This is a genomic window from Sporosarcina sp. G11-34 (assembly GCF_026931025.1).
The window spans coordinates 1-57,671 of the sequence record NZ_JAHNZW010000015.1 but is presented as its reverse complement, the minus strand read 5'-3'; the positions used below and the strand labels follow the sequence as shown (position 1 = coordinate 57,671).

The window sequence follows — 57,671 nt, the reverse complement described above, 5'->3', positions numbered from 1 at the left end:
CTGGCTTTCAAGAATAAATCCTGATAGCGTTGGACCTATCGCTGGTGCGGTAAACATTACAAGACCAAATATTCCCATCGCCGCCCCACGACGTTCGACTGGGAACGCTGTCAGCATGATGTTCATAAGAAGTGGCATCATCATCGCCGATCCAGCTGCTTGAATCATCCTTGCTACAACGAGTATCCAAAAGCTCGGTGCAATAATCGCTATAAGAGTCCCTAGCGAAAACAAAGTCATTGCTGTTATGAACAATTTTCGGTTCGTAAACTTTTGTATAAAAAAAGCACTCACTGGAATTAAAATACCATTGACGAGCATAAAACCAGTCGTTAACCATTGAACTTCAGATGGTTTAACGTTAAATTCATTCATTATTGTTGGTAATGCAATATTTAGTAGTGTGTTGTTCAATAATGCAACAAATGCCCCTATAAATAAAATTGCTATCATGCCATAAGGCGGTTTTTCATGTATTTTCTTAATATCCATCTAAGTTCCTCCATCTAAACAAAACAATTTATAATTTGCCAGTATATTTCATTACCCTATACATATTATACCCTCGGTCCAAAAACCTCAAGTTATAAAACCACACAATTCATCTTCATTGTATTGTAAGTGTTTACACGTTAAAATAAGGATAGACTAAAGGTATAAGGATGATTATTATGAATGATCGCAAAAAACAAGTATTATTAATCGCGCAACGACTTTTCGTTGAAAAAGGATTTCTATCGACTTCGATACAAGACATTCTAGAGGAGTCTCAAATTTCCAAAGGAACATTTTACAATTACTTCTCTTCAAAAAACGAGTGTCTGATGGCAATTCTAGAAAACGGACGAAACGAAACAATAATTAGACGGCGAGAAATACTTATCGAACAATCACCTGCAGATAAAAACATACTGGTTAAACAAATTTCCATTCGCCAACAAGTAAATCGAGATTACAATTTACTCCCTATTTTTGAAGCCGTTTTTCATTCAGGAGACCCAGATTTAAGTGCATTCGCGAAGAAACATCATCTCGCTGAAATTTCATGGCTCACCGAGAGGTTGGTCGATGTATACGGAATCCAAGTTAAACCCCACGCCCCCGATTGTGCTATCTTGCTGATGGGCATGTTGCAGCATATGTCACACGTATTGATGGCTCGTCCAACAGAGGATATCGACTCCACCGAACTGGTGAAATTCATAATGCGCCGAATGGATTCAATTATTCCTGACGTTGTCCAAACAAAAGATCAACTACTGCCTGAAACTACTTTTTCAACTATCGACGTTATCTTTGACCATAAAACAAAAAAACAACTCCTCTCCATGATGACTGATTTCGCAAGTATGCTTCCAGATGAAGAAAGTCTAAGAAGTAGCCAATACATTGAATTCATTATTGAAGAGCTAAACGCGGCGCTACCTCGCACCTTCTTACTTGAAACAGTTACACGTTCATTCCGAGAAGCTTTTGTCGATACTCCTTATGAAACTGAATCCGAAAAAATTGCAGCAGCCTTATGGAAGTACTTTGATACACTAAAAAAATAACCAACAAAAAACCACACGATACCAATGTGTGGTTTTTCGCTTTATATAAAGGCTCTAAGTCAAATGTTGGGGTGATGTGCAATTAGCACGTCACTCTCTTTTTTCTTTTATACAAAGTACATTGATTTGCGTTCCAGTCGGACGCTTTCCGGGGGGCGTTCGGTGAGTCGCCGACTTCAACTCCAATCAACTAAATCATCAGCCTAAATGAATAACAACCAAATTTACCTTGCCTTCCTACACACCTATATATATATATATATATATATATTCATCGGTGTACACAGACAAAAAGCCCCAGCATATTGCTGAGGCTTTTTGATTTCACTTTTTAGTTATTTCTTGTTCGACTAAGCCATTTATACTTAATTGCCATTAAGTATATGACAAAAGTTACGCCAAATGTCATTGCGACAAATACCCATGATTGGGAATTCAATACAAGTAGTGGTGCAAATGTGATTAATAGAATCTCAACCGGCGCAATCGGAATATAAGCTAAACCATAGTCATCTAGCGTTTTACTCTTAGCTTCCGGATCGACAATTCTAAGTAAAGCCATTCCCATGGCAACAGTACCAGTTGTCCAACCCCAGGTAAAGATTCCTTTTTCGAACCAGTATTCTTCGAAAAACTTCTTCGATAGAACTTTGAAAAATACGAATGCAAACACTATACCGAACACAAACAACAGAAGTAACGGGACAAGGTAATCAAGGACAACTGATAAACTGATGGAAGCTATTCCAAACGCCACCAGTACATCAGTTGCACTCCCACTTATCCGGTTTACTACGTCTGTGCTTACATATTTTGCAGAGTTTGTTGCATTCAGGATTTTCTTAACGAGCAAACCAACAAGAAACGCTAACGAAAATGCCGGAATTGCCACGTTAGGTAGCAGTTTGACACCTAACTCACTTATGTAGTATCCACCCATAGCAATTATTGTAACGATAGCTATATGAAAGATATATGGATCGATAGAAATCGAAGAAACAGTATCCGTTTCAGATTTCACCCTAGATCCCGGCGGTATCAATCCGGTTTTTAGCTCATTCGGTAAATCATCAAAACTAGCTAAGAATGATGTTTGTCCTTTTGCCGCACCCCGTTTAATAAACAGAATACCTAATACAATCGAACAAATAATCCCAATCGTAGCGGAAGTCATTGCCAGATCCGTAGCTTCTTCCCAACCATTTTGCGCAAAGGTTGAACCGATTGCTGCAGCTGTTCCATGACCACCGACAAAACCAGCAGCTAACAACAAACCAAATCCATCATGAATGTCATTCCAAAATGGGTTAATGAATAGCAAAGCGAAGAACAGGCCCCCACCCCACATTAACACCATTACTATTTGTGAGAAAGACCACATGCTTCCAACTCTTGTCTTAATCGCATTCCAATCAATTCTTGGCGATAACAACGGCAGTGTTCCAAAAATAACAGCAATCAATATTGCCGGGTACACCTTTATTTGATCCGAGAAGGGCAGTAATCCAAAACCATTCGGGCCAAGTGCTAACCCAAGAATACCCGCAATAATACTTGCCGGCAAAAACAGTTTTTGAACAAATCGCACCTTCGCTCGTATTATTGTTCCTACGAGCAACAAAAGTGAAACCAGTCCAATATCTGTAAATAAAACCCACGGTGAAAAATCCATATATATATCCTCCTTAACTAAACGATAATCCAAAAACAAGCAACTTTTCAATGAATAATAGAAACCGGTTACACAGCTATAAATATTTCCGTACTTTCTCCGACTGTAGCAATATAACACCTTATAAGAAAGGAGTAAACCTTTACCCGAGTTGTTGATTTCTTTAATTAATTTCGATAATTACTTATGTTGAATTAGCCTATTAGTAAATCTTTATTCTTATCGTATTACATAGCTGAATCAGCTAACCTTTCGCTAAACTTAAAAAAACTTTATCGGTTAATAGGCAGAGGATTTTGTTGCGCTCCACTTGAATTATTTTTCAACAAAAAAGTAGTAATGCACCCCATGAATAATGGCCTGCACTACTACTTTTCTGTTTTTGTTCAAGTTACACAAATTTAATCTATAGGTATTCCTAAACTATCGTAGATAAAAGTATAAATATCTGTATACTCTTCAATTATTTTAGACGTTGGTTTGCCAAGTCCATGCCCAGCATTTTTTTCTATTCTGAGGAGAATAGGAGCTTTTCCAGCTTGGGCTTTTTGTAATGTCGCGGTGTACTTCTTCGCATGAAGAGGGACAACACGATCATCTGTATCGGCCGTTGTTACTAATGTTGCCGGATACTTTATGCCTGGCGTAACATTATGAAGTGGAGAATAGGCATATACATTATTAAAATGTTCTTCGCTTTCCTCAGCATTACCAAATTCTGAAGTCCAAAATCGACCTACAGTAAAACGTTGATACCTAAGCATATCCGTTACTGGTACCTGGCACACGACAGCTCCAAATAAGTCCGGACGTTGGTTCATACAAGCCGAAACCAAAAGCCCGCCATTACTGCCCCCCATAATCGCTAACTTAGATGAATTTGTATACTCATTGTCTATTAACCACTCACCTGCAGCAATGAAGTCTTCAAAGACGCGCTGTTTATTCCCAAATGTACCTGCTTGGTGCCAAGCTTCGCCGTATTCTCCGCCGCCTCTAATATTAGCAACAGCGTAGATTCCCCCATCCTCAATAAACATCGCATTGGATGGTGAATAAGAAGGTGTTAAACTTATATTAAAACCGCCATACCCGTAAAGAAGTACAGGATGATTCCCGGTTAACTTAACCCCTCTTTTATGCGTTATAAACATCGGTATTTTGGTTCCATCTTTAGATGGATAGAAAACTTGCTTCGTTTCGAATTTAGAACTGTCCAGTTTAGCCCCCGAAGGAAATAAAACTTCCAAACTCCCCTTCTCAAGGTCGTACCGCATAATCGTATTCGGACTTAAATAAGAAGAATAACTTATAAATAACTCTTGTTGCTTTTTATTTGTGGAGATATCGATAATTGTAATCATGTCAGGAAGTTCTAGTTTTTTAATGAATGAACCGGAAAGATCGTATAACTTCACCTGATCCCGTGCATGCAGCATAGAGGTGACGACTAATTTATCATCAATTTTCCTGATGAATGATAGGACTTCCTTTTGTTCAGGAATAACTTCTATCCAATTTTCTTCTTCCGGTTGTTCAATGTCAACTGCAATTATTTTACCATTTGGCGCATTTTGATTTGTATAAATGTAAAAGATTGACCCTTCATTTCCAATAAACGAATAGTATCCGTCATCCTTATTTATTAAAGGAATGAATTCTCCGTTTTCTTTATTCGAACGGAAGTAAAGTTGACTTTTATTTTCCGTCCCCTTCCACAATGTTACTATTAAGTAGTTGTAATCGTCTGTAAGGACCGGCTCAAACGCAATTTCTTTATCGTCGGTTCTTTCATAAATTAAAACGTCTTCAATTTGTGGCGTATTCAATTTATGAAAGTATAACCGGTTGAAGTTACTTTCATCTTCTTCGGATACCGTTCCTTGTTCTGGAAAACGACTATAATAGAAACCATCACCGTCCTCTGTCCAGGCAAGCGTACTGAATTTACACCTTTTAAGTGTTTCAGGGTAATCAGTAAGCGTCTCCATGTTGCGAATCTTTATTTCTTGCCAATCACTTCCGTTTTCCGAAATGGCATAGGCCATAAGCGAACCATCCTTATTGAATGTGGTATTCGTTAAAGCGGATGTCCCTTCAGCATTCAATTCATTTGGATTAATGACAATTTCGGTTGAAGGATTCGTAAGTTCTTTACCCCTATGTAAAATAGGTTGATTTTGCAAACCACCATTTTTACTGTAGTAGTAATAATCTCCTTTTTTTTGCGGAACAGCGTACTTTGGAAAGTTCCAATGAGCTGTTAATTTTTCCTTTATCTTTTTACGGCCTAAAATACTAGCTAGATGTTGTTCTGTACGGCCACTTTGATCCTTTTCCCATTCTACTGTTCGGCTACTACTTGAATTTTCTAACCAACGATAAGGATCAGCGACAATCGTACCATGAAAGTTATCACTAGTTTTATCTTCAATAACTTCTGTTTTCATCATTACAACGCTCCAAACTTTATCATTTTTTTAATCCTTTATTTTAGGGTCAAACGCATCTCGCAAGCCATCACCTATAAAGTTAAATGCCAATACCGTTAGTAATATCATGAAGCCTGGAAATAGAGGAAACCACCATGCGCCAAGCATAATTTGAGGGTTCTGTGCACTTTGCAACATATTACCCCAGCTAGGTATCGGAGGTTGAATACCAAGTCCTAAATAGCTTAGTGCTGCTTCAGCCAAAATAACTCCACCAATTCCTAGTGTTGCCGATACAATTATTGGCCCCATTGCATTAGGTAAGATATGCGAGAAAATAATTCTCGAACTCCGGATTCCCAATGTCCTTGCCGCTAAAACAAACTCTGCTGTACGAAGAGCTAAAAATTCCCCACGAACTAGACGGGCCGTCCCAGTCCAACCAAATATGGCAAATATACTAATAAGGGTCCATAGACTAGGTTCAAAGATTGTAATTAGTGTTATTAGTAGAAAGAGTGACGGGAAAGAAATGACCGCATCTACAAACCTCATAAGGAATGCATCAAGTTTACCGCCGTAATAACCCGCCACCGCGCCGATTACAGTCCCTATAAATATTGACCCAGCAACAGAAGCAAAGCCTACAAGTAAGGAAACTCTCGCTCCATAAAGTAACCTACTGAATGTATCCCGACCTAAGTTATCTGCCCCTAAAATATATTTTTCACCTGGAGGCATTAGTTTATCAAGTAATACTTGCTTACTTGGATCTTGTGGCGCTATCCAAGGTGCAAATAGCGCACAAAACATAATAATAATGAGCATAATTGCACCAATTACAGCTAACTTATTCGCCATAAACTTTCGTAACATAACTTTCCGCATTGGTTCATGAACCAGCTCCGGATTTTCTTCTAAAATAAGTGAACCATTCACCATTCCGTCTAGTTTTGGAAGTGTCACTTTAATCCCCTCCTAATATTCAATTCGCGGATCGAAAATAGCGTAGAGTATATCTGCAAGTAAATTACCAATAACAACTAACGTCGCTGCAATTACAATTACCGCCATTATTACCGGGTAATCCCTTTGGAATGCGGCTTCTACGAACAGCAAACCAATTCCAGGCCATGCAAATATACTTTCTATAATGACGGACCCCCCTATAAATGAAGGAAGCATTAATCCGAAAATCGTAATAATGGGTATAAGTCCATTACGAAGTCCATGTTTAAAAATAACAGTACTACTCTTGAAACCGTTTGCCTTAGCAGTGCGAATGTAATCCTGACGTAATACATCCAACATGCTAGAGCGGGAATACCTCGTTAATCCGGCCATATCTGCGGTTGCTAGTACAAACGCCGGAAGTATTAAGTGATGAATGCGGTCCCACAAATTAAAAGCTTCGCCGTGCGTGGACACTCCGCCTACTGGAAACCATCCCATATGTACCGACGCAAACATTATTAGAACAAGACCTATCCAAAAGTTGGGAGTAGCGATTCCCAAAAACGAAACAAACGTGATAGAGTAATCGGTTAGCGAGTTTCTTTTAGTTGCTGAAATAACTCCTAGTGGAATCGAAATTAGAAATGCGATAATAGTCGAAACAAGCATTAATAGTAAAGTGTTAGGTAACCTGGCTAAAACCAATTCACTCACAGGTACTCCTTGGCGAATTAACGATTGCCCAAAATCACCTTGCACCATATTCCCTAACCATCTAACATATTGCACGGCGACATTGTCATTTAATCCATTAGCTTCTTTAAATGCCTCTAGGTTCTCTTTTTTAATCATTGGATCCATCATTAATGCTGTGGGATCCCCAGGCGCCATTTGCATCATTGCAAATGAAATAATCGTTATAATAAAAAGTAATGGAATTGCCATTAAACATCTTCTTACTATATAAGTAGTCATTTTAAGTTCGCTCCTTCCCTTATACTCTAATAATTTGAAACCTTTTAAGTATCTTGTAAGCGGTAATCTAAGGATTCAAATACCAAGGGTAATTAAATGAAGTATTCATCAATCAAGACATTTAATAATAAAGCGAACATCTCCACAATATTCCGAAGATGTTCGCCACTTATGACACTAAAACTAACATTTTAAATACATAGTGTGATAGTGATTTTAATGTTACTCGATATACCATTCATGAACTTTATAGTAAGTGTTAGCAGCATTAAATAATGGACCATGAAGTTTTGGTGAATATGCAAGGTGACCTTCAACATAATATAAGAAAGTACTAGGCTGATCTTCCGTTACGATTGCATCCGCCTCGGCAATAATTGCTTTTCTTTCTTCTAGATTAGAGATTTTCGTGTTTTCTGATAGCAGCTCATCAACTTTTTCATTTGAATAACCGCCATAATTTAACCCGTTTTCAATTTCCGATGTATGCCAGAACCAAGTTGGATCTGGGTCACTACCAATGGACCAACCCGCTACCATTGCATCGAAGTTCCAATTTGGTGGACTTGTTTGTTCAACATACGCACTCCATTCGAGTACTTCAATTGATGTCTTAATACCAATTTCACTTAATTGTTGTTGTGCAACTTCTGCAATTTGCTGGCGAATTTCATTTGCTGAAGTTGTTTTCAAAACAAATTCAAACTTTTGTCCGTCTTTCTCCATGATGCCGTCTGATCCAGGTTCCCAACCCGCTTCTTTAAGCTTTTTCTTAGCTTCTTCCGGATCATATTCAAACTCTGGAACATCGTCATTAAATGCCCAGTTTGCCGGGCTACCAGGTCCGTGAGCTACAACTCCCGATCCATCCAATATGGCTTGTACAATCGCTTCCTTATCTATTGCATGTGTTAGTGCTTGACGAACTAACTTATCTTGGAATAGTTCGTTCCTTAAATTATAGCCAATAAACTCCCAAGCATTTGATGGACCCGAGGAAATCTCTATTATTCCTTCATCCTCTAGTTTTCTTGCAGTTTCAATATATTGTGGTGTAATGCCAGTCATATTAATATCGCCTACTTGTAACTGTGCCATTAGCGTATTCATATCCGGAACAATTTTAGATATAATTGAATCTAGTTTCGGTTTTCCAAGGAAATAATCTTCATTCGCTTCGAGTTCAATGTACTCGCCTTCTTTCCATTCCTTAAATTTGAATGGACCTGTTCCAATTGGCGATTTCGTATTAAATTCATTTGTACCAAGATCTGCTATAGGAACATCACCTAGTATATGCTTCGGAAGAACTTGGAACTGTGCTGTAATCGTGATAAACGGTGCATATGGTTCTGAAAGAATAATTTCTACCGTATGATCGTCAATTTTGTTTATTTCGTCAATAATTTCAAATGGTAAACCACGCGGTCCAATATAATCTTCGTGCAATGGTATTCCATAGGAGAATACAACGTCATCTGCTGTAAAGTCTTCTCCGTCATGCCATTTAACATCTTTCCTCAAATTGAAAGTCCACGTTAATCCGTCTTCTGTAAAATCCCAGCTTTCCGCTAGGTCTCCTTCAGGGTTAAAGTCTGTATCGACTGTGACCAGACCACTAAAAATAAAGTTCTCAATTGTTGAACTTGAAGTATCCGTTGAATAATATGGATTAAATATCGTCGGAGCAGCTGTCGTTCCTAAAACTAAGCTACCGCCCGATTCTTCTGTCGGATTATCAACTTTTTGATTTTCTTTTTTAGTTCCACTTTCTTTTACAGTTCCATCCGAACATGCAGCAACAACAAGCATCATCGCCAATACAATCATTAGTAAAAAACGATTTTTCATCATTTTTTATTCCCCCTTTAATTTTTTTAATTTATCGCATGAACTATGAACCACCCCCTTTCAGGAGTTATTTCACTCATATAAATGACAGGCGACAAAGTGATCTGGTTTTGCTTCCTTAAATTCAGGAATTATTGTTTCACATATCTTCATTTTAGCTGGGCACCTTGTATGAAAGACACATCCCGTTGGTTGATTGGCCGCACTCGGAATATCTCCCTTCAGCACAATTCTTTCTCTTTTTACGACGCCCTTCTTTCTTATAACAGGTACCGCGGAAAGTAATGCTTGTGTGTAAGGATGTAGTGGTTCAGCGTATAAATCGTTTTTCTCCGATAATTCTACAAGTTTCCCCAAATACATTACGCCTACCCTATCGGCAATATGCCTTACCACACTTAAATCATGGGATATGAAAATATACGTCAGGTCTAATTCTGATTGTAATTCTTCCAATAAATTAATAATCTGTGATTGAATCGATACATCTAATGCGGAAACTGCCTCGTCTGCGATTATTAACTCGGGATTTAACACAAGTGATCGCGCAATACCAATTCTTTGGCGCTGCCCCCCTGAAAATTCATGAGGATAGTGATTCATAGACGAGGGGTGTAGGCCAACCACATTTAGCAGTTCTTTTATTCTTTCTTCTCGTTCTTTTTTATTACCGAACAACTTATGCGCTGTTAAAGGTTCATTTAAGGTCTTTCCTAAGGTTTTCCGCGGATTTAAGGAAGCAAAAGGATCCTGGAAAATCATTTGTACTTTCTTTCTAATTAGCGGTCTTAATTTTCTTTCTGAAAGGTTTGTAATATCAGTACCGTCAAAAATCACGTTTCCTTCAGTCGGTTCATAGAGCCTGATTAGAGACCTCCCCATAGTTGATTTTCCGCATCCGGATTCTCCGACGATCCCTAAAGTCTCTCCCCTTTTTACAGTAAAGCTAATATCATCAACCGCTTTGACATGACCTACTGTTCGCTGTAATATTCCAGCTTTAACCGGAAAATATTTCTTTAAATTTCGCACCTCTAACAATGTCTCTTTAGCTATCTTAATTTCAGTTTGTTTTGTTCGCTCTAGTAATCCGGTTGATCCCATCATTTTACCTCCCCATCTTCATCATATAAAAAGCAGCGAACAGATCTAGATTCATCTATTTTTCTAATTGGAGGCATTTCTTGAGTGCATCGATCAAAAACTTTACTACATCTCGCTGCAAATTTACATCCTTGAATTACCATCCCTGGCGCAGGGACATTCCCTGGAATTGAATACAGCTTTTCAATTTCACCGTCTATCGTTGGAACCGATTCAATTAGTCCAACCGTATAAGGATGTAATGGATCATTGAATAAGTCATCAATATTAGCTATTTCAACAATTTGCCCAGAGTACATAACTATCACTCTTTCCGCTAGTTCGGAAACAACTCCTAAATCATGCGTAATCAATAGAATCGAGGTAGAAAATTGCTGGCTTAGCTTCTTCATTAACTCAAGTACTTGTGCCTGAATAGTTACATCTAATGCGGTTGTAGGCTCATCCGCTATGAGTAGTTTGGGATTACATGACATTGCCATTGCAATCATCACCCTTTGTCTCATTCCGCCCGAAAGACGATGCGGATAGTCTTTAAGTACTTTTTCCGGTTCTGAAAACCCTACCAGTTCCAACATTTCGATTGCCCTATCTGTCGCCAATTTTTTATTGACTTTTAAATGATGAATAATAACGCTTGTCAATTGGTCCCCAATAGTAAGCACCGGGTTTAAAGACGTCATTGGTTCCTGGAAAATCATCGCGATTTCTTTTCCGCGAACTTCGTACATTTTCTTTTCAGGTAACTCTACGAGGTTAACACCGTCTAACAAAATTTCACCATCTACTATTTTCCCCTCTGGTGCGGGAACAAGACCCATAATAGAAAGTGATGTCATGCTTTTTCCACATCCCGATTCTCCAACAAGAGCAACGGTCTCACCTTTTTTTATTTCAAAATCGATCCCATCAACTGCTTTAACGGTACGTCTTTTATTGCCAAAGTGCGTTTTAAGATCTTTCACTTCCAATAGAGTTGACAAAGTCGTCCACCTCACTGCCTTTGAATTATTGTTAGTAATACCTGCCATCTATATTTAAATAAAGGTTCTCACTAAGTAAGGCGTTCCACTCAAAATACTTAGTGTCCACATTTTTTAGTTCACTCTATATAAATTGTTTACTCCCCTTAAAGGATAATTAAGTTCTTAGGTGAATGCGTTAGAATTTCAATGCCATCTTCTTTTATTAAGATATCGTCCTCGATTCGCACTCCCCCCAATTCAGGAATATAAATACCGGGCTCAATTGTTACAACCATTCCCGGTTGTAATTCTTGTGTTGAGCTTTGCGAGAAAAAGGGATCTTCATGGATATTTAAACCAATTGCATGTCCAAGACCATGACCAAAGTATTCACCGTATCCATTTTCAGTTATGTAATCTCTTGCAATGGAATCTACTTCCTTTGCCGACATTCCAACTTTTATTGTATCCAGCGTAAGTTGTAGCGCATCATGAACGATGATGTAAATCTCTTTTAGTTTTGGATTAGGCTCTCCTACCGAAAGTGTTCTTGTCATATCCGAACAATACCCTTTATACAATGCACCAAAATCCAACTTCACCATCTCGCCTTTTTCAATTACCTTCTCACTAGCAACCCCGTGCGGCAATGCTCCTCGATGTCCCGAAGCAACGATAAAGGTGAATGAGCCACCGTCGGCACCCTGTTTTTTCATAAAGTGCTCTAATTCATGCGATACCTCTAGCTCTGTAACCCCCGGGCGAATAAAGTCTTGGATATGAGTAAAAGCAGCATCACTGATTTTTGCAGCTTGCCTAATATTCTCAACCTCTTCTTCCGTTTTAATCAGCCTGAATTCCTCTATCACTTTAGTTGTGGCAACGAGATTTAGTTCACTCTTATCTTTGAGTTTAGAATAGAAATCAAAACTTACATTGCTAGCTTCAAATCCAAGGTTTTTGATATTCAGTCTCTCCGCTGTTTCGAGAATACTTCCGATTAACCCAGCCGAGGATTTATGTATAATAACGTCATAGTTCGATACCTGTTCACGGGCTTGCTTATCGTATCTAAAATCGGTTAAGAATAGCGCCTGGTCTTTAGTTATCAAAGCGACACCAGCTGTCCCCGTAAAACCGGTCATATAACGTCGGTTTAATTCATCGGTAATTAATAAACCATCTATCCCTAGTCTTTCAAATTCTTCCCTTACACGTTTAATATTGTTCATATAAATCTCTCCTTTTATATCCATTTCCGTGGTAAGCGTTTTCATAGACAGCAACATTACAGAGTCACGAATATTCTACTCATCCATCGTTTTAACAAATTACTTTATACAATCAGTTATATTGCAATTCTCATGCCAACTAATTGATTTGTTTGACTATTTATAAAAATATACATTAAATAAGTGACCTATCTATACAAGTAGTGGCATTAAGGCCGTTGCCTAGGTCGATCCCCAAAATAAGTTCGCATCGGATACATTTGAAACTACAATATAGTTAAAGTATTTAGACACTAATCTCTCCTATTCCTATTTTTTTTACAGTCTGCGGATTTTAAATTAGCAAACTACTTTACATAAGTCTAAGTGCCGCATAAGTGCCCCGGTAGAATCTATGGTAATATGTATGCTATTGCTAAAGATGCCTCCCTACTGAAAGGACAATAATTCCAATTGCAGGGCTAACCCATTATTACCGGCACTTATCTTGCAACACCACAATAGAGACACTATTAACTGGAGGGTTCATACATGAATGAAATTTATGAAACAAGAAGACAGAAACTTGAAAGTTATCTTGAGGAACAACAAATTGAACTGGCGATGATTACCGCACCGTCTAACGTTTTCTACTACACTGGTTTTAATTCGGAACCGCATGAAAGGTTTATGGCTTTGGTTATCGATATGCGTAAAAAGGAAACAATCTTGTTTGTTCCGTTACTTGATGAAAGTGCCGCGGTCTTGGCATCAGACATTCAAAAGATCATTCCTATTTCTGACGCAGAAGAACCATTTGAGGTTGTATCAAATGCTCTAGGGTCCGATATCGCCACTTTCGGCGTCGAGATGAAGGCATTGAGTCTATTCCGATATAACGGCTTGAAAGGTTTTTATCCCGATGCATCAGTGAGTAATATCGAGGATGCTGTTAACGCACAAAGAATTAAAAAATCTACGTATGAAATTGAAGTAGCACAAAAAGCGATTGATATTATTGAAAAGGTTTTGGCAGAGGGCATTAAAACCGTCAAAATTGGGATGAGCGAGAACGAGCTAACTGCGGAATTGGAATTCTTAATGAGGAAATTCGGAGCAGATGGTCCTTCATTTTCAACAATTGTCTTGTCTGGTAAAAAATCAGCACTTCCACACGGTTCACCTGGAGAGCGGACTTTTGAAAAAGGTGATTTTTTACTAATTGATATGGGCGTAGTCAAAGACGGATATTGTTCAGATATCACACGGACATTTGTCATCGGCGAAGCGACTGAAGAGCAAAAAGCTATTTATCAAATCGTATTGGAATCAAACGAAGCTGGTATTAACGCTGTTAAAGTTGGCGTTGAGCTGAAAAGCATTGATATTGCAGCTCGAGACGTCATTAAAGAAAAAGGATACGGTGATTATTTTAATAACCGTGTTGGTCATGGATTAGGAATTGAAGTGCATGAAGAACCTTCTGTTCACGAAGGGAATACCGCCATTGCTGAAAAGGGGCTATTATTTACAATAGAACCTGGTATTTATTTGCCTGAATTAGGCGGCGTACGTATTGAGGATATTGTCTATATTAATGATCAAGGCAAAGCTGAAGTTTTAACTTCATTCCCGAAAGAATTGCAAGTTCTTTAATCCCTCCTAGGGTACACTTCTAAATATTAGTCTTATAGCATTGGTAATAGGGTCTAACTTTTCTCCTATAATCAATCTATAAGGCTTTTTATTTCTTCCACTACTTTTCTTCCTTTCCATCACTTATCAAACTTATTCAAACTTTCACTTTCATGTCGATATTTTAGCGGAATTGTACTATAATAGACTTACAGGGTTATTTAAAATATTCCGAATATAGTAGCGAGGTTTTATTAGTTCAAACTAACAACCTAGATATTTCACATATCTTCACAAGGGGGCAATAAATTATGCAACTCCTAATCGAACAGAGACAAGATCTAAGTTTAGTTATGACTTCCGAGTTAAGACAAGCTATCGAACTATTACAATACTCTACGTATGAACTTTATCAGTACTTAATTGAACAGGGATTGGAAAACCCACTTATAGAACTTGAAGAAAAAGAAGATGATTCTTTGTATAAAGCAAGTATGAAATCCAGTTCTTCCTCATCTGGCTCAATGGGCCTGCCTTTAGACTATATCGAAAGCGAAAAAAGTGGGATGAGATGTAAATTACTACAACAAGCCTCGTTCCTATTTAGAGATGTGAAAGAACAAAGTTTACTTAAGTTCATTATTTCTAATTTGGATGATAACGGGTATTTATCGCTTGATAATTATGATTACAGCTCCAATTTAACCTTCAATGAAGAAATGGTTGAAAAAGGGATTCACCTACTCCAGAAAGTTGGCCCTACTGGTATTGGTGCACGAAATTTAAAAGAATGTTTACTTTTGCAGATTACATATGATTATCCTGATGAACACTCGGCTAAATACTTAATTGAAAATCACTTGGATTTGCTCGCAAATCGTAAATGGGATGATATTTCCTTACAAATGGATCTACCTTTATCTCAGGTTAAAGCTATTCACGATTTTATTAAGACATTAAATCCAAAGCCATGTTCCGGCATCTCCGACTTCACAACTGAATACTTAAATCCTGACATTATTGTTGAATATAAAAATGATAGTCTTTCATATTATTTAAATGACCGCTATTTACCTAAGATTCATTTAAATAGCGACTATAAAGGCTTACTTAAAGAAAAAAATGATACTTCTAAGTATCTTAGTAACCACTACAGTAGTTATCAATGGTTGTTAAGCAGCATTGAACAGCGGAGAATTACAATCACTAATATCGTCAAGGTCATTCTTGAAAGGCAGGCACGTTTTTTCAAAGATGGGTTTATCTCCTTGCAACCATTAACGCTAAAGGAAGTCGCTGATGAGATTGAGATGCATGAATCGACTGTTAGCCGCGCAACGGCGAACAAGATTATTCAGACACCTCAGGGTACCTTTGATCTTCGCATGTTATTCACATCTAAGTTAGATACAGCCGACGGTGATAGTATTTCTCAAACAACAATGAAAGCACTATTACAACACTATATTGCACAAGAGAATAAACATAAGCCATATTCTGACCAAAAAATTGCCAACTACTTTAATGCTGAAAAAGGTATTACCATTTCTAGACGGACAATTAGTAAGTATAGAGAAGAAATGAACATCCCATCTTCACGTATGCGTCGAGAGATAGCAATCTAGCGTTTTATAAAAATCAAAAAGAGAAGATTTTGGAGGGCTATCTCCTTAATCTTCTCTTTTTCCTATACACCTAATTTGTCAGAGTTACTGGGATACATTTTCTTTCGAGAAATGACCGAACCAGTACTTATTCAACAATATAATTGCCCCGCTCAATAAATAAAGATTGATCCCGGTTTCCATGTTAAACCCTGATACAAATATGGAAATTAATATAATTGCAAAAGCAAATGAACCTACTATTCTATATAGCGGGTGTACATCAGTGGGAATAATCAGTAAAATCACCTTTTCACCAATCATCATAAGGACTAAGGTTACAATGATAGCGCTTACTATTAAAAGTAAAAATTCACTAAAATACATAGTAACTACTCCTTCCCCTAAAAATATTATCAACTATACTTAATTATACAACTTATTAGTTAATTAACAATAAAAATTCTAAAAATTGCATACAACATTCATTAAATGTCAATTTAAAAAATGACCCTGGAACAATTCCAGGGTCAATAATATATATATATACTTTTTTAAGACTGGCTAATGTTCACAAAGACACTCTTAACCTCTGTGTAATTATCTAAGCCGTATTCTCCGCCCATTTCGCGACCAACGCCTGACTTTTTGTACCCGCCGAACGGCATTGTCTCCCACTCGAGACCGAAGTCGTTAATCCAAACCGTACCAGCTTGTAATTTTCCTGCAATATAATGGCCTGTTTTAATGTTTTCTGTCCAAACACTTGCCGCAAGTCCATATTCACTGTCGTTTGCACGCTTAATAACTTCTTCTACTGTGTCAAATACGAAGACAGACATGACTGGCCCAAAGATTTCTTCTCGCGCAATTGTCATATGATCTTCAACATCTGCGAAAATGGTTGGTTGGACAAAGAATCCTTTATCCAATCCTTTTTCTCCACCTGCGACAAGACGCGCGCCTTCCGCTTTTCCTTTTTCGATATATTCAAGAACAGTTTGTTGTTGTCTAGCTGAAACAAGCGGCCCCATATCCGTTTCGGAATCCATTCCAGGTCCAAGTTTCAATGCGTTCGCTCGTTCGACTAAGGCTTTGACAACTTGGTCATAATGCGTTCGGTGAACGAAGACACGCGTGCACGCACTACAGTTTTGTCCGTGGTTATACATCGTCCCGTTAAATGCGCCTTCGATTGCCTCTTCAAGGTTTGCATCTTCTAAGATAATGCTTGGAGATTTACCACCCAGCTCCAACGTAACACTTTTAATTTGTTCCGCGCCCTTTTTCATAACTTCTTTTCCGACCGCTGTCGACCCAGTGAATGCGACTTTATCAACGTCTTCATGTGTGATAATCGCATCTCCTGCGATACGACCCGCCCCTGGGATTACGTTTACAACGCCGTCTGGGAAACCGGCTTCTTTAAACAGTCTTGCTGCATAAAGAAGCGATAGTGGTGTTTCACTTGCTGGTTTGATTACTACTGTACAGCCAACTGCGAGTGCCGATCCTAGTTTCCAAGCCGCCATTGCGAGTGGGAAATTCCAAGGAATGATTTGTCCAACAACGCCGACCGGTTCGTGAAGTGTGTACGTCACATAATCCGGAGAAATATTAGTTGTTTTTCCGAATATTTTCGTTGCCCAACCAGCATAATACCTAAAATGCTGAACGGTTCCATCCACATCATCTTCGAGGGCAACCGCATACGGTTTTCCATTATCGAGTGCTTCTAGTTGTGCCAATTCCTCACGGTTCTGTTCAAGTAAATCAGCAAATTTATAAATTAGATGCGAACGTTCTGCCGCATCCATCTTTGTCCATTCGCCTTCATCAAAAGCTTTTCGTGCGGCCGCAACTGCGACGTCGACATCTTCTGCTTGTGCTTCACTTACTGTCGCAATTATTTCTTCGTTTGCAGGGTTAGTCACATCGAACGTTTTTCCGCCAATTGCAGGTACATACTCACCATCAATATAAAGACCCTTGACACCCTTTAGGAATTCTTCCACTTTAGGCTTCAATTTATAATCTGTTATATTCATTTAGAAACTACTCCTTCTTCTTTTTTTAGCGCATCTAAGTTTGTAAGAAGTTCAATTAATGTTGCTTCTTCTTCATCGGATAATCCAAGTCTCGGACGACGGCATGGGCCTCCCGCGAGTCCTTGTAGTTCCATAGTTCTTTTAACGATTTGTACATATTTTCCTGAGCCTTCAAGGAATTCACAAAGCGGAAGGATCTGGTCATAAATTTCCCATGCACGGTCTAAATTACCCGCTTGGTAACTTGAAAATAGTTCCGCTGTAAGTTCTGGAACAATGTTACCCGAAACTGAAATCCAGCCCGTTGCGCCAATGAATAGAGATTCAAGGGCAAGATCTTCAGACCCACAGAATACTTTAATGAACCCTTCGCCTTTTCTCGCAATGTCGCGTGCCTTACCAATTTCACCACTTGATTCTTTAATATGTGTAATATTATCCACATCACGTGCTACGTTTAGAAGCGTTTCAGCACTGATGTCCACGCCCGTCGTGAATGGGTTATTGTAAATCATAATTGGGAACTTCACCGATTCAGCAACAGCCTTAAAGTGTTCATAAATTTCGTTCTCTTTTGGATGTGCATAATACGAGTTTATAAGAAGTGACGCATCCGCCCCAGCTTTTTCAGCTTGTTGCGTGAATTCAATCGCATCCGCCGTTGTTTCAGCTGCAGTTCCAACAACGAGTGTTACACGTCCATTTACTTGTTCAACTGCGATTTCAACAAGTTTAAAGCGCTCTTCTTTTGTTAAACTAACAAACTCGCCTGTACTTCCTGTAATTGCGATACCCGCAACATTCTTACCAATAAAGTGTTCAATGTTATTTTTAAATCCATCATAATCAATTTCCTTTTCGTTAATCATTGGTGTAATTAGTACTGGGAATACCCCTTCAAGCTTCGTCATTATAATTTCCTCCTCTAATTTGTGTGCATATTTTATAGTGTTGATGATTCTAAATCAATTGTAGTTGCAGTTGCTGTTCTACTTACAGCCTTCTCTTCTTCAATTTCCGGGTTTTTTGTGTACCAAATAAACCTATTCGTAAAGCCATAAATCAACGAGATGATGATAACCAAAAAGTTAAACCATAAGAATGGTAAATAACTAAGTGTTGATACGCCGAGGGCAGCAGCCATAAACACTCCGCCGTCTGACCAAGGGACCATTGGTGTCGTTACTGTACCACCCGCTTCGGTATTTCTTGATAAGACGCGTCGATCAATATTCAATCTATCATACGTATCTCCAGTAATTTTACTTGCTGTAATGAGCGAAACATACGCTGCACCACCAAAGAAGTTACCGAAGAATCCACCGACTAACGTAGTAACTGTCGCACGCCCAGCATTTTTAGCCCAATTCTCCATATATCCGCTGATGGCTCGTAATATGCCTATCTTCTCCATAAGCCCTCCAACACCAAGGGCAAAGATGATTAAAACAATAACATCTAACATAAACACGATTCCACCACGGTTTAATAAGTTGTCTATGAACGCAACACCTGATGTAATCGAATCTCCTGCATATAAAATGTTAACTGAATCCAAGATTGTTCTCCCTTGAAATAAGAAAGCCCACACAGAACCTAATGCAGCACCAAATAAAATTACCGGTATTGATGGTTTTCTAAATATGAGCAGCATGATAACTACCGCTGCAGGAAGTAACATATACCATTGAATATTGAAGTAATCATCCAACGCACCCATCGTGGCGGCAACACTGCCCACATCTCCACCGCCATCGTTGTAAATAAAACCCGCGATAAGGAACATAACCCCTGCTATAATCCACGCTGGAAAACTTACCGTGAACATCGATTTAATATGATCTATCAAATCTACTTTCGATAAGGAAGCCGACATGACCGTTGTATCCGAAAGTGGTGACATTTTATCACCCACATAACAACCGGAAATGACTGCACCCGCAACGAGTGGAAGCGGAAATCCAAAACTTGCACCAATTCCCATCATCGCAATTCCAGCAGTACCTGCAGATCCAAACGAAGTACCAGTAGCGATTGACGTAATCGTACAAATAATAAACGCCGCCAATAGGAAAATACTCGGATCAATGACTTGAAGTCCGTAATATAGAATCGTTGGAACAACTCCACCAGCTATCCATGTTCCAATTAATGCACCGACAGAAATTAAGATTAATACCGCTTCTAGCCCATCTTGAATCCCATCCAGTATTCCCTTTTGCATCTCTAAATAGGTGTAACCAATACGTAAACCTACTATCATGATCATAAACCACGTTGTGAGTAGTGCTAATTGGATTGATATCCCAAACTGGACGATAAACAAAAACATAATTAGTACGAAACCAATTAATACAAACAAGATTTCAGACGGCTTTGGTAATCTTTTTTCTGCGTTCATTCGATTCCTCCTCGATTTTATATTTCTAATAGGTCAAACATTTTCTCTCTAGTACTTTTTCGTTTATTAGGCTAATAAAAATCCATCTTTCAATGGATCGTCTTGATCAAAAATAAACTGGTTCATGCCCGTAACAAATGCCTCAGCTTCAACTGAAAACTGATTCGTTGGGGCCGATACTAATTTCGCCGTTAATTTACTGCCGAAAACACTCGTATTTGTAAGCGCTTCAACTTTTACCGATGAGCCTAGTAAAGACTCGAAGACAGCACAAGTACTATCAATACCGGGCGAGCGCAGGATATACCCATCTTTTTCAAAAGTTATCGTACGCACTTCGTTTGGCGTTGTTGCGGTACTTTCCGTCAGAATTACACCATCGAACACAATGTTTTCTTCCTTGAGCTTTATCGTCTGCTCCAATCCCCATCGACTCAGATTGGCCAAGTTCTCCAGTTGAATTCCTGGAATCGTGTCAGGTAACGGAAAAATAAAATACGTGCGATCCTCGTCTATTGTGACTGAAGAATAGTCTGGATGCTGTTCGTTTAGTACAGAGAACATATTTTCTACGCGGACAGCACGTACCTCTTGATTTTCAATAGCCACTTTCACTGAGTAAACACCGTTAGTCGTCTCTATCTTATAAACATCATCGGCGTTTTTCTTTAAGTTACCGGTTTCTAATAGAGCTGTGATAGTTGTAATCAAGCCTTCGTACTTAAAGTCGCTCACGTCGCTATGATTGAAGAACAGCAATCGATAATCCGCTATCTGCGAGGGCATGATCATACAACCGTGCATACCCCGATGTCCCCTAGGCTCGTTTAATAATAAGTTTTTTTCGTTCTCATAGTTGCCCTGTAATTTATGTTCTGCTGACTCCAAACTTTCATTTAGGAGTGAAATTGAGGAATGCATCACGACTCTGAATGCTTCTCCGGCCACATGGGTATCAATCGTTGTAAACATTTTTTCAAAGTTCATTTACTTCAACACCTCCTTTAAAGTACTTACATATTTTCCATGGGTGGAATTAATAAAAATCCTTCTTTTAATGGGTCTCTTTCGTTATAGAAAAAACGATTCATTCCCATAACCCAAGCGGAACCTGTCACTTCATTAATAACGGCATCGAGTTCTTTTACTTTTGTTTCGCTTAGTACTCTTGCCTTAAACATTGTGCCAACGATGCTTTCATAAACAAAGGTTTCGTCTAGACCAATTTCTTTATTCTTAAACATTGTTGCTAGTTTGGCCGACGTCCCAGTTCCGCAAGGTGATCTATCAATCCCACCCGGGGGTACGACAACTGTATTTTTCAAATCTGCCGCTGGATTAACTGGGTCCGTGTAAAACTCGATATGCGTTAACCCTTTGATGAACGGATACTCTGGATGAACGACTTCTTCAGTTGCATTAATCGCGCTTCGGATATCAATCGCTTTATTAATGATGGCCGTTGCATTTTCCTTTTCTAAACTAATGTCTAGCTTACGTGCGTCAATAATCCCGTAGAAGTTACCGCCATATGCAATGTCACACTCAACATGACCGACTCCTTCTACTTCTATTTCAATGGACTTAAGTAAAAATGAAGGAGCGTTTGCAAACGAAACTTCTTCTGCTTTTCCATTGACGACCTTGATTTGAACTTTGATGAGCCCTGCCGGTGTATCTAGGTTAATATTTGTGTATGGCTCTTTCACTTCTATTAAACCTGCTTCTACAAGTGCTGTACACGCACCTATCGTATCGTGTCCACACATTGGTAAATAGCCTCCGGTTTCAATATAAATGATGCCTATATCTGCTTCCGGGTGACAAGGATCTGTTATTAACGCACCCGACATTACGCCGTGTCCTCGTGGTTCGTTCATTAAGAAATTTCGAATCCAATCATAATTCTTTTCCATGTAAAGCATTTTCTCCGACATGGTTTCCCCTATTAACCGCGGCAGCCCACTAATTAGTGTCCGTGTTGGGTTGCCCCCCGTATGTGTATCAATTGTTGAAAAAACACGTTGAAAGTTCATTATGTTGTCACCCTCTCTCTGAACCGATCATGTCTAAGCGGATCTGTTGGAATGCATGTTTCTTTTTCATTAATCATTTCCTCAATTAACTTCCCTGTAACAGCAGCTAAACTAATTCCATCGCCCTCGTGTCCCGCGGCAATATAAAATCCAGGAATATGATCTACACGTGAAATTATTGGTAAATGATCTTCTGTCCACGGTCTAAGACCGGCATATGTTCGAATCACAGTCATGTCCGCAATTTTGGGATAAAAACGCATTGCGCGTTTTGCAATGTACTTTGTCACCTCATGATTTACTTTTGTGTCAAATCCAGTAAATTCACGACTGCTACCTATTAAGAAGTTTTGACTTTCTGTAGGTTCAAATACTAATGCAACACCATACTTTTCGGTAATAGGGTCTACAACTCGTTCGCCACCGAACTTTGATATTAGGTAACCGAACTCCATTACTTTTCGTAGACCTACAGGTTGTTGTCTTGATGCAACAATGAGCTGTCCTTTTCTGGGCGTTATCGGTACATTAACACCCAACATCTTCCCGATAATAGGGGCCCAAACACCAGCTGCGTTGACAACTTTGTTGGCCGTATATGTACCGTTCGTTGTTTCGATTGTAAATAAGCCAGTACCGTCTTTTTCAATATTTGTTACCTCTGTATTTTCTAGAATTTTAGCACCGTATTTTTTTGCGCTATGGAACATGGAGAATGTCAGCATATAAGGATTCACTGTCGAATCAGTTTTACATTCTAATCCGCCATAAAGGTCATCCGCGAAATACTTCGATTCATTCCGCAAATCTGCTCGGTCTAACATTCGAAAATCCCCGCCCGCTGCAAGTTGTTCGTTAACCCATTTATTTGCCGCTTCCATCTCGACATCATTTTCACAAACTAAAATACTTCCTGGATTTCGATATTCAAATGAAACTTCAAGTTCCTTACTTAATACATGTACAAGCTGTTGGCTTTTTAATGACATCTGGCTGTCGAAGCCTGGATCCTTATCAATTGCCAGTATATTTCCATCACATCTCGAGGAAGTTCCACTCGCTAATTCTTTTTTTTCAAGAACTGTAATATCCAAACCCGATTTCGCTCCATAATGAGCGATTGCCGCTCCCATGATGCCTCCCCCAATGACAACCACGTCACAATGAGAAATCTTATTCAAAGGTCTTCCCCTCCTCACTTAGGTACTCACTAATACTAATTGCAAGTTGCGTGCCAAAAGTATTTTACTCATAGGTACGCCAATCTATTGAATTTTCTTGCAACTTGTGTGAAAATAATTAGACAGTACAAAATAATTAGACAGTGAGCGTGATGAGAAATTGGTTTATTCCGATAACATTTTAGATATTGTGGCAAATAGTGATTGGGTGTTATTTTCTAGCAAAGAAGAAGTAACAGCTTTTCTTGAAAAGGAATTACAAACAAAGGCTTTCTTCATTGATAACAATAAAATCTATCACGCCGAATCGATTGAGGTTGGCAAAGAAATTTCTTATACGGTGTGTAAAGAAGCTTCTATAGATACAAGTATTTCAAATGTTTTTAAATTACTAGAGCATAATGAATGCATCATCGTAAGAAATTCCGACGAGGACATGATTGGTTTCATTAATTATGAGACGCTTTCAAAGACCTTATTATTCAATCATAAACGGCTACAAGCCTATATTCATACGATTCTTGACACGATTAATGAGTCCTGCACAGTCATTGACCACGAGGGAAAAGTAGTATTTTGGACTAAAGGTGCTGAGGAAATTTTTTCAGTTTCAGAGAGCGAAATAATTGGAAAACCAATAACCGACTTCTTTAGTGCAGACAGACTTGAAATATTAAACACATTGAAAACTGGTAAATCTGTTACCCATAGTCAACACCAAGCGCGTAAAGATTTAGTCGTCATGATCAATTCAAATCCAGTATATTTTAATAAAGAAATTATTGGGGCGGTTGTTTCAGAGACGGATATTACAAGTCAAATCAGATTAAATAACGAACTATTCCACGCTTCCGAAAAAATATTTCACCTGGAAGAAGAAGTACGTAAATCCTTACCAGAAGATAATCCTTTTAATTACATAAGAGGAAGTAGTCCCGCCCTAAAAGAAGCGCTTAATATTACAAGTAAGGCTTCCACTACCAATGCCAGTGTTTTAATTTACGGGGAAAGCGGCGTCGGTAAGGAGTTATTCGCTAAAGCTATTCATAATTTACGTGAAACTCCGGATGCCCCTTTCGTAGCTATTAACTGTGGGGCAATTCCCTCAGGTCTATTTGAAAGTGAAATATTTGGTTATGAAAAAGGGGCTTTTTCTGGAGCGGATCAAAAAGGAAAAAAGGGGAAAGTTGAACTTGCTCGGAACGGAACGTTATTTTTAGATGAAATCGGAGAAATGCCTTTAGAAATGCAAGTGAAAATATTAAGGCTTCTTCAAGAAAAAAGATTTTTCGCAGTTGGAGGCACGAAAGAAATCGAAGTTGATTTCAGAGTCGTGGCTGCAACAAACCGTGATTTAAAAGAACTAGTTGATGAAGGAAAGTTCAGGGAGGACCTTTATTACCGCTTGAATGTTGTTAATTTCACAGTTCCTCCTCTACGGGAACGGCCCGAGGATATTATAGAATTGACCCATTATTTCTTACATGAGATTTCAATCAAATACAATAAACCAATTCACGGAATTTCACAAACTGTCATGCAAAATCTTCTTCAACACAAATGGCCTGGAAATATTCGAGAATTAAAAAACGTAATGGAACGTTTAGTTGTATTTTCTGAAAATGGTGAAATACAGCATACTCACCTTCCCTCAGAACTCAATCAAACTAACCAAACAAGCGGTGAGGTTAACGACCCTAGCTCTTTCCCATCCCAACAAGATGATGATCGATCGTTAAAGGACCGGATTCAAGAGTATGAAAAACAAATTCTCGTTCAAGAGTTAGAGAAAGCGGATGGCAATAAATTACTTTGTGCCAAAAACCTAAAAATAACGCGCGCAACTTTGTACAATCGCTTAAATCGATTAGGAATAGATGACTAATATTGTTTGGCTTCATTCTTGCATACTCTTTATAGTATCGATATTAAAATTGGGGTGATTCAGTTGTTGGAGAATAATATGATTATCTGCAGATGTGAAGAAGTTACATACGGAGAATTAGTAGATACAGTTGCTGAACATGGTTGTTCAGCAAGAGAGTTAAAACTTAGGACGCGGGCGGGCATGGGATATTGCGGAGGTAGATCATGTCGTAGCCTGGTTGACAGCATCGCACACAACACGAAAGAGAAAGATTTTACACAAGTAGCAATGAAATACCAACCACCAATTAGGCCGATTAGTTTTGGTAACTTAGGAGATGTTAACAATGAGTAAACGAATTATTAATCACCCAGTACTAGATAAAATAGATGAAAACTTAATTGTAAATTTTACTTTTAATGATAAAACGTATGAAGGCTTCGAACACGAATCGGTAGCTGCGGCGCTTTTAGCCAATGGAATTCGAACGCTTCGACTTCACGAAGAAAGCGGAACGCCCCGCGGCATCTATTGCAATATTGGACATTGCTATGAGTGCCGTGTAACTGTAAATGGACAACAAGGTGTTAGGGCTTGTTTAACACCCGTTTCAGCAGGTTTAGATGTCACTAGCGGCGAAAAACTTCGAACCGATGTTAAAGATTGGAGACATGAAAATGCCTAAAGTAATTATAATCGGTGCAGGCCCAGCGGGATTATCAGCCGCAATAAAAATTGCTGAAAATGGGGTTGATGTACTCGTTCTCGATGAATATATGGTCGCTGGTGGAAGGTTACTTGGACAATTATACGAAGAACCTAATGGAGAATGGTGGAATGGCATTAAAGAATCTAAATCCCTACATGATCAAGCCGTAAGTCTTGGCGTGAAAATAAAATTACAGACATCTGTAAATAATATAGAAAAATTAGATGGTTCGTGGTTCGTTTACACAGAGACAAAAACGTATACCACTTCTCACCTATTGTTAGCAACTGGCGCAGCGGAAGCCCCGGTACCAATTCCAGGATGGACACTCCCCGGCGTTATGTCTGTTGGTGCGGCGCAAGTTATGACTAACGTACATCGAGTAAAGCCAGGTGAACGAGGTGTCATCATCGGGGTAAACGTTCTCTCATCTGCAATTGCGATGGAATTAAATCTTGCTGGCATAGATGTTGCGACAATCGCCTTACCTAAACTGAACCAAGTAACGAAAGATACCGGTAATCCGAGGACCGTACTAGATTCACTTCTGCACGTTTCACATATGGCCCCTTCTGCTTTCGTAAAACTTGGAAGTAAATTAATGAAGAATGAATTCATGAAAAAGCTTGGCGTTACTTTCTATCCGAAGCAAGGTGTGAAAATGTGGGGAATCCCGATACAGCTACGCAAAGCTGTTGTTGAGATTTACGGTGAAGATTGCGTTGAAGGCGTAACAATTGCAACCGTTACTACATCGGGAGAAGTTGTTCCAGGAACTGAAGAAAATATTAGTGCCGATTTTGTTTGTATCGCGGGTGGGCTTTATCCCCTAGCTGAATTGGCTGCAGTAGCTGGTTGCCCATTTTACCTAATCGAAGAGCTAGGCGGTTATGTACCACTGCATAATGAGCGCATGGAAACTACACTCGACGGCATGTATGTAGCTGGTAATATTACGGGTATTGAAGGTGCTAAAGTCGCTATAAGCCAAGGTATCACTGCTGGCTTGTCCATCGTACAAAGTCTCGGAGTAAGCGATCAAGAATTAAATATAGAAAATGCCTTAAAAAACATCGAGAAGACAAGAGACGCAGCATTTATCCAGTTCCACCCAAACGTTAAAGAAGGTAAAGCAAAACTTAACAAGCATTGGCATGACTACCAACAATCAGTCCCAAATACAGTAACGGTTTAAATCAAATGTAAGGCCCCTTGATTGCAATGATAAGAGGGTCTTACTTTTTCCTTATATATATATATGTGTTGAATTAACTACTGTTAAATCTAGTTTATTAAAATGAAAATCATTGGCTATTACAACAAATTCAACTTATAACTCTACCTGAACCCCTACATTATTTTTTTAACTGCTTTATCTACAACAAATGCGACCTTTGCTGAAGCATAGTTTAGCTTCACTTGATCTTTGCCGTAAACAACCTGGCCCTATACTTCTGGAATCATCCCGGTTTTTATTAACTCTATAATAACGGAATTACGGGCTACTTCTACCATATATAATACAGACCGCTCCCAAAATCGCAGTCCACCGTATATCACGGCGAGGGCAATAATAATAAAAAAAGCCCTCAAAGTATTTGACTACCTTTAGGGCTTCTACATTATTGTATTTGTACATAGGTATTATCGAACACGATAATATTCTTCTTCGCACGTTCAAAACGATTTTTTCCGTACGTTCCAAAATCATCGCCTTTTTCCTCTTTAAAAAGGGTCCATAAACTCCATAAATAATCTTGGAATACCTTGTGCAAATGGATTCTCTCTTTTTCCAAAGCCGTCGCTTCTCTTTGTAAATAGTAATTTACAAAAAGGTCTTCTTCAGACGCTGAATATCCTGCTTCCAATGAATACGCCGCAATATCCCACATCGGATCAAACATCCCACTATATTCCCAATCAATTAAATATATAATATCATCTTCATCTAAGATAAAGTTTGAGAATGCCGGGTCAATGTGACAGGGTACAATTTCTATATCTAACGTCTCGTAATGCTTTTTTAAACGCAGTATATCCCTCTTTACTTCTTCAAATCCATCAAATAATTCTGCGCCTGCAACTAGTCCCAAGTTTTCATACGTAGTCATCATTTCAAAAAGTTTAAATTTATTCCCCATAACTTTATTAGATTTATGAAGCCTTCTAAAAATTACTGCGATACTTTTCATAAACCCTTCATTCTCTGCAATATTTTTAGTTACCGTTCGAGCGTTTTCTATTTTCTTTGTAATTTTCAACCCTGTATTCACATTAAAATACCGTAATTCTGGATTTATACCTATTGCAGTACCCAGCTCAAGGTTTTCCTTTTCCTCAACCCTGTTGATAATATCCTTCGTTCCATTACCTGGAACACGCACAATATAACTGACCGAATCTATTAAGACGTGGTAATTAAGATTTGTCATTCCACCGCTTATTCCGATGTTTTCTATTTCTGCGTTCGGTAATTTCAATGCTTCCCTAATAGTATCCTTTAAATTTTCCAAATAAATAAGTCCCCTTTCCCCTTTAAACTAACCCTTTTTATTAACCCTAATTTACTTCCTCATCACCACTAATTGTTCAACCAATCACCATTTGCTCTTCTAGTGATTGAATTGCCGATAGTATACTTAGTCCAGTTAAATAACTTGTTTTAGGATTTGTCGGAGATGGATTGTTCTCGATCGTTAATTCTAGTTTTCCAAATTCCCCTGTTGCATGTATTGTATGCATATTTTTACTTATTGTTGGATCTGCAATTATTTTCACTCTAGTTTCATCAACGCCAATACCGGCTAAGGAAAGGGTTATTGCTACATTTGCATTTTGAGGGAACTCTTGAATTGCTTGTTTCGCGGGTCCTTCAAATATGACCATTTCTTTTTCTAGTAATTTTCCGGACAAAGCGTCAGCTGGTTTACGCGTAACGAGTGAAACCGCTTCCAAACCACCAGTTGTATTAGCCGCTTTCACAATATCTAGCCCCCCTATTGCGCCCGATGGTAAATAGACTTTTGTCCCCTTCGACTTGGCAATAGAATGCAACTCCTTATATAAGGTGGCGTCTGATAATGCACCTATACTAATGAGTAGTAAATCTTTCTGTTCAACAATTTTACATGCATATTCTTTAGCCACTTTGATATTTGCGCATTCCACCACAATACCCATTCCTGCATCTAAAAATGCTTCTATTTCCTGAAATATTTTAAACTCATATCTTCTTGATAAATCTAATAACTTATCGGAAGTACTTTCACGATCATCTAAAACTGATGTAATGCGGTAATCCGAAAACAACTTTTCTTCATTTATTTTCTCCAATAAAAATTGACCAATTGAGCCACAACCAACCAACCCAATATTCAACTATACCCACTCCAATCGAACTCAACTCGACAGAATATAATAAATTCTATTATCTATATTATACCATGTTGGAACAAACGTTGTCTCTAACACTTATTAGTAAACATTAAATAAACCCACTTCCGAATATGGATGGAAGTAGGTTTTATTTAGTAGTTTTTAAAAGTTTTGCACTGAATTTGTAGCACGTTGCATGCAGCCTGCTACTTTACTCAGATCGAAGTTTCCGCCACTGACGATTACACCCGTTTTATTACTAGAAACAGGTAGCTTCTTATTCAAAACAGCCGATATTGCTGCGGCGGCTGCGCCTTCAACGAGTAATTTTTCTCGCTCTAACATGAAAACAATTGTTGAAGATATTTCTTGTTCCGTAACAGTAATAATGTCATCTACATAATTATTGATAATATCCGTCGTTAATTTCCCTGGTTCTTTTACACAAATCCCTTCAGCTATCGTTGGTAGGAAAGGGATATTATTGTTTCGCATACCATGAAAAGACATATATATAGCGGGAGAATTGGCAGCTTGAACGCCAATTACCTTAACATCAGGACGAATCGTTTTGACAGCTAATGCTGTGCCGGCAAGAAGTCCACCACCACCCGCTGGTACAATAATTGTATCCAATTCAGGTTGTTGTTGTAGCATCTCCATCGCAACAGTAGCTTGCCCTTCAATAACTGCCAGATCATCAAACGGATGTATGAAAGTCGCACCAGTTTCTAGTTGTTCTTCACGAGCCGCTACATATGCTTCGTCAAAGCTTTTCCCAAATAGTTTAACGGTTGCCCCGTATTTTCGGGTGGCACTTACTTTTGTTTCCGGGGTTGTTTTTGGCATATAAATCGTTACAGGTATGCCCCTTTCCCGTCCAGCAAGTGCAACGCCTTGTGCATGATTTCCAGCAGATGCAGCTATTAGCCCACGTGAACACTCTTCTATACTTAGCTGTGCGACCTTATTAAATGCACCACGAATTTTAAATGATCCAGTTTTTTGCAGGTTTTCTAGTTTCAAAAACACTTCTGATCCAGTCCAGTCATTTATTGTCTGAGACTGCTTAAACGGCGTTCTATGAACAATATCCGTTAACCTTTCAGATGCTTCGAATAAACCTGCTTTGTTATATGAATTCCCAACGACACCATCTCCTTTTTTTTCAAGTCACGCTTATACAAGCTGTTTTTGTTTTTCTTCATACGCTGAAATCTTATCTTCGAGTTGGAACGTTAACTCGATTTCATCCCAGCCATTTAACAACATCTCTTTGTGATATGGGTCAATCTCGAATGAATACAATTCACCGTCTTGCCCTTTAACTGTTTGATCCTCTAAATTTACTTGAATTGAATACGGCTGTTGCTCACCATTTGAAAGTAACGCCTCTACTTCTGGTACCGTTAACCGAATCGGAAGCAAGCCATTTTTCATACAGTTGCTGTAAAATATATCAGCAAAACTCGGTGCGATGATGACGTTAAAACCGTAATCGACTAAGGACCATGGTGCATGCTCTCTTGACGAACCACATCCGAAGTTTTCGTGTGCTACCAAAACCTCAGAATCCTTGAAGCGCTCGTCATTCAGGACAAAGTCTTTAATTTCATTACCCTCCGCATCAAATCGCCAATGATGAAACAAATACTTCCCGAATCCCGTCCGTTCAATCCGTCTTAAAAACTCTTTTGAAATAATTTGGTCTGTATCCACGTTGATTTTATTAAGTGGTGTAATTACACTTTCTACTCTATTAATAGGTTTCATCATTCCAACCTCCTCATTGTGTTTTGACAACCTAAGCGTGAGTCATTTTCATCTCACGTACATCAACGAATCGACCTGCAATCGCTGCCGCCGCAGCCATTGCCGGACTCATTAAGTGTGTACGCGAACCCATTCCTTGTCGTCCTTCAAAGTTTCGGTTGGATGTTGAAGCACATCTTTCGCCTGCTGGAACAACATCATCATTCATCGCTAAACACATACTACACCCTGACTCTCGCCATTCAAATCCAGCCTCTAGGAACACTTTGTCAAGCCCTGCGTCTTCAGCCTGTTTTTTAACAGTTCGTGAACCCGGCACTACAATTGCAGTCACGGAATCATGAACCTTTTGGCCTTCAACGACTTTTGCCGCCGCTGCTAAATCACTTAGCCTAGCATTCGTACATGAACCAATAAACACATGTTGAATATCGATGGATGTTAGCGGCATTCCTTCTTCTAGACCCATATAAGATAGGGCATTTGTCAATGCTACTTTATCTGACTCATTTTCATAGTCTGATAAATACGGGACATTATTTGTAATACCTGAACCCATCGACGGGTTTGTACCCCAAGTTATAAATGGTTCAATTTCATCAGTGTTAATTTCGACAACAGTATCGTATTTTGCACCTTCATCAGTCGCAATCGCTAACCAGTTAGCTGCTGCCTCATCAAAGGCCTCGCCCGTTGGAATATATTTTCTACCTTTTAGATAATTGATTGTTTTTTCATCAGGGCTAATTAACCCAGCTTTCGCACCTGCTTCAATCGACATATTACAAATCGTCATACGCTCTTCCATTGTAAAGTTTTTAACCGCTTCACCTGTATACTCGATAATATGCCCATTACCCATATCAATGCCAAACTTTGCGATAATCGCTAGGATGATATCCTTTGCAGTGACGCCAAATCCAAGTTCGCCGTTAATTTTAACTTCCATCGTTTTAGGACGCGCTTGCCAAAGGGTTTGCGTCGATAAAACATGCTCAACTTCACTTGTTCCAATACCAAAGGCAATCGCACCAAAGGCGCCGTGTGTAGATGTATGACTATCCCCACAAACGATGGTTTGACCCGGTTGCGTCAACCCAAGTTCCGGCCCAATTATATGAACAATTCCTTGGTCCGGGTGATCCATATTCGCCAGTGGCACACCAAACTCATCACAGTTTTCTTGTAAAGTCGCCACTTGCTTTCTGGCAATTGGATCAGCAATTGTTGGTAGATTTTTTGTTGGTATATTGTGATCCATCGTTGCAAAACACAAGTCTGGCCGACGTACTTTTCTATTTGCTAACCTAAGCCCTTCAAATGCTTGTGGTGATGTAACCTCATGCAATAAGTGAAGATCAATATAGAGCAAGTCCGGCTTACCTTCTTCTTTATGAACAACATGTTGATCCCATATTTTTTCGATAATTGTCTTCGCCATTTTGCTCTTCTCCCCTCAATTAATTATAGGTAAACATAATACTGTTGCTTACAGATTGAATGTCGAGTTCGTCGACAACTTTATCTGTCCATTCATTTGTTGATAATACACGGTCTCCTGGTGAAGCTAGATCCGCTGTGAAAAATCCGTCTTCAAAGACAACGTTAACGGCTTCTTCAATTGCAGAGGCCTCCGTTTCCATGCCAAATGAATATTTCAACATCATCGCTACAGATAAAATTGTCGCTGCCGGATTTGCTTTTCCCTGTCCCGCAATTTCAGGAGCAGTTCCGTGTACCGGTTCATATAAACCAAAGCCATCCGCTCCGATGCTTGCCGAAGGTAGAACACCTAAAGAACCTGTAATAACAGACGCCTCATCGCTCAAAATATCACCGAACATGTTTTCAGTTACAATAACGTCAAATGCGCTCGGGTTTGTGACAAGTTGCATCGCTGCAGAATCTACCAACATATGTTCAACTTCGATGTCAGGATATGATTTTTTCTTTTCCTCAACAACTTCACGCCATAATTTGCTCGATTGCAACACGTTTTCCTTATCGACAGAAGTTACTTTCCCTCTTCGTAGGCGTGCAAGTTCGAACCCTTTTTCTACAATACGTTCGATTTCTTTTCGCGTATAGACAAGTGTATCGAAAGCAGCTTTTTCTGTTTTCCTACTCGGCTCACCGAAATATAAGCCTCCAGTAAGTTCACGAACGATCAGCATATCAACATTTTTTGCCACTTCTTCTTTTAAAGGAGAAGCATGAAGTAAAGAAGGAACAGTCATGACCGGGCGAAGATTCGCAAACAGATCGAAATGCTTACGAATTGCAAGCAAACCTTTTTCCGGTCGTAATTCTGCGGGTTGTTTATCCCATTTTGGCCCACCAACAGCGCCTAGAAGAATGGCATCACTCTGTTGACATAGTTCTATTGTTTCATCTGGGAGCGGCGAATCGTGTTTATCTACCGCTGCACCGCCAATTAAGCCATAAGCCACATCGAATGTGTGCTCAAAACGTCTCGCAATAACTTGCAACACCTTTACTGCTGCTTCCGTTACCTCTGGGCCGATTCCATCACCTGGTAGAACTGCTATTCTCTTCTTCATTATTAGCTCTCCTCCTTATTTTTTTATGTTTCTTAATTCATTTTCAGACTAAGAAAACACGCTTGTTTTTTTCACTTGGCCGTCTTCACTGATAAGATGTCGGTTAATAGCATTTAAATATGCTTTCGCCGTTGCTTCAAGTACATCTTGAGCAATATCGCGTCCAGTTGATTCTTCATCGTTAACACTTAAGTTAATAACTGCTTCCCCAAGTGCATCCCGCCCTTTACCAATTGAAGTAACGCGGTAATCCAGAATGTGAATCTTCCCTTCCACCAACTCTTCCAGCGTGTTAAATATTGCTTCGACTGATCCTGATCCACTAGCTGCTCTACTAGTTTCTTCGCCACTTGGCGTGATGACTGAAACTGTCGCTGTTGGTACATTATCTGTTCCGTACTGGACTTGAACATTTTTCAATTCATATACCGGTGTATCCGCGCTTTGAATTTGTTGGTCTGTAAAGAGGACAAACAAATCATTTTCAGTAATTTCTTTTTTGCGATCCGCTAAGCTCTTAAACTCTATGAACGCTTCATTTATTTTTTCATCACTTAATTCAAAGCCCATTGAAATTGCGCGGTCACTGAATGCGTGTCTTCCTGAGTGCTTTCCTAATGCGAGTGGCTCTACAGTCGCACCGATTAGCTCTGGCGTAATAATTTCATACGTTTCACGGTTTTTCAGCATACCATCCTGGTGAATTCCGGATTCATGAGCGAATGCATTCTTTCCGACAACTGCTTTGTTCGGTTGAATGACAACCCCAGTTAATTGGCTAACCAATTGACTTGTTCTCTTAATCTCATGTAAGTTTAGTGCCGTTTCAAAACCATAGACGTCTTTACGTATATGTAGTGCTACTGCAATTTCTTCCAAGGCTACGTTTCCAGCACGTTCACCAAGGCCATTAATTGTACCTTCAACTTGATCTGCGCCATTTTCAATCGCCGCAATCGTATTCGCTGTCGCCATACCCAAATCATCATGACAATGTGCAGAAAGCTTCACATTATCAATGCCCGTGACATTTTCCTTTAAATATTTAAAGAGTGCACCGTATTCGGCAGGTGTTGCGTATCCTACTGTATCTGGAACGTTAATAGTCGTAGCGCCCGCTGCAATAACCTGATTGATTATTCTGACTAGGAATTCCGGATCTGACCGAAATGCATCTTCAGCCGACCATTGAACTAATGGAAACTTTTTGCGTGCGTACTTTACAGATTCTACCGCGATATCTACAACTTGATCTGGTGTTTTCATCAACTTATCTTTCATATGAATAGGAGACGTCGCCAAGAATATGTGTAAATGTGGTTGTTCAGCAACTCGTAACGCTTCCCAAGACCTGTCGATATCACTTTTCATAGCTCGCGCAAGGCCTGTGACAGTCGAATTCTTCACTAATTTTGCAATCCGTTGTACAGCTTCGAAATCACCTGGGGAAGAAGCAGGAAATCCTGCTTCAATAATTGTTACCCCAAGCTTTTCTAACTGACGTGCGATTTCCACTTTTTCAGCAGTGTTTAAATTAATGCCCGCTGCCTGTTCGCCGTCTCGTAATGTGGTGTCGAAAATATCAATTTTTCGCACTTGCCACCACTTCTTTCGCTTTCTTATTCGCTGCGTCATTAACAAACGGCATCATTGCACGAAGTTTTTTACCAACTTCCTCAATCTGATGTTTTTCTTCACTCTCAGTAATTGCGTCAAACTTCGGACGGTTGTCTTTGTTTTCTTGAATCCATCCTCTTGCAAATTCACCTGATTGGATTTCTGAAAGAAGTTCTCTCATGCGATCTTTCGTGTCTGCATCGATAATGCGATCACCTGCTACATAATCGCCCCATTGCGCTGTGTCGGAAATTGAATAACGCATTCCTGAAAGGCCGCCTTCATACATTAGGTCAACAATTAGTTTAAGTTCATGTAACGTTTCAAAGTAAGCTAGTTCTGGTTGGTAGCCTGCTTCTACAAGAATCTCGAAGCCCGCTTTTACTAATGCAGTTGTTCCGCCGCAAAGAACCGCTTGTTCTCCGAATAGATCCGTTTCAGTTTCTTCTTTAAATGATGTTTCAAGAACGCCTGCACGTGCAGATCCGATTCCTTTTGCGTATGCAAGTGCTACTTCTTTCGCTTTTCCTGATGCGTCTTGGTATACAGCAAATAGTGCTGGTACGCCTGCACCTGCTTCATAAGTTCTGCGAACTAGATGGCCTGGTCCTTTTGGTGCAACTAGGAATACGTCAACGTCTGCAGGTGGTTTAATTTCATCAAAGTGAACGTTAAAACCATGTGCAAAGACTAGTGATTTTCCAGCTTTAAGTGCTGGTTCAATTTCAGCATCGTATACTTGTTTTTGTCTTTCGTCTGGTAGTAAAACCATGATTAGATCAGCTTGTTCTGCTGCTTCTTTAACTGTGGCAACATTCATGCCATCTTCTTTAGCTTGGTCGAAAGATTTACCTTCGCGAACTCCAACAACTACGTCAAACCCTGAATCTTTCAAGTTTCGAGCATGTGCGTGTCCTTGTGAACCGTACCCGATTACTGCAACCTTCTTATCTTGTAAAACACTCTCATCGATATCGTTGTTATAATACATTTTAGCCATTTTATATTTCCTCCTAGTAGTTTTTAGTTTTTTTAGTTTTTTATTTTAGTATTGATAATTGTGGCGAATGAACCTTTTGTGTTTCTCTTACAAAAGCCGTTGCACCTGTTCGAGTCAATTCTTTAATACCATACGGCCTAATTAAATCGATAAACGCTTCAATTTTTTCCGGATTCCCTGTCACTTGATACGTAATAACATTTTTCCCGATATCAATAGCAGTTGCCCGGAATGGTTCGATAATGCTGTTCATTTCACTCCGTATATGTGGAGGTGAAACGACTTTCACAAGTGCAAGTTCTCTCATAACAATCGATTTATCCGTTATATCATCTACTTTAATGACATCAATTTGCTTTTGGAGTTGCTTGACTAGTTGTTCAATCTTTTGCTCATCTTCCACATTGACGACGAACGTCATTTTCGACATTCCGTATTGCTCGGTATGCCCGACAGTTATGCTTTCGATGTTGAATTGCCTCTTCATGAGCAGCCCGGTTACCCGGTTTAAAACGCCGCTTTGGTTGATAACCGTTACGGTAATAACTCTTTTCATTTGCTACTCACTCCTATCATTTGATGCAATCCTGTTCCTGGTACTACCATTGGATAAACGTTTTCCAATAGTTTCACTCGGCAATCGATAAGTACAGGTTCATCGGAAAGTAGTGCTTCTTCGAAAATTTTCTCCGCTTCTTCTAGCGTATCGATTCGGTATCCTTTTAGATCATATGCATCCGCTAATTTCACGAAATCTGGTTGCACTGGCATTAATGACTGTGAATACCTTTCATTGTAAAATGTTTCTTGCCACTGACGTACCATTCCCAAGCCACCGTTATTCAAAATGACGACTTTTACCGGAATGCGAAGCTCCTGCAGCAACGATAATTCTTGCGCCGTCATTTGGAATCCTGCGTCACCGACAACTGCTACAACTCTGGCATTCGGTTTTGCAAGTTGTGCACCAATCGCTGCTGGAAAACCAAAGCCCATTGTTCCAAGGCCACCAGACGTTACCCAATGATCAGGGTTGTTTAACTTGTAATACTGCGCTGCCCACATTTGGTGTTGACCAACATCCGTTGTGACAATCGCATCGCCCTTTGTTATGCGGTGAATAATTTCAAGGGCTTGTTGTGGAAGTAGAGTCGACTCATCTTCCACGTACCACAATGGATACTTTTCAATCGCTTCTTTTAAATAAGAAACCCAATTACTCGTTTGTGGCGATTCGATATCTTGTTTAAGTAGTTCTTTTAGTGCTTCTTTTGCATCTGCTACGATCGGGATTGCGGTTAGAACGTTTTTCCCTATTTCTGCTGGATCAATGTCGATGTGAATGACTGTCGCATTTGGCGCGAATAACTTTAAGTTACCCGTGAGCCGATCATCGAACCGTGCCCCAATATTGATGAGCACATCACATTCACTAATTGCCGTGTTCGCTGTGTACGTTCCGTGCATACCCGCCATTCCAAGGAAAAGTTCATGCTCTCCGTGGATGCTTCCTAGACCTAGGAGCGTGTTGGTCACGGGAATCTGATGTCTTTCAACGAATTCTTTTAATTCGTCCATTGCTTGTGCGTGTAGTATTCCAGCACCAGCGAGAATTAGCGGTTTTTTTGCTTCTGATATTGCCTTAGCCGCTTTTTGAATTTGTAAGTAGTTCGGCTTTGTTGTCGGTTGATAACCTGGCAAGTTGACTTCTTGATCTTTTCCTTCATTAGAAGAAGCATCAAATAGCTCAATCGCAATATTTTTCGGTATGTCGACTAACACCGGACCTTTTCTTCCTGTTGAAGCTATGTGAAAGGCTTCTTTTATTATTCTTTGTAAATCATTTATGTCGTTTACTTGATAATTGTGTTTTGTAATTGGCTGTGTAATTCCAATAATGTCGGCTTCTTGAAATGCGTCTGTTCCGATTACCTCACTTGCCACTTGGCCAGTAAAGATGACTAATGGTAGTGAGTCCATCATCGCGTCAGTAATTCCAGTGACTAAGTTCGTTGCACCAGGTCCTGATGTCGCAATGACAACCCCCGTCTTTCCAGATACACGTGCATACCCTTCAGCTGCGTGAATCGCACCTTGTTCGTGACGTGCTAGGATATGAGTTATCGGATTTTTGTAAAGAGCATCGTAAATCGGTAATACTGCTCCTCCGGGATAACCGAAAATGATTTCAACATCTTGATCTTTTAAAGCTTGAATGAGTACTGCAGACCCATCATTCAATTGGTTCGGTTGTTCTTCTGTTTCTTGTATATTTTCGGGAAGCTTTTTCGTTGCTTGACCTCCAGTATTCATTAACAAACTCCTCCTGACATTTTAATAATAAAAAATGCCTTTTCATCCCACGCAAAGAAACAATGTTCTTTACATAGGGATGAAAAAGCATTTCATGGTACCACCCTTGTTCGTAGCAATAACGCCACCTCTCGAATAGAACTAGTCTATTCATTCATAACGAGCGTAAAACTCTACGCCCGAATCTGCCTATTCAGTTTCCTTTTCAGCAAATCTCTCCGAGGGGATGTCGCTACTAGTTGTATTATCGGCTTCCACCAATGCCGACTCTCTGGGAATACATCATACTAGTTACTTTTTCCTCATCAACGATTTAGTAAATTTTCAGTTTTCAATTTGTATCATCTGCTAAATAAGATGAACGCTTCAAGTTTGTGAAATAAAACACGAACTCGATTGGATTGATGTAATCTTACCCCGTATTCGCCCACACGTCAACAGATTCTTTTTAATTGCAAGTCAATTTAGAATAATGAATTCAGTTGTATCCGCTTCCATAGTTGTTAAATCAACGTCTCCCTTTAAAGTCACATTTCATTCACAATTTCAAATTCTTGTAGATTCGAGTTGTGATTGAGTTTGTATTCCGATTAGTTAGGATTAGTCCGAACTATCTTTTTCCTTAATATGGTATGATTGGCTAAACAATTAATTTTATTTGGAGGATACCAACTTGAGAAGAAAGAGTATGTTATCGGCTTTTTTACATAGCGTCCTTCTAGTAGTCCCTGCTTATGCATTATTACTCGTTGCTTATTACATGGACTTTATAAACGGCTTTGTCTTCTTAGGGACAATGCTAGTTATTTTAGTCACCGCTTCTATTCTTTTGATTATTTTCCGAAAAAATAAGTTTAAAGCTATGGTCATTATTTTTGTGGTTTTATTATCCCTACTTCTTTTTGGTTTTGAACTCCGACTACTCAACTACGAAAGTAATACCTATTTGGCAGACGGTTTTAGGGAGCCAGAAGAACTTTTAGTTGGTTCCGGAATCCATATCCTTTCACTGGCATTATACGATATTCATTTTTTGGAGGATGAAGAAATGATCAAGGATATTTATGAAAGGGACAATGTTCAGATCTTTGATTTATACAAAATTAAAAATCGTGATAGGTATATGAGCAAACTAACTGAACTTAAACAGTTTGTCGGGTTTGGCCAAGATGATTTTCAAGTGATGGGCGAAAACGTTAATAACTTTATTAATGAGGACATCCCCCTAATTGATGAATTTCTGAGCAGGGATGCCCTAAGCGGGGATAGTGCAGGGTTGGCGTTAGGTCTTACTGCAATGATCTATCAAGGAACGTTAGAGAAGACTTTCCCAATAGGTGTCACTGGTACGCTAGAACCTAATGGGGATATCAGGGAAGTGACTGGTATTAGAGGAAAAATCATAATATCCGAGCAAAGTGACCTACCTTATATCATGATTCCGTTAGCAAACCTGAAAGAAGCAGAAGCCGTAAAATCTCAAGAGAACTTAACGATAGAAATCATACCTGTTAGTCATGTCGATGAAGCTGTATCTGCAATCAAGGAACTAAATGCAATGGCGACACGAAGTAAGTAAATAAATACGCACAGCACCGGCTTTCTAAAGGTCGGTGTTGTGCGTACTTTTAATTTTTGTTAAACGACATTATTCTTTGGCTCACGTCCTTCGAGAACATCCGTAATTGCGTTTCTGTTTAGCTCCATCATCGCATAACGGGTGCGAATACTAGCGCTTCCAATATGCGGTAATACTGTGACATTCGGTAGCGTGAGCAGTGGATGATCAAGCGGAACGGGTTCTACTTCAAATACATCTAGTCCTGCCGCCCATATCGTGCCATCTTTCAATGCGTTATATAGCGCGGCTTCGTTTACAATCCCTCCGCGCGCCACATTAATTAGAATGCCGGTTTTCTTCATTTTCGCTAACTCTTTCTCCCCAATCATGTTTTTCGTTTCAGGTGTGAGTGGCGCAAAGATTAGAACAAAATCCGACTCCCCTAAAAGCGTGTCTAGATCAGCATATTCAAAACCATGCCTCTCTTCAGCTTCTGGCTTGCGTGTTCGATTATGATACAAGACGTTCATATTGAAGCCTTTTGCACGGCGCGCAGCTGCTTCCCCAATTCGTCCCATACCAATGATGCCTAGCGTTGCTCCGCCGACATCCATTCCCGTGTAATCCATTACAGACCATGATGTCCAGTTGCCTTTTCGTAGTTCTCTCTCCGCTTCGGTTATACGGCGTGCTGACGCAAGGATAAGTGCGAATGCCAGATCCGCAGTTGTTTCAGTCAGTACATCGGGTGTATTTGTGACGCTAATTCCTTTTTCTTTTGCTGCCTCTATATCAATATTGTTAAAACCTACTGCCAAGTTCGATACAACTTTTAGTTTTGTTGCGGCATCGAATACTTCACGGTCGATGGAATCTGCTAGAACTGACCAAAGTGCGTCGGCTTCTACAACTTCCTTTAACAAAATTTCTCTAGGAACTGCTTCACTTGCTGATTCCCACATACGTACGTTGAATTTCTCTTTGAGTGGCGCGATAACCTCTTCAGGTAGTTTTCGCGTTATGTAAATTACTGGTTTCATTTAATAGCCCCCCAATACAATGATAACCTAAGTCTAGCATAATTTTAACTAGTGAAAGTATTTACGATTTTCGCAGAGTATGGAACGTTTCGTACGAACACCGATAAATTTATTCAAAACCATCAAACATTTTCGTCACATCGAACTAAAAAAGCACTACCGAAGTAGTGCTTCATCCCCCTATATAACTCATGCCGATTTTCTTTCTATTTTTCGCTGTTTGTTCAGTTCGTTCATCTGAATAGCGATCTGTGCGACCTTCCCATACAGCCGTAATGGCTTCGACTAATTCGTCATTGGTCAATCCGCTACGAACTAATTCTCGCAGGTCAAATCCTTCTGATGCGAATAAACAAGTGAAAAACTTACCGTCTGAAGATAATCTTGCACGTGTACACGACGAACAAAATGATTCAGAAACAGATGTAATAAAACCGACTTCTGCCCCGCTATCCAAATAACGATAGCGCTGCGCAACCTCACCGAAATAGTGTTGTTCAGTTGGTTCAATTTCATAAACTTCTTTTAACATCGTGTAAATTTCCTTTTTCGTAATAACCTTTGCAAAACTCCAACCATTATCATTTCCAACGTCCATAAATTCAATATATCGAAGCATGATATCTCGTTCTTTGAAGTACGCCGCCATCGGAAGGATTTCACTTTCATTGACGTCTTTTTGCACAACCATATTTACTTTTATTTCGAAGCCTACTTTTTGCGCATAGTCGATGTTGGCCAGTATGAATTCTGGCTTGATGCCTCGCCCATTCATTTTACCGAAGATTTCTGGATCCAGTGCATCCAAGCTCATATTTAAACGACGAAGCCCTGCGTCATAAAGTGGTTGCGCATACTGGCGTAAGAGTACTCCGTTCGTCGTTAACCCAATATCTTCAATGCCATCGATGGCTAATAGCTTTTCAACTAACTTTGGTAAGTCCCTGCGCATAAGTGGTTCGCCACCTGTTAAACGGAGCTTCTTCACGCCAAGGCTCGCAAACACTTTCGCAAGACGCTCAATTTCTTCAAATGATAACAGTTCATCTTTTGGTAAAAAGACATAATCATCCCCGAACACTTCCTTAGGCATGCAGTACGAACACCTGAAGTTACACTTATCCGTTACAGATATCCGCAGATCTCGAATCGGTCGTCCGAGCTTATCTATTATCGTCGTCAACTCTTCATCCCCAATCCAAATCAGTTGGTGTATTCACGTTTCTAAACACACTTTGTTCGTCGTCCGTTAACAAATGCCCATCTACCCACGCAACACCTAATTTATCTAATAGGTTTATTACCCTAAACTGACCTTTTTCAAGTTGCTCTCGTAAAGGTTCTTTTGACTTTCGATCCCAGACTGATACGAGTGGATGATGTTTTCCTTCTGCAATAACTGCGGTGACAACCTCGCCGTGACAGTCAAGTAACTGGCCAACAATGCTTTCATCCACATAGGGCATGTCACATGGTAAAACAACATAACGGTCCGCTTCCACGAATTCCATCGCAGATAGGATCCCTGCAAGCGGACCGAATCCAGCCACTTCAGGTAAATCTTGGATGACTTTTAACTCCGCAGGATAGGCGTTCCTTAACTCTGGTCGTGTAACGATAACTACTTCTTCACAATGAGGAGTAAGTGCTTCTACTGCGCGTTCATAAAAATACTCTTCACCGATACTTGCAAATGCCTTCGGCGAACCAAAACGCCTCGATAACCCTCCTGCTAGAACGATACCAACCGTTCTCATCCTCCGCTCACCGGTGGAATAAATGCACAAACATCACCTGATTTGATCACATCGCCTTTTAAGGCATACTCCTCATTCACCGCTACTTGAATTGTATCTTTTCCAAACCCCGGGTAGGTAACTTCCGCCCAGTTGAGCAATTCTCGAACAGTCAATGAATCCTGTTCAATGACTTCCTCTGATTTCCCCGTCAGTTCACGAAGTCTAGCAAAATAATGCACTGTAATCAATCCGACTTCTCCCCTTCCCCTGGATATCTTTTTTGAGCGCCAATCCACTCTTCGCCGTCTTCCCAAATTTCTTTCTTCCATATAGGAACCACTTCTTTAATTCGATCAATTGCGTATTCATTCGCTTCATAAGCGGCTTTTCTATGCGGTGAAGATACAGCGATTAGTACAGCAATATCGGAAACTTGAAGTTCTCCAATTCGATGGACAATTGCCACCTTCACACCCGGCCATTTTTCTTCCATCTCCGCGCCTATTTCTGCAAGCTTTTTCTCAGCCATTGGAATATAAGCCTCGTATGAAAGATACAACGTCCGAACACCGTGCGTCCATTCCCGAACATTTCCTGTGAAAACCGTAACGGCACCTGCTCCTGCATGGAGAACGTAATCGACATACTTTTGTTGTTCAATTGGCTTCTCTACAATTTCAAACGGTTTCACTACGTCACTCCTAGTTATTGATCCAGTTCAAGAACCACTGATTTAGTTCGGCTACATTAGAACGAGAATCGATTTTAGGGTATCTAACTGCTTCGGCAACATTTCCGACAACAAGTTGAACACCCTGTAAGTCTTGTAGTTCGTCCCAATCTTCCTCATGACTTAGCAGAAGGACCTTCTCTCCTTGCTCTTCTTTATAACCCTCTATGAGTAAAACATCCGGTTTCCCAAGTGTCGCTATGTCCGTCATTCGCATAAATTCTGGTTCTTCATTCATATGGAATTGCACTGCGCCGCCTCCAGCTACAACTGAAACGTCAGCACCACTTTCGAAAAACTGCATCGTATCCGTGTCTGAGTTCGGTAGTTCAAGTGGTGATGCGTGTCCGTGATGCTTTAACACAGCAACGGTTAATCCCCGCTCCTTTAATAAACGAACCCAATTTGCAATTAGCGTCGTTTTTCCACTATTTTTAAAGCCGACGACGTGAAGCGTCTTCATAACGTCCAATCCTCAACACCTTGCTCAGCGCCCAGTAAGAGTATATCTACTTCCATACCGGTTGTAAAACCACGTGAGCCACTCGGCAAGACCATAATACAGTTACCACGTGCAATCGATGACACCGCACCCGACTTATTAAATCCAGCAGGTACTACTATTATACCTTCTTCAGAAGTTTCCCAAACTGCACGGACGAAACGAGTAAATGGGTTCGGCTTCGTGAAGTCCTCACCTAGTATTGCTTTCATGCGTGGCATATAAGGTTTTTTCGTCCCCATCTTCTTAAGAATGGCAGGGCGTGTGAACAATTCAAACCCCGTAAAACAAGCCGACGGATTACCCGAAAGTCCAAATAGAAGCTTTTCTCCCAGCACAGCAACAGTTGTCACACTTCCAGGACGCATCCCCACTTTGTTAAATAAAACCTTAGCACCCAGCCGCTCGTAAATCGCTGGTAAGTAATCGTAATCTCCGACAGAAACACCACCTGTCGTAATTAATACGTCTGACTCGTCCAGTGCTCTCTTGACTGTCTCTGTACAAGCATCTAAATCATCTATTAGCATGCCATACGACTTGTGACCAATGCCCATTCTCGCAAGTTGTGCGGCAATCATCGGACCATTGGAATTGCGTATTTTCCCAGGCGTAAGTTCTTCATCAACGCGTAATAATTCCGTTCCAGTCGATAGAATACCAACCACTGGAAGCTTTGCGACTTTCACTTGTGCATAACCAAATGTTGCGAGAAGTGCAATCGTCCCTGGATGAATTAAAGTGCCCTCTTCGATGAGCTTTTCCCCGTCTTTAGCATCTTCCCCCTGCAAAGATATGTTTTCGCCTGAAGTAAAGGGTTTTCGCAATGTAAAAGCTTCGGGTGTCTCCACTGTTTGCTCCAACATAACGACCGCATCCGCATTGATGGGGATCGGGGCACCTGTCATAATTCGGTAGGCTTCTCCCTTACCTATTTCGCGGTCTGCTACATGCCCTGCACCTATTTCACCTATGACTTTGAAAGGAACCCGGTTGTCCCCTGATGCGCCGGCTGTGTCCTCAGCACGTACTGCGAATCCGTCATAAGGCGAGCGGTTAAACGGAGGCACATCATGTTTTGCAATAATTGGTTCCGCAAGTATGCGGCCATATGTATCTTCTAACGGAATCATTTCTGTCCCAATAGCTTGTGCATTTTCCATCACAAGACGAACTGCTTCCACCACTGGAATTGGCTTTCTCATCTAAATTTCCTCCTATTATCTGTTATACTCAGCTTAATCAATTTTGAAAGGAATGAAGTAATTTGTCAAAACTAACTCACTTCAATGAACAAGGTCGTGCTAAAATGGTCGATGTATCAGATAAATCCGTTACAGTTAGGACTGCTATCGCCAAGTCGTCAATTATCGTCAATAAAATAATCCATTCCCAAATCTCTGAAGGTACGAATAAAAAGGGCGATGTGTTCGCAGTCGCTCAAGTCGCTGCAATAATGGCAGCCAAAAATACCTCGACTATTATTCCGATGTGTCACCCAATTCCCCTTACTGGCGTTGATGTTCAGTTTGAGTGGCTTATCGACGAGGTCACCTCTCATTATGAAGTGCTTATCCAAGCCGTAGTGAAAACAAAAGGCGTGACAGGTGTTGAAATGGAAGCACTTACTGCCGCTTCTGCCGCCGCTTTGACCATTTATGATATGTGCAAAGCTGCTGGTAAAGATATGGTCATTGGCCAGACAATGTTACTCAAGAAGTCTGGTGGAAAAAATGGTGATTTTGAACGCACAGACGCTTAGTTGTCTGTGTTTTCATCAGTCATCCAAATGCTTTGTAATTTCATGAACAATATGATGAAGTTCGGGTAATACAAGTCGGTCCATCGCAAGTTCAACCGCTTTAACAGACCCTGGAAGCATATAAACGACTTTATCCTTTACAATTCCCGCGTCTGCGCGGCTTAACATCGCCTTGGTCCCCACATCTTCTGTATAACTAACCATTCTAAACAACTCTCCAAAACCCTCTATTTTCTTCGTAAAGTAGGGCTCAAGCGTTTCCGGCGTCACATCTCTAAATCCGAGACCCGTTCCACCCGTCGTAATAATTCCGTGGATGTTGGGATTACGAAGCCACTCTTCGATGATTGACTCAATCTCCTTTTTATCATCCCGACAAATCCAAGTTTCAAAGATATTATGCCCCGCACCTTCTAGCTTTGTACGGATTGTCCAACCGCCTTTGTCATTTTCAATATTTCTTGTGTCACTCGTTGTGAGGACACAAAACGTCAACTGCTTCCCTTGATCATACTCGTGCTCTTTTGACAATTTGACTACCCCCTATTTTAACCGAATAATTGATGGTACATTTTCCGACCTTTATTGATATCTTTCAACCCATGAATAAGCAATCGGCCATTGTTGAAAATAATACACCTGTGTCCATCAGCTTTCATTTCGATAAAGTAAGGTGTTCTTTTATATGGATTACCGAGACGCTTTGCTACTTCTTCAACCTCACTAAGCGTTAAAACACGTTCTTTCTCAGGAATAACTTGCACAGTTTCACGACCGCAAAGAACAGCATAACTGGTCCCGCTTTCCGACTGCAACGACGGATATGTAGGATTGGGTCCACATGTTTCACATTGCGCATTTTTCATTCTCGTGATACCTGCTTCAATACTTGTGTTTGCCCAAACATCATAGGTTAACATTTTATTGCGCATCGCAAGCTCGTTTCCAGACAACCACTTAAGAGCTTCTGCACTTTGGTGAGCCGCGGTAATTTGAACGGCTGGCGAAATGATTCCTGCCGTATCACATGTTTCATTCACTGCAGGTAGAACAGGTAACAAGCAGCGAAAACAAGACATTTCGACTGGCACAAAGGGGAATACTGTACTAGAACTTCCAACGCACGCGCCGTAAATCCACGGAATTCTCGTTTTCCATGAGACGTCATTTATTAATAACCTTGTCTCAAAATTATCGGTCGCATCGAGAATGATGTCGACATCCCTTACAAGCTCTACGAGGAGCGGACCATCAATGTGATTGAGGACTGTTTGAATTTGGACGTCACTTCTAATTTCCTTTAGCTGACGCTTTGCCGCTATTACTTTTGGTGTTCCTTCTATAGCATCTTGTTCAGTAAAAAGTTGTTGCCTTTGCAGGTTCGATGGTTCAACATAATCGCGGTCCGCAAGAATAAGTTTACCTACACCAGCACGGACAAGCGTTTCAGAGATGGACGTTCCTAAAGCTCCACAACCAATTATTAGTACAGTGGATTGCTCAAGTCTCTTTTGTCCCTGATTACCAATAGGTTTGAACAACGTTTGTCTTGAATACCGACTTTCCAATTTGTGCACCCCTTTCTTTTCCAATAAAGTAAGGGCTTCCATTCTCCCGTTGGATTCCCTATTCACTAGTTTTTCTACATGCTTAAGTTCTCTGATTCATACAAATACTACCTTTAGTATATCCCCTATCTCTAGTAAATGTAGAATTTATTGTTCTATCTTTACTTATTCACGCTCGACTGTACGATTTAAAACCGATTTCCGAGATAATTAAAATAATTTTCAAACAAAAAAATGCATAGCAGAAGCCATGCATTTTTTCTCTTTTATAAATCGTCGAATCCATTTAAGTCGCTTGTCTTAACATATTGCCTTGATGCTTGTTCAAAGAAGTCTGTCTTTGTATCGTCAAAACTATCGACATAGGCCTTAATCCATCTCATTGGGTTGTTCGTGAACTCTGGATAGATTTCGCTAAGTCCGAGTGTGCGCAACATTTTATTGGCGCGGTATTTAATGTAGCCTTCCATCTCCTCAAGGTCGATGCCTTCTATATCTGCTAATACGTATTGGCTCCACAGAACTTCTTGCTCGACCGAGTGACGAAATTGATCATAAATCCATTCCGTGAAAGCATCCGTGTTGTATTCAGGATTCTCTGCCAGTGCCGCTCGGAATATGTCGCTAATTGCTTTTCCATGTTGCAGCTCATCGCGGTTAATATACGACACCATTGTAGAAGTTCCGACCATTTTTTGATTGCGTGCTAAATTGTAGAAAAATGCGAAACCGCTATAGAAAAATAAACCTTCAAGTAATGTTGTATAAACCATCGCTTTTAATGCAGAATCAATTGTTGGGCGCTCTGCAAATTCATTATAAACAGTAACAATTCGCTCGTTTCGTCGCATCAGAACTTCATCTGTACGTCCCATTTCGAATGATGCGATTTGCTTGTCCAGCGTCGTTACAGAAGAAAGTACGTAGGCATAACTGTGATTATGTTCACTTTCTTGATCCGCGATTGTTGCCATTAATGATTTAACGGATGGATCAGTTGTGAAGTGAGATAGTTTTAAAGCAACATCCGTTTGCGGACCGTCTAGTGTCGCCAACAAGCCGATGATTTTCAAAAAAGCATCTTGCTCTCTGTCTGTAAGCGTTGGGAACTGCTTGACGTCTTGCGTCATATCTACTTCATTTGCCGTCCAAAAAAGGGATCGAATCTGTTGTCTTAAAGTATAAAAATGGGGATGTGCAAGGTCATTCCAGTTAAGAATTCCGCTCGCCTTACCGCCAAAAATAGCCGTGGATTTATTTGGATTTAATGGTTCTATTACCTTTACTCGTTTAAGTGTGACCAATGTTTAATGACTCCTTCCGTCCAATTCACTACGTTTGTTGCTTGTGTGCCTCTTGGACTTTGTTCGATTTTTAGCGGTGCATAATTCGACTCGTAAAACCGAGCCAACCTTACCGCTGCATTACAAAATAGCGCGTCCCCTCCGAATTGAGTATCACCTGTTCCGAAGACATAAACGTTTGCTGGTTTATAACCGATATCTGCTACGAAATCTTTCACTTCGTCAGGTGTCGCACCCTTATCCCACGTAAAGGACCCTATGATCATCGCTTTGTACTCGCGCGGATCTGGAATTGTTCCCCCACCGATTCGGAATGATTCAACCTCATACCCTCTGCCCGTTAATGTTTCCTTAATAATTTCCGCAACTTCCTGCGTGTTACCACTCCAAGTTGCGTAAGCGATTAAGAATGACACCATTCACACTCCACAATATCTGTCGCGCTTGACCGCGTGTAATAGGAAGTCTTCATGCCTGATTTCCACGCCTGCACATGCAAGTCGAGTAAGACGGATGCTCGGATTGTATTCGGGACATAAATATTAAAGGAAATTGCTTGGTCGATATGACGTTGTCTTGCTGCGTTTTGTTTGACCGACCAACGTTGATCAACAATATATGCTGAACGTCTGTAAATATCATAAGTTTTATGGTTCAAATCTGGTGCTACAGTTGGTAATTTGTAATCTTTTTTCTCCTCATGGAAGAACGGTTTGAAAATCGGATCAATTGAAGCTGTTGAACCCGCTATAACCGATGTCGAGGAATTCGGTGCAACTGCCATTAAATAACCATTTCTCATACCATTTTCTGCGACATCTGTACGTAGTTCGTTCCATTCTTTTGAATCGTATCCTTTGTTTTCAAAGTAGTCCCCTGTCTCCCAATCAGACCCTTCAAATAATGGATACGCCCCTTTTTCTTTTGACAGCGCCATTGATGCAGATATCGTTAGGAAGGCTATCTTTTCATACAGTTCATCTGCATACTCAACTGCTTGATCAGATTCCCATTGAATGTTTTTTAGCGCAAGTAAATGATGCCATCCGAATGTGCCAAGTCCAATTCCGCGGTATCTTGAATTTGTTCGCGTCGCTTGGACTACAGGGATTTTATTCAAATCAATTACGTTATCGAGCATGCGGACTTGAATCTTGATCAGTCTTTCCAGCACATTCGCTGGAACTGCTCGCCCAAGGTTAATGGAAGATAAGTTACAAACGACAAAATCACCTGGTTTTGAACGTGAAACAACGATATCACCTTCAAGCGTGACCGATTCGAATTCCGTTGCACTCATATTTTGTGTTATTTCTGTACATAAATTTGATGAATAAATCATTCCTTCATGCTTATTCGCATTGGCACGATTCACTTCATCGCGGTAAAACATAAATGGTACCCCTGTTTCTAACTGACTGCGTAAAATGCGCTTCATTAAATCGATTGCCGGTACCGTTTCACGGCTAAGTTCAGGATGATTGACACAGGCTTCATATTTCTCTCGGAATGATCCTGCTCCACGTTTTTCGTCATACGAATCTTCAAGTGAAAAGCCCATGACTTCACGAACTTCGTGCGGGTCAAACATATGCCAATCACCACGCGCTTCTACTTGTTCCATATAAAGGTCTGGCAAACAAACTCCTGTGAATATATCATGTGCACGCATACGCTCGTCACCGTTGTTTAACTTCAAATCGAGGAATGTGAAAATATCCTTATGGAATACGTCTAAATATACAGCAATCGCGCCTTGTCGTTGTCCGAGTTGATCGACGCTGACAGCCGTATTATTTAACTGCTTTATCCAAGGGAGAACACCGCTTGATGCCCCTTTAAATCCACGAATCGCGGACCCGCGGCTTCGTACTTTCCCCATGTAAACGCCAATTCCACCACCGTATTTCGATAAGTTCGCGATGTCAGTATTACTATCGTAAATCCCTTGCAGAGAATCATCGACCGTATCAATGAAGCAACTCGACAACTGGCCGTGTGGTTTTCCTGCGTTAGATAATGTTGGTGTCGCAACGGTCATATATAGATTGCTCATTGCCCAGTAAGATTCCGCTACTTTTTCGAGCCTTTGAACCGTCTCATCTTGCATAAGTGTCATCGCAATCACAAGCCAGCGTTCTTGCGGGAGTTCAACTGTTTTTTTATCGTAATTGACTGCGACATATCGGTCCGTAAATGTTTTCAGTCCGATATACGTAAATAGCTTGTCTCTTTCAGGTTCAATTAGATTACCCAGAGTGGTCAGATCCTCTTTTGAATATTTTTCTGTTAAAACAGGTGTATACAACCCTATTTTTACAAGGTCTTCAACATGCCCGGCAAAATCTGCATATACTTTCATACCACGCTGCTTTTCCTCATGAACATAGACCTCGTGAAGATGAATTCGTGACGCAACAAATGTCCAATACGTCTCATCTTCTGCTACATAGCTAATTGTTTCCAACACCATCGATTTTGCCCAGTCTGAATCACTTCCGCCAAGATTTCTTTCTCTCCACCGCTCGCTCGCCTTAATTAGTGGTGCAATTTCCTGTGTGCCAAATTCAATTTGTAGATCATTTAATAATTGATCAATGCCTGTTGCTTTAATTTTTGTCGTCATTATAAATCGTCTCCTTCTTTATATATCTTTATGTAAGTTTATGTGTCGATTTCGGTGGCCAGCTTTTTATTTTTGGCTCTATGTCAAATATTGGGGTCATGTGCGATTAGCACGTCACCTTCTTTTTTCTTTTATACGAAGTACATTGATTTCTGTTCCAGTCGGCGCTTTCCGTGGGGCGTGAGGTGAGCCGCTTCCTTCGCTTCGCTACGTCCAGGGTCTCACCTGTCACGCTAAATCCCACCGGAGTCGCCGACCTCCACTCCAATCAACTAAACGAGTAGACCTATAGAATGAAGCATCAGCCTAAATGATTGCCAACTTCTTCAATGTTTTCAATGATTACATCTTTTAATCCTGGAATATTCAGGTTAAAATTTATATGCATGAGTTGTATCAATACCCCAACAAATATTTTAGAACCTTATTTTTCCCAACAAAAAAAACGATAGGACTGCCTCTTCGGCAGAGCTATCGCTCACGGTTTTTTAGGTTGGAAACAGAATGGGGGCGTGGTTTTTTCCACCAAAAGATGGAATGTTCACGGATTCCCGCTCGCTTCCACCTCTCAACCCCCGAAGAAAGTGTCGCTTGACGATGGAAGGCAGGTCTACTGGCTCACGCTTCATCCTTCCAGCCCGTGCCTTCCCATGGATTTCTCCACAGTGGCGTTTCTTCGGCGGTCGTCAGCGTACACAGTTGCGGGGACAGCTCCGGTATTTCCGGATTCCCTTTTAAACCGATAACGGTACCATTCCATCGTTCAAAACTATATATTGTGCCTTGTTCACTCCCTATACCCTAACATGTTGTGGTCCAGACGTAAATAGATGTGAATTTATTCAGCTGAAAAATGGCTAACTTGTCCACATACCCACAAGTCGTTTCTCCACAATACAAAAACTGCTGCTATAAGCATTGGCACAAAAATTATAGAAGTTATCAACAACTTTTAATAGAACTAAAGAAATTTATAATATTTTATTTTAACTTCGGTAAGAAAGCTTCGCTTAACTCTCTCCGTATTCTCGTAATATGCTCTTCCATTAGTTTTTTCGCTTCCTGCGCATTGCCCGATGCAATCGCTGTGTAAATTTCTTTATGCTCCTCAAATGTCGTTTTGTAGCGATCCCCATCTGAAAACCGGTGTTTCCGTGTTGCTCGAATTGTCTCTTCCATCCGTTCAGTAAGCATTTGGACCATATCGATTAGCAATTCATTATGCGTTGCATGGACAATCTGTAAATGGAAATGTAAATCAGCCTGTACACCAGCTTCTACATCTTTCTCGTATAAAGCCATCTGTTCTAGTGATTCACGAATCCTTTCCAAATCCGCAGAAGTCGCGCGTTGTGCGGCAAGCGATACCGATTCCACTTCTAATGCACGACGCAATTCTAACATTTCATAAACCATTTTTTTTCAGCTTGAATAATCGTAGTGGAAAGGGCCTCACTTACTGAATGTACTTCAGACTTCTTTATGAAACTGCCTCCGCCCTGCCTAATTTCAATAAATCCACTAATCTCCAATGCCTGGAGTGCTTCTCTCACAGATGTTCTGCTCACTTCAAACCGACTAGCCAACTCTCTTTCCGATGGCAGCTTTTCACCCATTTTTAATTGACCATTAAAAAAAGACTCTTCTATTTGTTCAACAATAATTTCATAAGTCTTTTTCCTTGGTAGATTCAATGATTTCCCTTCCTCTCTTCGGGTATAATTCATGGTTTTAAGATACCAATGCCAATCATATTAATCAACGAGAAAAACCAACGTTTGGTACTTTCAGATTATTATGTATAATAGAAAGTGGTTGGACCAAATTTACGAACTTCCATACTACATAGAACACTGGTAAGACCACTTATATAACATAGGGAGAGATATATAATGACACTATCCACTAAAAATATTATTGCAGAGTTAAAAAGCGTCCTAAAGGACGAACAAGTGACAATCAACCAAACTGTGAGAGAGCTCCATGGTAGGGACGAATCTTATCATTCCCCGAGACTTCCAGATACTGTCGTTTTTCCAGAATCGACTGAAGATGTAAGTAAGATAATGGAGATATCAAAAAAATACCAGGTTCCTGTCATTCCGTTCGGACTCGGGACAAGCCTTGAAGGACATGTAATTCCTAGCAAAGGCGGAATTACGATTGACTTTTCTCTTATGAATAAAATAATTGAAGTGCGAGAAAACGACTTTCTCGTTAAAGTACAACCCGGAGTAACACGCACTCAGCTGAATAAGGAACTTAAAAAGTACGGCTTGTTTTTCTCTGTGGATCCAGGAGCTGATGCGACTCTCGGGGGAATGGCAGCTACGAACGCAAGCGGAACAACAACCGTGAAATACGGCGTCATGCGTGATCAAGTCCGAGATTTGGAAGTTGTATTGGCTGACGGTATGGTCATTAACACCGGCAATATGGCCGCTAAGTCAGCGTCTGGCCTTCATCTGAATGGACTCTTCGTAGGGTCTGAAGGTACGCTTGGTTGCTTTACAGAGCTAACGCTTCGTGTATACGGAATTCCCGAACACGTCACCGCAGCGCGGGCCACTTTTCCAACTATCAATGATGCAGTGGAGGCTGTCGTGACCATTCTACAGGCTGGCATTCCAATTGCCCGAGTCGAATTGGTCGATGAACAGTCGATAAAACAATTAAACATTCACAGTGAAACCAACTATAAAGAAAAACCGACACTTTTCTTAGAATTCCACGGAAATGAAGCAGGATTGAAGCAAGACGTTGACTTTACCAATGATATTGTTAAAGACCATCTATGTGAAGATATCGAGTTTGAAACAGATAACGCAGGCCGTAACAGGTTGTGGGAAGCTCGTCACAATTTAGCTTACGCCTTCATCCATGGTTATCCTGGGAAAAAGATGATGGTAACGGATGTTTGTCTTCCGATTTCAGAATTAGCCGGTGCAGTTCATCACGCGCGTGAAACTGTCGAATCACTTGGATTAATCGGTGGAATTGTCGGACACGTTGGCGATGGAAACTTCCATGTGCTGCTAATGATGGACATGAATGACTCAGAGGAAATTGCGAAAGCCGACGAGTTGAATGAACGTATTGTAATGTATGCACTTGAACGTGGTGGTACATGTACCGGTGAGCACGGTGTCGGTATCGGTAAACAGAAATATCAAGAACAAGAACACGGCACTGCATTTCTCGTTATGGAAAAGATCAAAAAAGCACTAGATCCAAATAATTTACTAAATCCAAATAAAATTGTGAAAACAGACTAAGGGAGATCTTATTATGAAGATACTTGAAGCACTTGGCACCATTGCTGGAAAATACTTTGCTTTTTGGGTTATTGCCATTGCCCTAATCGCCTTTATAGCTCCAACACCTTTTCTAGCACTGGGTAGCTATATTACCATTCTACTCGGAGTCGTCATGTTCGGAATAGGACTGACGTTAAAGCCAGTGGATTTCAAGATTGTGCTTACAAATCCGTTACCTGTATTTGTCGGGGTCGGTGCTCAATTCATCATCATGCCCCTTGTTGCTTTCGGATTAGCTCTCTTGCTCAAGCTACCCCCTGAACTAGCAGCGGGCTTAGTGCTTCTCGGGTCCGTCCCAGGTGGAACAGCATCCAATGTTATGGTCTATCTTGCGAAAGGGAATCTTGCGTTGTCAGTTGCAATGACTTCCCTCTCAACATTATTGGCACCGGTTATTACACCACTTTTATTGCTTTTACTTGCAGGGCAATGGTTGCCGGTCGATCCAGTTTCAATGTTCAAGTCAATTTTACAAGTAATTATTATCCCTATTGCTTTAGGTTTTATCGTACAAAAAGTTCTCCCTAAGGCAGTCGAAAAAAGTATTTCAGTCGTGCCCCTCATTTCAGTAGCGGCTATTTTAATCATTGTATCAGCGGTCACTGCAGCTAATGCGGGTAATGTCGCAAGTTCGGGTCTGATTGTTTTCATCGCCGTTTTCCTTCATAATGGCATCGGTTTATTGCTAGGCTATTTTACGGCGGTACTACTTGGTTTGAATGAAAATGATAGAAGAGCCATCTCTCTTGAAGTCGGTATGCAAAACTCCGGATTAGGAGTAGCACTCGCAACTGCCCACTTTAGCCCTCTTGCAGCACTACCAAGTGTTTGGGGTGCAATTTGGCATAATATATCAGGTCCAATTTTAGCCACCATATGGTCAAAAAAACCGACCAATCTTGAAAATACTGAACCGGAATTATCTAGAGATAAAGATTTAACACTTGTCGGAAAGCACCAAGATTAAACTTAGAAAAGTGCCCAACATAATTTTTATGTTGGGCACTTTTATTATTACTATCAAGAATAGTAGTTACTCATAGTGAGCCTTGATGCTGTTTCTACTTTACATATTGATTCTCTAAATGGTCTAGACCCAAATTATCCCTCAAGGTCTCGCCTTCATATTCTGCACGGAAAAGTCCCCGCTTTTGAAGAATGGGCACTACTTTTTCAACGAAGGCCGTTAATTCACTCGGCAAATTCGCAATGATAATGAAACCATCGACGCCTTCTTTAGCGAACCATTCCTCGACAAGATTCGCTACTTTTTCCGGCGTCCCCATGAATGGTGTCCGTGGTGTTGCCTCTTGAAGCGCAACTTGCCGGAGTGTCAAACCTTGCTCCAGTGCGCTTTTTTTAATCCGATTCGTATCACTTTTAAAACTATTTTCTCCTAGGTTTCCCAAATCAGGAAACGGCTCGTCTAAGGGATACTGTGTGAAGTCATGATGTTCATAAAGTCTTCCTAGAAATGCAAGTGCATGATCGATTGTCACGAGACTCGCAATTTCCTGATATTTCTTTTCAGCTTCTTCATCTGTTTCTCCTATTATTGGACTAATTCCTTGCATCACAACAACTTCATCGGGATTACGCCCAAATTCAACCGCCAGGCCTTTCACATCACGATAATAACCCTGTGCTTCATCCAATGTCGGCATAATTGCGAAGACCACATCTGCTTCTTTCGCCGAAAATTCCTTACCATCCTTTGATGAACCCGCCTGAAAGATTACGGGTTGTCCTTGCGGCGAACGCCCAATATTTAATGGACCTTGTACGGAAAAGTATTCGCCTTTATGATTTAATGGATGCAATTTTTCCGGGTCAAAGAATTCACCCGTCTCTTTATTGCGAATAAAAGCATCCTCTTCCCATGAATTCCATAACCCCTTCATTACTTCAACAAATTCATAGGCCATTTTATAACGCTCAGCATGATTTGGATGATCCTCAACCGTTTTACTGAAATTTAAAGCTGTTTTTTCAAGTCCTGTCGTGACAGCATTCCATCCAGCACGCCCTCCACTTATCATATCAAGTGAAGCAAACTGCCTAGCTGCTGAAAATGGTTCGCTATAAGAGGTCGATAATGTGGCAACGAGTCCAATTTGCGTTGTCACGGCCGCCAATGCAGAAAGAATGGTAAGTGGCTCAAACCGGTTTAAATAATGTGGGTTCGATTTTCCATTTATGTATAACGCATCTGCAATAAAAACAAAATCAAACTTCCCTCGCTCAGCTAGTTGTGCTTGCTGTTTATAAAATTCAAAACTGACACTAGCATCCGATGGAACATTAGGATGCCGCCAGTCAGATATTTTCTCCCCAACACCGTGAATCATCGTGCCTATTTTTAGCTGCTTGCGCTCGGACAAGTCTTCCCACTCCATTCGATTATTCGTTTTAGAATTTATTTGCTTACTAACTAGATTATCCTACTTGTAATTACAGGTGTCAAGACAGCTTGATTAAGATGTTATTTATGACATCCAACAACAGACAGAAACCTTACTATACGCCCAATTAAAAAAGGTTGTACAATTTATGACGTTGGTGAAAGAAAATCCCCTTCTCTAATAAAAGAGAAAGGGATGGAATTTCACTCACGTCATTTTTTATAAATATATTGGATAAATGCTATGAACCGCTGATTTCCGTTCCGAGCGGACGCTTTCCGGT

Annotated in this window: 51 protein-coding genes, 1 pseudogene, 1 riboswitch and 1 other annotated feature (1 of these 54 running past the window's edge); of the genes and pseudogenes, 11 read left to right on the top strand and 41 right to left on the bottom strand. The window is 40.2% G+C overall.

Annotation, left to right across the window (positions count from 1 at the left end; genetic code table 11):
- A protein-coding gene (locus KSU66_RS17760; RefSeq protein ID WP_269052798.1) for a DHA2 family efflux MFS transporter permease subunit crosses the window boundary here: on the bottom strand, nt 1–492 show its beginning. Its footprint begins 1,017 nt before the window's first position; the window shows 492 of its 1,509 coding nt (coding positions 1–492); the start codon lies at nt 490–492; the stop codon falls past the left edge of the window.
- A gap of 179 nt (nt 493–671) precedes the next feature.
- Between KSU66_RS17760 and KSU66_RS17755 the strand changes: the two genes are divergently transcribed.
- A complete protein-coding gene (locus KSU66_RS17755; RefSeq protein WP_269052797.1) occupies nt 672–1,553 on the top strand; it encodes a TetR/AcrR family transcriptional regulator in 882 nt (293 codons plus the stop codon).
- A gap of 331 nt (nt 1,554–1,884) precedes the next feature.
- On the opposite strand, the gene KSU66_RS17750 is transcribed toward KSU66_RS17755, so the two are convergent.
- From KSU66_RS17750 to KSU66_RS17715, 8 genes are all read right to left on the bottom strand, one after another.
- Nucleotides 1,885–3,225 carry a sodium/glutamate symporter gene (locus KSU66_RS17750; protein ID WP_269052796.1) on the bottom strand — a complete coding sequence of 447 codons (1,341 nt, stop codon included), beginning with the start codon at nt 3,223–3,225 and terminating at the stop codon, nt 1,885–1,887.
- 401 nt (nt 3,226–3,626) lie between these two features.
- Complete coding sequence (locus KSU66_RS17745; RefSeq protein WP_269052795.1) at nt 3,627–5,678, bottom strand: prolyl oligopeptidase family serine peptidase; 2,052 nt, start codon at nt 5,676–5,678, stop codon at nt 3,627–3,629.
- A gap of 27 nt (nt 5,679–5,705) precedes the next feature.
- The gene (opp4C, locus tag KSU66_RS17740) at nt 5,706–6,599 is read right to left on the bottom strand and encodes an oligopeptide ABC transporter permease (RefSeq protein WP_269052828.1); all 894 of its coding nucleotides are present in this window, start codon (nt 6,597–6,599) and stop codon (nt 5,706–5,708) included.
- A 36-nt stretch (nt 6,600–6,635) separates the two neighbouring features.
- A complete protein-coding gene (locus tag KSU66_RS17735; RefSeq protein WP_269052794.1) occupies nt 6,636–7,586 on the bottom strand; it encodes an ABC transporter permease in 951 nt (316 codons plus the stop codon).
- 222 nt (nt 7,587–7,808) lie between these two features.
- Complete coding sequence (locus KSU66_RS17730) at nt 7,809–9,440, bottom strand: peptide-binding protein (protein ID WP_269052793.1); 1,632 nt, start codon at nt 9,438–9,440, stop codon at nt 7,809–7,811.
- 69 nt (nt 9,441–9,509) lie between these two features.
- Nucleotides 9,510–10,541 (bottom strand): dipeptide ABC transporter ATP-binding protein, encoded by a 1,032-nt coding sequence (locus KSU66_RS17725; RefSeq protein WP_269052792.1) that lies wholly within the window; start codon nt 10,539–10,541, stop codon nt 9,510–9,512.
- Nucleotides 10,541–11,524, bottom strand: a complete 984-nt coding sequence (locus KSU66_RS17720) for an ABC transporter ATP-binding protein (protein ID WP_269052791.1) — start codon at nt 11,522–11,524, stop codon at nt 10,541–10,543. Before KSU66_RS17720 ends, KSU66_RS17725 begins: the two co-directional genes overlap by 1 nt.
- A 146-nt stretch (nt 11,525–11,670) precedes the next feature.
- Nucleotides 11,671–12,738 carry a M24 family metallopeptidase gene (locus KSU66_RS17715; RefSeq protein ID WP_269052790.1) on the bottom strand — a complete coding sequence of 356 codons (1,068 nt, stop codon included), beginning with the start codon at nt 12,736–12,738 and terminating at the stop codon, nt 11,671–11,673.
- 531 nt (nt 12,739–13,269) lie between these two features.
- Between KSU66_RS17715 and KSU66_RS17710 the strand changes: the two genes are divergently transcribed.
- Together KSU66_RS17710 and rpoN are read left to right on the top strand one after the other, a co-directional pair.
- Complete coding sequence (locus tag KSU66_RS17710) at nt 13,270–14,373, top strand: M24 family metallopeptidase (RefSeq protein ID WP_269052789.1); 1,104 nt, start codon at nt 13,270–13,272, stop codon at nt 14,371–14,373.
- A 290-nt stretch (nt 14,374–14,663) separates the two neighbouring features.
- Nucleotides 14,664–15,977 (top strand): RNA polymerase factor sigma-54, encoded by a 1,314-nt coding sequence (gene rpoN, locus KSU66_RS17705; RefSeq protein WP_269052788.1) that lies wholly within the window; start codon nt 14,664–14,666, stop codon nt 15,975–15,977.
- A gap of 84 nt (nt 15,978–16,061) precedes the next feature.
- Here the strand turns inward: rpoN and KSU66_RS17700 are convergent, their stop codons facing one another.
- From KSU66_RS17700 to KSU66_RS17670, 7 genes are all read right to left on the bottom strand, one after another.
- Nucleotides 16,062–16,343 carry a hypothetical protein gene (locus tag KSU66_RS17700; protein WP_269052787.1) on the bottom strand — a complete coding sequence of 94 codons (282 nt, stop codon included), beginning with the start codon at nt 16,341–16,343 and terminating at the stop codon, nt 16,062–16,064.
- A 167-nt stretch (nt 16,344–16,510) separates the two neighbouring features.
- Nucleotides 16,511–18,004 (bottom strand): aldehyde dehydrogenase family protein, encoded by a 1,494-nt coding sequence (locus KSU66_RS17695; RefSeq protein WP_269052786.1) that lies wholly within the window; start codon nt 18,002–18,004, stop codon nt 16,511–16,513.
- The gene (dapA, locus tag KSU66_RS17690; protein WP_269052785.1) at nt 18,001–18,915 is read right to left on the bottom strand and encodes a 4-hydroxy-tetrahydrodipicolinate synthase; all 915 of its coding nucleotides are present in this window, start codon (nt 18,913–18,915) and stop codon (nt 18,001–18,003) included. Before dapA ends, KSU66_RS17695 begins: the two co-directional genes overlap by 4 nt.
- A gap of 32 nt (nt 18,916–18,947) precedes the next feature.
- Complete coding sequence (nhaC, locus tag KSU66_RS17685; protein WP_269052784.1) at nt 18,948–20,405, bottom strand: Na+/H+ antiporter NhaC; 1,458 nt, start codon at nt 20,403–20,405, stop codon at nt 18,948–18,950.
- A gap of 66 nt (nt 20,406–20,471) precedes the next feature.
- Nucleotides 20,472–21,377, bottom strand: coding sequence for a proline racemase family protein (locus KSU66_RS17680; protein ID WP_269052827.1), 906 nt, complete (start codon nt 21,375–21,377; stop codon nt 20,472–20,474).
- Nucleotides 21,378–21,418: 41 nt separating this feature from the next.
- Nucleotides 21,419–22,441 (bottom strand): proline racemase family protein, encoded by a 1,023-nt coding sequence (locus KSU66_RS17675; RefSeq protein ID WP_269052783.1) that lies wholly within the window; start codon nt 22,439–22,441, stop codon nt 21,419–21,421.
- Nucleotides 22,441–23,613, bottom strand: coding sequence for an NAD(P)/FAD-dependent oxidoreductase (locus KSU66_RS17670; RefSeq protein WP_269052826.1), 1,173 nt, complete (start codon nt 23,611–23,613; stop codon nt 22,441–22,443). The genes KSU66_RS17675 and KSU66_RS17670 overlap by 1 nt, the downstream gene beginning before the upstream one ends.
- 199 nt (nt 23,614–23,812) lie before the next feature.
- On the opposite strand from KSU66_RS17670, the gene KSU66_RS17665 reads away from it, so the two are divergent.
- The 4 genes from KSU66_RS17665 to KSU66_RS17650 all read left to right on the top strand — a co-directional run bounded on the left by KSU66_RS17665 (nt 23,813) and on the right by KSU66_RS17650 (nt 27,393).
- The gene (locus KSU66_RS17665) at nt 23,813–25,507 is read left to right on the top strand and encodes a sigma-54 interaction domain-containing protein (protein ID WP_269052782.1); all 1,695 of its coding nucleotides are present in this window, start codon (nt 23,813–23,815) and stop codon (nt 25,505–25,507) included.
- Nucleotides 25,508–25,585: 78 nt separating this feature from the next.
- On the top strand, nt 25,586–25,843 hold the full coding sequence (locus tag KSU66_RS17660; RefSeq protein WP_269052825.1) for a (2Fe-2S)-binding protein: 258 nt from the start codon (nt 25,586–25,588) through the stop codon (nt 25,841–25,843).
- A complete protein-coding gene (locus KSU66_RS17655; protein WP_269052781.1) occupies nt 25,836–26,174 on the top strand; it encodes a (2Fe-2S)-binding protein in 339 nt (112 codons plus the stop codon). The genes KSU66_RS17660 and KSU66_RS17655 overlap by 8 nt, the downstream gene beginning before the upstream one ends.
- Entirely contained in the window at nt 26,167–27,393 is a 1,227-nt protein-coding gene (locus KSU66_RS17650; protein WP_269052780.1) for an NAD(P)/FAD-dependent oxidoreductase, read from the top strand. The genes KSU66_RS17655 and KSU66_RS17650 overlap by 8 nt, the downstream gene beginning before the upstream one ends.
- Before the next feature lie 427 nt (nt 27,394–27,820).
- Here KSU66_RS17650 and KSU66_RS17645 read toward each other — a convergent pair whose 3' ends face one another.
- From KSU66_RS17645 to ilvB, 10 genes and pseudogenes are all read right to left on the bottom strand, one after another.
- Nucleotides 27,821–28,711 (bottom strand): choline/ethanolamine kinase family protein, encoded by an 891-nt coding sequence (locus tag KSU66_RS17645; RefSeq protein ID WP_269052779.1) that lies wholly within the window; start codon nt 28,709–28,711, stop codon nt 27,821–27,823.
- Between the two features lie 76 nt (nt 28,712–28,787).
- Nucleotides 28,788–29,576, bottom strand: a complete 789-nt coding sequence (gene nadX / locus KSU66_RS17640) for an aspartate dehydrogenase (protein WP_269052778.1) — start codon at nt 29,574–29,576, stop codon at nt 28,788–28,790.
- Between the two features lie 159 nt (nt 29,577–29,735).
- Entirely contained in the window at nt 29,736–30,665 is a 930-nt protein-coding gene (gene ilvA, locus KSU66_RS17635) for a threonine ammonia-lyase (RefSeq protein WP_269052824.1), read from the bottom strand.
- Between the two features lie 87 nt (nt 30,666–30,752).
- The gene (leuD, locus tag KSU66_RS17630; RefSeq protein ID WP_269052777.1) at nt 30,753–31,346 is read right to left on the bottom strand and encodes a 3-isopropylmalate dehydratase small subunit; all 594 of its coding nucleotides are present in this window, start codon (nt 31,344–31,346) and stop codon (nt 30,753–30,755) included.
- Between the two features lie 31 nt (nt 31,347–31,377).
- Nucleotides 31,378–32,787, bottom strand: coding sequence for a 3-isopropylmalate dehydratase large subunit (leuC, locus tag KSU66_RS17625; RefSeq protein WP_269052776.1), 1,410 nt, complete (start codon nt 32,785–32,787; stop codon nt 31,378–31,380).
- Between the two features lie 19 nt (nt 32,788–32,806).
- Nucleotides 32,807–33,907 carry a 3-isopropylmalate dehydrogenase gene (gene leuB / locus KSU66_RS17620; protein ID WP_269052775.1) on the bottom strand — a complete coding sequence of 367 codons (1,101 nt, stop codon included), beginning with the start codon at nt 33,905–33,907 and terminating at the stop codon, nt 32,807–32,809.
- Between the two features lie 48 nt (nt 33,908–33,955).
- Complete coding sequence (locus KSU66_RS17615) at nt 33,956–35,503, bottom strand: 2-isopropylmalate synthase (protein WP_269052774.1); 1,548 nt, start codon at nt 35,501–35,503, stop codon at nt 33,956–33,958.
- A pseudogene (gene ilvC, locus KSU66_RS17610) lies at nt 35,490–36,545 on the bottom strand (ketol-acid reductoisomerase); the annotation flags it as partial. The pseudogene ilvC and the gene KSU66_RS17615, both read right to left, overlap by 14 nt.
- A 19-nt stretch (nt 36,546–36,564) precedes the next feature.
- Entirely contained in the window at nt 36,565–37,080 is a 516-nt protein-coding gene (gene ilvN / locus KSU66_RS17605; protein WP_269052773.1) for an acetolactate synthase small subunit, read from the bottom strand.
- Entirely contained in the window at nt 37,077–38,837 is a 1,761-nt protein-coding gene (gene ilvB, locus KSU66_RS17600; protein WP_269052772.1) for an acetolactate synthase large subunit, read from the bottom strand. The genes ilvN and ilvB overlap by 4 nt, the downstream gene beginning before the upstream one ends.
- Nucleotides 38,838–38,909: 72 nt before the next feature.
- Nucleotides 38,910–39,155 (bottom strand) — a binding site (T-box leader).
- Nucleotides 39,156–39,510: 355 nt separating this feature from the next.
- Between ilvB and KSU66_RS17595 the strand changes: the two genes are divergently transcribed.
- The gene (locus KSU66_RS17595) at nt 39,511–40,416 is read left to right on the top strand and encodes a S16 family serine protease (protein ID WP_269052771.1); all 906 of its coding nucleotides are present in this window, start codon (nt 39,511–39,513) and stop codon (nt 40,414–40,416) included.
- 59 nt (nt 40,417–40,475) lie between these two features.
- Here KSU66_RS17595 and KSU66_RS17590 read toward each other — a convergent pair whose 3' ends face one another.
- From KSU66_RS17590 to KSU66_RS17560, 7 genes are all read right to left on the bottom strand, one after another.
- Complete coding sequence (locus tag KSU66_RS17590; RefSeq protein ID WP_269052770.1) at nt 40,476–41,438, bottom strand: 2-hydroxyacid dehydrogenase; 963 nt, start codon at nt 41,436–41,438, stop codon at nt 40,476–40,478.
- A gap of 172 nt (nt 41,439–41,610) precedes the next feature.
- On the bottom strand, nt 41,611–42,621 hold the full coding sequence (moaA, locus tag KSU66_RS17585) for a GTP 3',8-cyclase MoaA (protein WP_269052769.1): 1,011 nt from the start codon (nt 42,619–42,621) through the stop codon (nt 41,611–41,613).
- A 4-nt stretch (nt 42,622–42,625) separates the two neighbouring features.
- Nucleotides 42,626–43,195, bottom strand: coding sequence for a molybdenum cofactor guanylyltransferase (gene mobA, locus KSU66_RS17580; RefSeq protein ID WP_269052768.1), 570 nt, complete (start codon nt 43,193–43,195; stop codon nt 42,626–42,628).
- Nucleotides 43,192–43,425, bottom strand: a complete 234-nt coding sequence (moaD, locus tag KSU66_RS17575; protein ID WP_269052767.1) for a molybdopterin converting factor subunit 1 — start codon at nt 43,423–43,425, stop codon at nt 43,192–43,194. Before moaD ends, mobA begins: the two co-directional genes overlap by 4 nt.
- Entirely contained in the window at nt 43,422–43,868 is a 447-nt protein-coding gene (locus KSU66_RS17570) for a molybdenum cofactor biosynthesis protein MoaE (protein ID WP_329958848.1), read from the bottom strand. The genes moaD and KSU66_RS17570 overlap by 4 nt, the downstream gene beginning before the upstream one ends.
- A 10-nt stretch (nt 43,869–43,878) precedes the next feature.
- The gene (gene mobB, locus KSU66_RS17565; protein ID WP_269052822.1) at nt 43,879–44,370 is read right to left on the bottom strand and encodes a molybdopterin-guanine dinucleotide biosynthesis protein B; all 492 of its coding nucleotides are present in this window, start codon (nt 44,368–44,370) and stop codon (nt 43,879–43,881) included.
- Nucleotides 44,367–45,614 carry a molybdopterin molybdotransferase MoeA gene (locus KSU66_RS17560; RefSeq protein WP_269052766.1) on the bottom strand — a complete coding sequence of 416 codons (1,248 nt, stop codon included), beginning with the start codon at nt 45,612–45,614 and terminating at the stop codon, nt 44,367–44,369. The genes mobB and KSU66_RS17560 overlap by 4 nt, the downstream gene beginning before the upstream one ends.
- Nucleotides 45,615–45,676: 62 nt before the next feature.
- Between KSU66_RS17560 and moaC the strand changes: the two genes are divergently transcribed.
- Nucleotides 45,677–46,171, top strand: coding sequence for a cyclic pyranopterin monophosphate synthase MoaC (gene moaC / locus KSU66_RS17555; protein ID WP_269052765.1), 495 nt, complete (start codon nt 45,677–45,679; stop codon nt 46,169–46,171).
- Nucleotides 46,172–46,186: 15 nt separating this feature from the next.
- Here moaC and KSU66_RS17550 read toward each other — a convergent pair whose 3' ends face one another.
- The 7 genes from KSU66_RS17550 to KSU66_RS17520 form a co-directional block, all read right to left on the bottom strand.
- A complete protein-coding gene (locus KSU66_RS17550; protein ID WP_269052764.1) occupies nt 46,187–46,702 on the bottom strand; it encodes a MogA/MoaB family molybdenum cofactor biosynthesis protein in 516 nt (171 codons plus the stop codon).
- Between the two features lie 17 nt (nt 46,703–46,719).
- Nucleotides 46,720–47,739 (bottom strand): ThiF family adenylyltransferase, encoded by a 1,020-nt coding sequence (locus KSU66_RS17545; protein ID WP_269052763.1) that lies wholly within the window; start codon nt 47,737–47,739, stop codon nt 46,720–46,722.
- 266 nt (nt 47,740–48,005) lie between these two features.
- Nucleotides 48,006–49,043 carry a ribonucleotide-diphosphate reductase subunit beta gene (locus KSU66_RS17540; RefSeq protein WP_269052762.1) on the bottom strand — a complete coding sequence of 346 codons (1,038 nt, stop codon included), beginning with the start codon at nt 49,041–49,043 and terminating at the stop codon, nt 48,006–48,008.
- Nucleotides 49,022–49,462, bottom strand: coding sequence for a flavodoxin (locus KSU66_RS17535; protein ID WP_269052761.1), 441 nt, complete (start codon nt 49,460–49,462; stop codon nt 49,022–49,024). Before KSU66_RS17535 ends, KSU66_RS17540 begins: the two co-directional genes overlap by 22 nt.
- Nucleotides 49,447–51,669, bottom strand: a complete 2,223-nt coding sequence (locus KSU66_RS17530; RefSeq protein ID WP_269052760.1) for a ribonucleoside-diphosphate reductase subunit alpha — start codon at nt 51,667–51,669, stop codon at nt 49,447–49,449. The genes KSU66_RS17535 and KSU66_RS17530 overlap by 16 nt, the downstream gene beginning before the upstream one ends.
- 586 nt (nt 51,670–52,255) lie before the next feature.
- Nucleotides 52,256–52,441: riboswitch (cobalamin riboswitch) on the bottom strand.
- A gap of 209 nt (nt 52,442–52,650) precedes the next feature.
- Nucleotides 52,651–53,085: a FadR/GntR family transcriptional regulator gene (locus KSU66_RS17525; protein WP_269052759.1), complete on the bottom strand. Its 435-nt coding sequence runs from the start codon at nt 53,083–53,085 to the stop codon at nt 52,651–52,653.
- Complete coding sequence (locus tag KSU66_RS17520) at nt 53,067–53,363, bottom strand: FadR/GntR family transcriptional regulator (protein WP_269052758.1); 297 nt, start codon at nt 53,361–53,363, stop codon at nt 53,067–53,069. The genes KSU66_RS17525 and KSU66_RS17520 overlap by 19 nt, the downstream gene beginning before the upstream one ends.
- A gap of 198 nt (nt 53,364–53,561) precedes the next feature.
- Between KSU66_RS17520 and KSU66_RS17515 the strand changes: the two genes are divergently transcribed.
- Together KSU66_RS17515 and KSU66_RS17510 are read left to right on the top strand one after the other, a co-directional pair.
- Nucleotides 53,562–54,944 carry an FAD-binding oxidoreductase gene (locus KSU66_RS17515; protein WP_269052757.1) on the top strand — a complete coding sequence of 461 codons (1,383 nt, stop codon included), beginning with the start codon at nt 53,562–53,564 and terminating at the stop codon, nt 54,942–54,944.
- Nucleotides 54,945–54,957: 13 nt separating this feature from the next.
- Nucleotides 54,958–55,953, top strand: a complete 996-nt coding sequence (locus KSU66_RS17510) for a bile acid:sodium symporter family protein (RefSeq protein WP_269052756.1) — start codon at nt 54,958–54,960, stop codon at nt 55,951–55,953.
- A 94-nt stretch (nt 55,954–56,047) separates the two neighbouring features.
- On the opposite strand, the gene KSU66_RS17505 is transcribed toward KSU66_RS17510, so the two are convergent.
- On the bottom strand, nt 56,048–57,367 hold the full coding sequence (locus KSU66_RS17505; protein WP_269052821.1) for an LLM class flavin-dependent oxidoreductase: 1,320 nt from the start codon (nt 57,365–57,367) through the stop codon (nt 56,048–56,050).
- Nucleotides 57,368–57,671 lie beyond the last annotated feature (304 nt).

Bases quoted from the DNA above. Each gene is read 5' to 3' on its own strand.
- KSU66_RS17660 (WP_269052825.1), top strand. From the start codon at position 25,586: ATGATTATCTGCAGATGTGAAGAAGTTACATACGGAGAATTAGTAGAT.
- KSU66_RS17735 (WP_269052794.1), bottom strand. From the start codon at position 7,586: ATGACTACTTATATAGTAAGAAGATGTTTAATGGCAATTCCATTACTT.
- KSU66_RS17655 (WP_269052781.1), top strand. From the start codon at position 25,836: ATGAGTAAACGAATTATTAATCACCCAGTACTAGATAAAATAGATGAA.
- KSU66_RS17515 (WP_269052757.1), top strand. From the start codon at position 53,562: ATGACACTATCCACTAAAAATATTATTGCAGAGTTAAAAAGCGTCCTA.
- KSU66_RS17710 (WP_269052789.1), top strand. From the start codon at position 13,270: ATGAATGAAATTTATGAAACAAGAAGACAGAAACTTGAAAGTTATCTT.
- KSU66_RS17695 (WP_269052786.1), bottom strand. From the start codon at position 18,004: ATGAATATAACAGATTATAAATTGAAGCCTAAAGTGGAAGAATTCCTA.
- leuD (WP_269052777.1), bottom strand. From the start codon at position 31,346: ATGAAACCTATTAATAGAGTAGAAAGTGTAATTACACCACTTAATAAA.
- KSU66_RS17750 (WP_269052796.1), bottom strand. From the start codon at position 3,225: ATGGATTTTTCACCGTGGGTTTTATTTACAGATATTGGACTGGTTTCA.
- KSU66_RS17560 (WP_269052766.1), bottom strand. From the start codon at position 45,614: ATGAGAAAGCCAATTCCAGTGGTGGAAGCAGTTCGTCTTGTGATGGAA.
- ilvB (WP_269052772.1), bottom strand. From the start codon at position 38,837: ATGAATACTGGAGGTCAAGCAACGAAAAAGCTTCCCGAAAATATACAA.
- rpoN (WP_269052788.1), top strand. From the start codon at position 14,664: ATGCAACTCCTAATCGAACAGAGACAAGATCTAAGTTTAGTTATGACT.
- ilvN (WP_269052773.1), bottom strand. From the start codon at position 37,080: ATGAAAAGAGTTATTACCGTAACGGTTATCAACCAAAGCGGCGTTTTA.
- KSU66_RS17755 (WP_269052797.1), top strand. From the start codon at position 672: ATGAATGATCGCAAAAAACAAGTATTATTAATCGCGCAACGACTTTTC.
- KSU66_RS17525 (WP_269052759.1), bottom strand. From the start codon at position 53,085: ATGGTTTATGAAATGTTAGAATTGCGTCGTGCATTAGAAGTGGAATCG.
- KSU66_RS17590 (WP_269052770.1), bottom strand. From the start codon at position 41,438: ATGAAACCAGTAATTTACATAACGCGAAAACTACCTGAAGAGGTTATC.
- KSU66_RS17745 (WP_269052795.1), bottom strand. From the start codon at position 5,678: ATGATGAAAACAGAAGTTATTGAAGATAAAACTAGTGATAACTTTCAT.
- KSU66_RS17650 (WP_269052780.1), top strand. From the start codon at position 26,167: ATGCCTAAAGTAATTATAATCGGTGCAGGCCCAGCGGGATTATCAGCC.
- nhaC (WP_269052784.1), bottom strand. From the start codon at position 20,405: ATGAACGCAGAAAAAAGATTACCAAAGCCGTCTGAAATCTTGTTTGTA.
- KSU66_RS17510 (WP_269052756.1), top strand. From the start codon at position 54,958: ATGAAGATACTTGAAGCACTTGGCACCATTGCTGGAAAATACTTTGCT.
- KSU66_RS17680 (WP_269052827.1), bottom strand. From the start codon at position 21,377: ATGTTTACAACGATTGATACCCATGTGGCCGGAGAAGCATTCAGAGTC.
- mobA (WP_269052768.1), bottom strand. From the start codon at position 43,195: ATGAGAACGGTTGGTATCGTTCTAGCAGGAGGGTTATCGAGGCGTTTT.
- leuB (WP_269052775.1), bottom strand. From the start codon at position 33,907: ATGAAGAAGAGAATAGCAGTTCTACCAGGTGATGGAATCGGCCCAGAG.
- leuC (WP_269052776.1), bottom strand. From the start codon at position 32,787: ATGGCGAAGACAATTATCGAAAAAATATGGGATCAACATGTTGTTCAT.
- opp4C (WP_269052828.1), bottom strand. From the start codon at position 6,599: ATGGTGAATGGTTCACTTATTTTAGAAGAAAATCCGGAGCTGGTTCAT.
- KSU66_RS17700 (WP_269052787.1), bottom strand. From the start codon at position 16,343: ATGTATTTTAGTGAATTTTTACTTTTAATAGTAAGCGCTATCATTGTA.
- KSU66_RS17530 (WP_269052760.1), bottom strand. From the start codon at position 51,669: ATGACGACAAAAATTAAAGCAACAGGCATTGATCAATTATTAAATGAT.
- dapA (WP_269052785.1), bottom strand. From the start codon at position 18,915: ATGACGAAGCTTGAAGGGGTATTCCCAGTACTAATTACACCAATGATT.
- KSU66_RS17535 (WP_269052761.1), bottom strand. From the start codon at position 49,462: ATGGTGTCATTCTTAATCGCTTACGCAACTTGGAGTGGTAACACGCAG.
- KSU66_RS17730 (WP_269052793.1), bottom strand. From the start codon at position 9,440: ATGATGAAAAATCGTTTTTTACTAATGATTGTATTGGCGATGATGCTT.
- KSU66_RS17675 (WP_269052783.1), bottom strand. From the start codon at position 22,441: ATGAACTTTCAACGTGTTTTTTCAACAATTGATACACATACGGGGGGC.
- mobB (WP_269052822.1), bottom strand. From the start codon at position 44,370: ATGAAGACGCTTCACGTCGTCGGCTTTAAAAATAGTGGAAAAACGACG.
- KSU66_RS17715 (WP_269052790.1), bottom strand. From the start codon at position 12,738: ATGAACAATATTAAACGTGTAAGGGAAGAATTTGAAAGACTAGGGATA.
- KSU66_RS17725 (WP_269052792.1), bottom strand. From the start codon at position 10,541: ATGGGATCAACCGGATTACTAGAGCGAACAAAACAAACTGAAATTAAG.